At 48.7% G+C, this 57,671-nt stretch carries 37 protein-coding genes and 1 tRNA gene (2 of these 38 cut by a window edge); 17 read left to right on the forward strand and 21 right to left on the reverse strand.

The window, feature by feature from the left end:
- Positions 1 to 1,950: the 3' portion of a carbamoyl-phosphate synthase large subunit gene (gene carB, locus ACYVD4_RS24285; RefSeq protein ID WP_460950160.1), read on the forward strand. 927 nt of this gene lie to the left of the window's left edge; 1,950 of the gene's 2,877 nt are visible here — the last part of the coding sequence; the start codon falls outside the window, past its left edge; the stop codon is at positions 1,948 to 1,950.
- Between the two features lie 75 nt (positions 1,951 to 2,025).
- On the opposite strand, the gene ACYVD4_RS24290 is transcribed toward carB, so the two are convergent.
- Both ACYVD4_RS24290 and ACYVD4_RS24295 read right to left on the reverse strand, forming a co-directional pair.
- On the reverse strand, positions 2,026 to 3,594 hold the full coding sequence (locus tag ACYVD4_RS24290; protein ID WP_460950162.1) for a DUF4394 domain-containing protein: 1,569 nt from the start codon (positions 3,592 to 3,594) through the stop codon (positions 2,026 to 2,028).
- A 159-nt stretch (positions 3,595 to 3,753) separates the two neighbouring features.
- Positions 3,754 to 4,512 carry a Nif3-like dinuclear metal center hexameric protein gene (locus ACYVD4_RS24295; protein WP_460950163.1) on the reverse strand — a complete coding sequence of 253 codons (759 nt, stop codon included), beginning with the start codon at positions 4,510 to 4,512 and terminating at the stop codon, positions 3,754 to 3,756.
- Positions 4,513 to 4,863: 351 nt separating this feature from the next.
- On the opposite strand from ACYVD4_RS24295, the gene ACYVD4_RS24300 reads away from it, so the two are divergent.
- The 3 genes from ACYVD4_RS24300 (at position 4,864) to ACYVD4_RS24310 (ending at position 7,906) form a co-directional block, all read left to right on the forward strand.
- Positions 4,864 to 6,249 (forward strand): MATE family efflux transporter, encoded by a 1,386-nt coding sequence (locus tag ACYVD4_RS24300; protein ID WP_460950164.1) that lies wholly within the window; start codon positions 4,864 to 4,866, stop codon positions 6,247 to 6,249.
- Between the two features lie 126 nt (positions 6,250 to 6,375).
- On the forward strand, positions 6,376 to 7,677 hold the full coding sequence (hflX, locus tag ACYVD4_RS24305) for a GTPase HflX (protein WP_460950165.1): 1,302 nt from the start codon (positions 6,376 to 6,378) through the stop codon (positions 7,675 to 7,677).
- Between the two features lie 157 nt (positions 7,678 to 7,834).
- Positions 7,835 to 7,906 (forward strand) — tRNA-Arg (locus ACYVD4_RS24310).
- Between the two features lie 115 nt (positions 7,907 to 8,021).
- Here ACYVD4_RS24310 and ACYVD4_RS24315 read toward each other — a convergent pair.
- The 3 genes from ACYVD4_RS24315 to ACYVD4_RS24325 all read right to left on the reverse strand — a co-directional run bounded on the left by ACYVD4_RS24315 (position 8,022) and on the right by ACYVD4_RS24325 (position 9,900).
- Positions 8,022 to 8,684 (reverse strand): DNA-3-methyladenine glycosylase family protein, encoded by a 663-nt coding sequence (locus tag ACYVD4_RS24315; RefSeq protein ID WP_460950166.1) that lies wholly within the window; start codon positions 8,682 to 8,684, stop codon positions 8,022 to 8,024.
- A gap of 20 nt (positions 8,685 to 8,704) precedes the next feature.
- A complete protein-coding gene (locus tag ACYVD4_RS24320) occupies positions 8,705 to 9,217 on the reverse strand; it encodes a methylated-DNA--[protein]-cysteine S-methyltransferase (RefSeq protein ID WP_460950167.1) in 513 nt (170 codons plus the stop codon).
- A gap of 173 nt (positions 9,218 to 9,390) precedes the next feature.
- On the reverse strand, positions 9,391 to 9,900 hold the full coding sequence (locus ACYVD4_RS24325) for a putative immunity protein (RefSeq protein ID WP_460950168.1): 510 nt from the start codon (positions 9,898 to 9,900) through the stop codon (positions 9,391 to 9,393).
- A gap of 305 nt (positions 9,901 to 10,205) precedes the next feature.
- On the opposite strand from ACYVD4_RS24325, the gene ACYVD4_RS24330 reads away from it, so the two are divergent.
- Together ACYVD4_RS24330 and ACYVD4_RS24335 are read left to right on the forward strand one after the other, a co-directional pair.
- Positions 10,206 to 12,656 (forward strand): beta strand repeat-containing protein, encoded by a 2,451-nt coding sequence (locus ACYVD4_RS24330; protein WP_460950169.1) that lies wholly within the window; start codon positions 10,206 to 10,208, stop codon positions 12,654 to 12,656.
- An 87-nt stretch (positions 12,657 to 12,743) separates the two neighbouring features.
- A complete protein-coding gene (locus ACYVD4_RS24335) occupies positions 12,744 to 13,271 on the forward strand; it encodes a hypothetical protein (RefSeq protein ID WP_460950170.1) in 528 nt (175 codons plus the stop codon).
- 12 nt (positions 13,272 to 13,283) lie between these two features.
- On the opposite strand, the gene ACYVD4_RS24340 is transcribed toward ACYVD4_RS24335, so the two are convergent.
- Both ACYVD4_RS24340 and ACYVD4_RS24345 read right to left on the reverse strand, forming a co-directional pair.
- A complete protein-coding gene (locus tag ACYVD4_RS24340; protein WP_460950171.1) occupies positions 13,284 to 13,946 on the reverse strand; it encodes an endonuclease III domain-containing protein in 663 nt (220 codons plus the stop codon).
- A gap of 67 nt (positions 13,947 to 14,013) precedes the next feature.
- Positions 14,014 to 15,318, reverse strand: a complete 1,305-nt coding sequence (locus ACYVD4_RS24345) for an OmpA family protein (RefSeq protein WP_460950173.1) — start codon at positions 15,316 to 15,318, stop codon at positions 14,014 to 14,016.
- Between the two features lie 233 nt (positions 15,319 to 15,551).
- On the opposite strand from ACYVD4_RS24345, the gene ACYVD4_RS24350 reads away from it, so the two are divergent.
- The 9 genes from ACYVD4_RS24350 (at position 15,552) to ACYVD4_RS24390 (ending at position 32,969) form a co-directional block, all read left to right on the forward strand.
- A complete protein-coding gene (locus ACYVD4_RS24350) occupies positions 15,552 to 16,553 on the forward strand; it encodes an FHA domain-containing protein (RefSeq protein WP_460950174.1) in 1,002 nt (333 codons plus the stop codon).
- Between the two features lie 182 nt (positions 16,554 to 16,735).
- Positions 16,736 to 18,187 (forward strand): PP2C family protein-serine/threonine phosphatase, encoded by a 1,452-nt coding sequence (locus tag ACYVD4_RS24355; protein WP_460950175.1) that lies wholly within the window; start codon positions 16,736 to 16,738, stop codon positions 18,185 to 18,187.
- A complete protein-coding gene (locus tag ACYVD4_RS24360; protein WP_460950177.1) occupies positions 18,187 to 19,740 on the forward strand; it encodes a serine/threonine protein kinase in 1,554 nt (517 codons plus the stop codon). The genes ACYVD4_RS24355 and ACYVD4_RS24360 overlap by 1 nt, the downstream gene beginning before the upstream one ends.
- Positions 19,741 to 19,747: 7 nt before the next feature.
- Entirely contained in the window at positions 19,748 to 21,037 is a 1,290-nt protein-coding gene (locus ACYVD4_RS24365; protein ID WP_460950179.1) for a serine/threonine-protein kinase, read from the forward strand.
- 278 nt (positions 21,038 to 21,315) lie between these two features.
- Positions 21,316 to 25,296 carry an FtsW/RodA/SpoVE family cell cycle protein gene (locus ACYVD4_RS24370; RefSeq protein ID WP_460950180.1) on the forward strand — a complete coding sequence of 1,327 codons (3,981 nt, stop codon included), beginning with the start codon at positions 21,316 to 21,318 and terminating at the stop codon, positions 25,294 to 25,296.
- Positions 25,297 to 25,386: 90 nt separating this feature from the next.
- A complete protein-coding gene (locus ACYVD4_RS24375) occupies positions 25,387 to 26,274 on the forward strand; it encodes an FHA domain-containing protein (protein ID WP_460950181.1) in 888 nt (295 codons plus the stop codon).
- Between the two features lie 105 nt (positions 26,275 to 26,379).
- Positions 26,380 to 28,035 carry an SMP-30/gluconolactonase/LRE family protein gene (locus ACYVD4_RS24380; RefSeq protein WP_460950182.1) on the forward strand — a complete coding sequence of 552 codons (1,656 nt, stop codon included), beginning with the start codon at positions 26,380 to 26,382 and terminating at the stop codon, positions 28,033 to 28,035.
- Between the two features lie 452 nt (positions 28,036 to 28,487).
- Positions 28,488 to 31,583, forward strand: coding sequence for a SusC/RagA family TonB-linked outer membrane protein (locus ACYVD4_RS24385; protein WP_460950184.1), 3,096 nt, complete (start codon positions 28,488 to 28,490; stop codon positions 31,581 to 31,583).
- Positions 31,584 to 31,613: 30 nt separating this feature from the next.
- Positions 31,614 to 32,969: a RagB/SusD family nutrient uptake outer membrane protein gene (locus ACYVD4_RS24390; RefSeq protein WP_460950185.1), complete on the forward strand. Its 1,356-nt coding sequence runs from the start codon at positions 31,614 to 31,616 to the stop codon at positions 32,967 to 32,969.
- Positions 32,970 to 33,095: 126 nt separating this feature from the next.
- On the opposite strand, the gene ACYVD4_RS24395 is transcribed toward ACYVD4_RS24390, so the two are convergent.
- From ACYVD4_RS24395 to ACYVD4_RS24415, 5 genes are all read right to left on the reverse strand, one after another.
- On the reverse strand, positions 33,096 to 33,959 hold the full coding sequence (locus ACYVD4_RS24395; RefSeq protein ID WP_460950703.1) for an aldo/keto reductase: 864 nt from the start codon (positions 33,957 to 33,959) through the stop codon (positions 33,096 to 33,098).
- A 165-nt stretch (positions 33,960 to 34,124) separates the two neighbouring features.
- A complete protein-coding gene (locus ACYVD4_RS24400) occupies positions 34,125 to 34,982 on the reverse strand; it encodes a prephenate dehydrogenase (RefSeq protein ID WP_460950187.1) in 858 nt (285 codons plus the stop codon).
- Positions 34,983 to 35,042: 60 nt separating this feature from the next.
- Positions 35,043 to 36,209 (reverse strand): pyridoxal phosphate-dependent aminotransferase, encoded by a 1,167-nt coding sequence (locus ACYVD4_RS24405; RefSeq protein ID WP_460950189.1) that lies wholly within the window; start codon positions 36,207 to 36,209, stop codon positions 35,043 to 35,045.
- Positions 36,210 to 36,387: 178 nt separating this feature from the next.
- Positions 36,388 to 36,969: an NUDIX hydrolase gene (locus tag ACYVD4_RS24410; protein ID WP_460950191.1), complete on the reverse strand. Its 582-nt coding sequence runs from the start codon at positions 36,967 to 36,969 to the stop codon at positions 36,388 to 36,390.
- A gap of 80 nt (positions 36,970 to 37,049) precedes the next feature.
- Positions 37,050 to 38,330: a glucuronyl esterase domain-containing protein gene (locus ACYVD4_RS24415; RefSeq protein WP_460950192.1), complete on the reverse strand. Its 1,281-nt coding sequence runs from the start codon at positions 38,328 to 38,330 to the stop codon at positions 37,050 to 37,052.
- Between the two features lie 836 nt (positions 38,331 to 39,166).
- Here ACYVD4_RS24415 and ACYVD4_RS24420 point away from each other — a divergent pair.
- Positions 39,167 to 49,411, forward strand: coding sequence for a beta strand repeat-containing protein (locus ACYVD4_RS24420; protein ID WP_460950194.1), 10,245 nt, complete (start codon positions 39,167 to 39,169; stop codon positions 49,409 to 49,411).
- A 233-nt stretch (positions 49,412 to 49,644) separates the two neighbouring features.
- A complete protein-coding gene (locus ACYVD4_RS24425) occupies positions 49,645 to 50,220 on the forward strand; it encodes a hypothetical protein (RefSeq protein ID WP_460950195.1) in 576 nt (191 codons plus the stop codon).
- A 79-nt stretch (positions 50,221 to 50,299) separates the two neighbouring features.
- Here the strand turns inward: ACYVD4_RS24425 and ACYVD4_RS24430 are convergent, their stop codons facing one another.
- The 9 genes from ACYVD4_RS24430 to ACYVD4_RS24470 all read right to left on the reverse strand — a co-directional run.
- The gene (locus ACYVD4_RS24430) at positions 50,300 to 51,055 is read right to left on the reverse strand and encodes a LytR/AlgR family response regulator transcription factor (RefSeq protein WP_460950196.1); all 756 of its coding nucleotides are present in this window, start codon (positions 51,053 to 51,055) and stop codon (positions 50,300 to 50,302) included.
- Entirely contained in the window at positions 50,991 to 52,142 is a 1,152-nt protein-coding gene (locus ACYVD4_RS24435) for a sensor histidine kinase (RefSeq protein ID WP_460950197.1), read from the reverse strand. Before ACYVD4_RS24435 ends, ACYVD4_RS24430 begins: the two co-directional genes overlap by 65 nt.
- Before the next feature lie 15 nt (positions 52,143 to 52,157).
- Positions 52,158 to 52,796: a hypothetical protein gene (locus ACYVD4_RS24440; RefSeq protein ID WP_460950198.1), complete on the reverse strand. Its 639-nt coding sequence runs from the start codon at positions 52,794 to 52,796 to the stop codon at positions 52,158 to 52,160.
- Between the two features lie 106 nt (positions 52,797 to 52,902).
- Positions 52,903 to 53,673 (reverse strand): tetratricopeptide repeat protein, encoded by a 771-nt coding sequence (locus ACYVD4_RS24445; protein ID WP_460950199.1) that lies wholly within the window; start codon positions 53,671 to 53,673, stop codon positions 52,903 to 52,905.
- A 13-nt stretch (positions 53,674 to 53,686) separates the two neighbouring features.
- Positions 53,687 to 54,154 (reverse strand): hypothetical protein, encoded by a 468-nt coding sequence (locus tag ACYVD4_RS24450; protein WP_460950201.1) that lies wholly within the window; start codon positions 54,152 to 54,154, stop codon positions 53,687 to 53,689.
- 5 nt (positions 54,155 to 54,159) lie between these two features.
- Positions 54,160 to 54,888, reverse strand: a complete 729-nt coding sequence (locus tag ACYVD4_RS24455; protein WP_460950203.1) for an ABC transporter permease — start codon at positions 54,886 to 54,888, stop codon at positions 54,160 to 54,162.
- Between the two features lie 11 nt (positions 54,889 to 54,899).
- Positions 54,900 to 55,757 carry an ABC transporter ATP-binding protein gene (locus ACYVD4_RS24460; protein WP_460950205.1) on the reverse strand — a complete coding sequence of 286 codons (858 nt, stop codon included), beginning with the start codon at positions 55,755 to 55,757 and terminating at the stop codon, positions 54,900 to 54,902.
- Entirely contained in the window at positions 55,741 to 56,625 is an 885-nt protein-coding gene (locus tag ACYVD4_RS24465; protein WP_460950206.1) for a SagB family peptide dehydrogenase, read from the reverse strand. The genes ACYVD4_RS24460 and ACYVD4_RS24465 overlap by 17 nt, the downstream gene beginning before the upstream one ends.
- Before the next feature lie 54 nt (positions 56,626 to 56,679).
- Positions 56,680 to 57,671: the 3' portion of a YcaO-like family protein gene (locus tag ACYVD4_RS24470; protein ID WP_460950207.1), read on the reverse strand. It continues 313 nt past the right edge of the window; only the last 992 of its 1,305 coding nucleotides appear in the window; the start codon falls outside the window, past its right edge; it ends in the stop codon at positions 56,680 to 56,682.

The raw sequence follows: 57,671 nt of genomic DNA on the forward strand, positions 1-57,671 counted from the left end.
AGCCGTTCGTCGGCGCTGGCGTCGAAAGCTACCGGGTATCCGATTGCTAAAATTGCGGCTAAAATGGCCATCGGCTATAACCTCGATGAGCTGATTAACCCAATTACGGGTTCGACCTCGGCTTTCTTCGAGCCTGCTATCGACTACGTTATCGTGAAAGTGCCCCGCTGGAACTTCGACAAGTTTCCGGGTGCCGACCGCTCGCTGGGTCTTCAGATGAAATCGGTGGGCGAAGCGATGGGTATCGGACGTAATTTTCAGGAAGCTCTCCAAAAAGCTTGTCAATCGCTCGAAATCCGACGTAACGGTTTAGGGGCCGACGGTCACGAACTAACCGACCGCGACGCGCTGACGGAAAGTCTACAGCACCCAAGCTGGAACCGACTGTTCCATATTTACGATGCTTTCAAAGCAGGCATGTCGTTCCGTACGATTCAGCAACTGACCAAAATTGATTCCTGGTTCCTGCATCAGATTGAAGAACTTATTGAGATTGAGCGTGAAATTCAGCAATACGATCTCGATGATCTTCCGCCAGAGTTGCTACGTACCGCCAAGCAGAAAGGTTATGCCGATCGGCAACTGGCGCATTTACTGGGCGTGAAGGAAAGTAAAATATACAACTTCCGACAGGATCATAACATCCGTCGTGTGTATAAATGTGTGGATACCTGCGCGGCTGAGTTTGAGGCAAAAACGCCTTATTATTACTCGACGTTCAACAATCAGGTACCCATTACTCTCGACCGTCCCGAGCCGGTTTCTGATCTGCCGGGCAACGAGTCGGTACGTAGCAATCGCAAAAAAGTTGTTGTACTGGGTTCGGGACCAAACCGAATTGGTCAGGGTATCGAGTTCGATTACTCCTGCGTACACGGCGTATTGGCAGCAAAAGAGGCTGGTTATGAGACAATCATGATCAACTGTAATCCGGAAACTGTCTCGACCGATCCTGATATTGCTGACAAACTGTATTTCGAACCGGTTTTTTGGGAGCACGTACACGCCATCATCCAGCACGAACAACCTGAAGGTGTGATTGTACAGTTAGGTGGTCAGACTGCGCTGAAAATGGCCGAAAAATTGACCCGTTACGGTATTAAAATCATCGGTACAAGCTGGGAGGCACTTGATTTGGCCGAGGATCGTGGTCATTTCTCCGAGATGCTGAAACAACTGGATATTCCGTATCCGAAGTTCGGCACCGTACGTGAATCGGAGGCCGCAATTGAGCTATCGCGTGAATTAGGTTTCCCACTGCTGGTACGTCCTAGCTACGTGTTAGGTGGTCAAAGCATGAAAATCGTCATTAACGAAAGCGAACTTGAGCAGCACGTAATGAAGATTCTTCAGGACATTCCTGACAACAACATCCTGCTCGACCACTTCCTCGAAAACGCCATTGAAGCCGAAGCCGACGCCATCTGCGACGGTGAAGATGTGTATATCATCGGCATCATGGAGCACATCGAACCAGCCGGTATCCACTCAGGCGACTCGTATGCATTGCTCCCAACATTCGATTTGAGCGAGAACGTAATCCGTCAGATTGAAGAGTACACGAAGAAAATTGCTGTAGCCCTCAAAACGGTTGGTCTGATCAACATTCAGTTCGCCGTTAAGGACGAGAAGGTTTACGTGATCGAGGCCAACCCACGCGCCAGCCGCACCGTACCGTTCATCTGCAAAGCTTATCAGGAGCCTTATGTAAACTACGCTACGAAGGTGATGCTGGGTGATAAAAAGGTGAAAGATTTCAAATTCAACCCGGTTAAAAAAGGCTACGCCATCAAGATTCCGGTGTTCTCGTTCAGCAAATTCCCGAACGTAAACAAGGAACTCGGCCCCGAAATGAAATCGACCGGCGAAGGCATCTACTTCATCGACGACCTGAAAGACGATTTCTTCCAGAAAGTTTACTCAGAACGTAATCTGTATCTGAGCCGATAGAACTGATTTCTTTTAAAAGCCAACGGGCCGCTACGTTCAGAACGTAGCGGCCCGTTGTAGTTATATTGATACTGTCTAGAAACCTAACCCGAGTGCGAAACCGCGAACGGTTGGATTTCCTGGAATGCTCGATACAGGCGTAGCAGCACCTGAACCTAGATTGATGCTGTAAACCATTGTAGAACCGTTGGAACGTAGCAGCGCATACCCCATATTGCTCGTACCGCCGATATCGAAACCATTACCACCTTCAGCGCTAAAGCCTAAGCCACCCACTGGGGCCAGCGTACCATTGTTAGGTGGGTTTTGAATAACCAGCATAGCACTAGCTGTACGAATATCAATATTGTAAAGCGTAGTAGCCGTAGATCCTGCAAAGTTATTGGTATAAGCAGCTGCCGTTACAACCGGCGACCCTGGATTCAATATACCATCAACTGCAGCTACAGTTCCGTCATTCGGGTTCAGGCGTAAATCCTGACCACTGTTCGTTACGACGCGAATCCGGTCGACAGTCGGGTTGAAATCGAAACCAATATCCGTACCTGAAAGAGCTGGACTGAATGGTCCTCCTCCTAAAGCTGTAGCAGCTCCCGTACCCAGATTGATCGTGTATAGGCGGCTCGTACTACCCAGTGCATACAATTGACCATTCGCTGGGCGGAAATCAAGACCAAAAATGGTTTCGCCCGGTTGCATACCCGTAATTGACTTGGCAACTGGTGCCGGAGCCATCGGATTGAAAATCCACAGATTGTTCATACCATCAGCCGTATAAGCAACTGGATCAGTAGGAATCGCCAAGCCAACAATACTTACGCCCGGCAAACCACCAATCCATTCGGCCCGACCTGAGCTAAGGTTAATTTGATAGAAACCTTGTGTGTTATTGCTAATCAGCGCGGCAACAGCGTCTCCGTTTGGCGCAATATCGAAACTACCCGTACCGGCAATGTCGATACCAAGCATACCTACTTCAACCAACGTACCATTGTTTGGCGGGTCTTGCCGGTATAGTTTGTCGGTGATGGGATCAATGTCATATAACGTAGTGGTGGTGGCACCTGAGCGGTTATTGGTATAAGCAGCGCCAGATAACGCTACGCCTGCTACGCCATTAATGTTTCCATCCAAAGCGGCAAGGCCACCAGTTTCGGGGTGCAGACGTAAGTTTTGCCCACGGTTTGTAATTAAACGAATCCGGTCGACAGTCGGGTTAAAATCGAAACCTACTACATCGCCACTGAGAGCTGGAGAAAAAGGCCCGCTACCGAGTGCTGTAGCCATGCCATTCGCCAGATTAATCATGTATATACGGCTACCATTACTCACGGCATAGAGCTGGCCTGTTGCCGGACGGAAATCAATACCAACCAGTCGTTCATTATTCTGTATCCCCGTAATGGTTATGGTGCCCATACTGGTCGACGGGTTCTGGGTGCTCAGTTTAAGAAGCTGATTGTTATCCGTCAACGCGTAAAACATAAAATCAGTCGACAGTCGAGCATTGGCGGTATTAACCTGTGGATCAAGTTGAATCTGTGCATCACGGCAGGATTCGAGAGTCATCAGCGAGCCAAGAGCCAGCAGGCCAATGAGAATGCGGAATTGCTGTTTGTAGCGCATAAACATAGAGTTTTTCATTCGGGGAGAGTTAAAATTGAAATGAAAAGTTTACTACTGTGGCTATACGGCTACCATGAAAAAAAAGATTTAGGGTAATTAAAAAATAGTTAAAAATCAATTAAGCGGCCTGTTATATACCTATTACGACTGAAGACGTATCCTGATTACCAACCAATTCTAGCCATAGATTAAACAGTCAATCGGCCATTTTTCTCTTAACAAATCGGCCAGAATAGGTAAACCGCATAGTTCAGAGCGCCGGTGACCAACTGAAACGATGGCCATACCGGTTGCATCGACGGCGGGTTGAGCCGGTTTCCGATAGTCTCCAGTCAGATACATATGTGCGTTACGTTCGGCGGCTTCGCGAACCAGCGAATCGGTCATTGCGCCTACTATTGCAATCCGGGAGCTATGAGGCTGCCAGCCGCTCGTTCCATTTCCGGCTTCGGCTCTGTCGTAACCGCCAAACAATTCGTTGATTGTTTTCAACCAGTTATCGAATTCACCTTCTGCTACGTCGATGATCATACCAAGCGGGCGTTGCGGGAGCGTTTTTCCGGTTTCGGTACTTGATTGCTTATAACCAATGGGTTCAGGCGTTCCAGCAGCACCTAATTTTTTAGCAAGCTGTTTGTTATAACCAATAGCTAATCGCTCATCGAAAGGAAGATGATGGGACAAAATACCAACATCAGCAGGTAACGTATCCAGTTTAAGTTGCCAGGGTCGATGTAGCCAAATGGCATCAATGTGCTCGTCATCTACCCATTCTGCCATCGTTGGAAATGGTTGGAGAGCAAGTCCGATACGTTGTATTTGCCGATTGGAAGGATAATAAATACCACCCTGTTCAGTAGTTGGGTAATGGTCGGTATTAAGTTCTGATTTCAGGAAATCTGCTACGTCCTGAAGCAAAGGTTTTTCACTATTCATACACATATTAACCTCCTCATGCTTCTATGGTTTGTAAAAACATCGGTTTCATTTAGTTTAAAACACGCCTTTTGTTAGTTACAATACGCACGTTTTCAGAATATTATAAATAATTAATTGCCCGAATACTCAATACAGTTTGGATTTTCGAAAAAGAAAATTTTAACTTTGCAACTTCAAATGCGTCTGCTCTGGTCAGGCGGTATATGCCCATGAAGTTCCTCGCTTAAAAACCTTCCGCAGGTTTTTCTTTCTTCTTTTCTCGTTCTGCTACGTAGGCAGACCTCTTTCCTTTTCACTTCATTCTCGTCCTGTTTCCATAGGGTTGCAGCACGGTATTAGTTATCACTAATGACCAAGTTTTTTCGGTTATTTCTGGCCGCACTACGTGGTACAGAAACCAATTTTACGTCTGGCAGTATTAACCGGGCTATTTTTCTGTTGTCGGTTCCGATGATTCTGGAGATGGTAATGGAATCATTGTTTGCCGTTGTCGACGTGTTTTTTGTTGCCAAAATCGGCACCGAAGCCATTGCTACGGTTGGTCTGACAGAGTCTGTTCTGACGATTGTTTATTCTATTGCAATTGGTTTAAGTACGGCCGCTACTGCGCTGGTATCCAGACGCGTTGGCGAATCAAATCAGCGTGAGGCTGCCAAAACGGTGGGGCAGGTTATTCTGGTATCGCTGGGATTGTCGGTTGTTCTGGGCATACCGGGTTTTGTATTTGCTGAAGACATTCTGCGGCTCATGGGTGGGAAAGAACAGCTTATTGCCAACGGCTCTGACTTTACCCGCATGATTTTTGCCAGCTCACCGGCCATTATTCTGCTCTATACGCTCAGTGGCTGTTTGCGTGGCGCGGGCGATGCATCGGTAGCGATGCGTTCACTATGGATTGCCAACGGCGTTAATATCATTCTGTGTCCGATTTTTATTTTCGGTTTTGGCCCCGTTCCTGCTTATGGTGTACTCGGTTCGGCTATGGCTACCACAACCGGACGTAGCATTGGCGTTTTGTATCAGCTTTATGCGTTGACTCGTGCAAAAGGAGGTATTCAGGTCCTAAAAGCTGATTTTATTCCAGACAATGCTATTATTCGCAATCTGATGAGTTTAGCCGTGGGCGGCACAAGCCAGTTCTTGGTAGGCTCGGCAAGCTGGATTTTCCTGACACGCATTTTGTCGACATATGGTAGTGACGTAGTGGCGGGATATACCATTGCGATTCGAATTATTGTATTCACGATTTTACCGTCATGGGGTATGGCTAATGCGGCTGCTACGTTGGTTGGTCAGAATTTAGGGGCTGGGGAGCCCGATCGGGCCGAAACATCGGCCTGGCGAGCGGCTTTCTGCAACATGATTTTTCTGGCAGCGGTGGGCGTTGGTTTTTTTCTGTGGGCGTCTGAAATTGTGGGGCTATTTGACCGAAATACACAGGTAGTTGCCGTTGCCGTACAATGTCTGCGCATATTTTGTTTGGGGTATCTGTTTATGGCCTACGGTATGGTGCTCAGTCAGGCACTGAACGGAGCAGGCGATACCCGAACGCCAACTTTGATCAACATCCTCTGTTTTTGGGTCGTTGAAATTCCGCTGGCTTATCTACTGGCCAATACGTTCAACTGGGGGCCTTCGGGCGTATTCTGGTCGGTAGCCATAAGCGAAACCTTACTAGCCATCATCGCCATTCTTGTATTTCGGCGGGGGCGCTGGAAAACAGTTCAGGTGTAATTGTAAGGCAGAACTTTTACCCCCAAGCACAAGTTTTATTTTATGCATGATGTATGATATAACATGTATGTAGTGCCCAATCCATACACCTCATATTATACACCATATTTCTTAAATTAGAGATTCATGATTGACACACATAAACAACCCGAAACCGCCGTGCTGGTTGCGCTGATTACGCAGAAGCAATCAGCCGAGCAGACCAAAGAATATTTAGATGAATTAGCGTTTCTGGCCGAAACGTCGGGCGTGAAAACCATTCAGGCATTTACCCAGAAACTCGACCGACCCGACACCCGCACCTTTGTGGGTAAAGGAAAACTGGAAGAAATTAAGACGTTTATTCTCGATAATCCAGTCGATTCGATCATTTTCGATGATGACCTGACACCCGCTCAGGTACGTAATCTGGAAGCCGAATTTAAGGAGATTAAAGTACTGGACCGTAGCCTGCTCATCCTGAATATTTTCTCGATGCGGGCCCAGACTGCTCAGGCACGTGTGCAAGTCGAACTGGCGCAATATCAGTATCTCTACCCACGGCTGACCCGTATGTGGACGCACTTAAGTCGCCAGAAAGGTGGCACGGGTATGCGTGGACCGGGTGAGAAAGAGTTGGAAACCGACCGTCGGATTGTAAAAGACCGAATCGCTTTTCTGAAAGAGAAACTGGCTAAAATCGACAAACAAAGCGTAACACGTCGGAAAGAGCGCGATCGGCTAGTACGTGTAGCACTGGTTGGTTATACCAACGTTGGCAAGTCGACGCTGATGCGAACCATGGCCAAAGCCGACGTATTTGCCGAAAATAAACTCTTCGCTACGGTCGATTCCACTGTTCGGAAGGTAACGTTGGGAAATATTCCGTTTTTGCTGACCGATACCGTTGGATTTATCCGCAAGCTCCCTACTACGTTGATCGAGTCATTTAAATCGACGCTTGATGAAGTTCGGGAAGCCGATATTCTTGTGCACGTAGTCGACGTATCGCACCCAAATTTTGAAGAACAGGTCGATGTAGTAAACTCTACGTTAGCCGATATCAAGGCCGTCGGGACGCCAACCCAAACGAAGCCAATGGTTCTGGTTTTCAATAAAATGGACCAGTTTGTTCCGAAAGAAGAATGGGCAGAGAAACCTTCAGCGAATGAAGAAGATGATGCGTATTCCGAAAACGATACGTCAGAAGAAGTTGCGATTCCTGTAGCTGTTCGTAAACGTACTGCTCTGGAGTATTTACGAAAAACGTATCTGGCCCAAAAAGCTGATTACGTTACGTTTATCTCAGCCCAAACTGGCGAGAATGTAGGTGAATTACGGGAGTTATTATACCAACTGGTGAAGGATAAACATTACCATATTTATCCGAATTGGGTGAACGTACCACTCACAGAGTCAGCCGAGTATGGCGACGGTTTGGTGAGTTAAGGGATTTTCGGCATTTTTGTATAATTCGTTACCCCTCCTTCAACCGAAGGAGGGGCTGCTTTTGGTTTCTTAGTTCAACGCGCCAGACCGCGTCGTTTCATAAAGGTCTGATATAGGTTCGATTTCCGTCGGGACTGTATCCCAGAAGTAGTAAACTGGTCCCGTAGTTCAACGGATAGAATAGACGTTTCCTAAACGTTTGATATGGGTTCGATTCCCGTCGGGACCACTGTTATCTTAGTTAAATATCTGATTTGTAGTGATTTGAGGGCTTTTCTTGTAGTATTTTTTCCGAAGCTCCAATATAAGCATGCCTTGAATGCTGTACTTTATGCTGGCATTCACTACGTAATAGGTATTATTTTCTTCCTGTTGTGAGACAGATAATAATGCCATAGCATCATGCAGGCCACTGACCGGTACGGTTTCCAGCATTCACTGATTTCAAGGATTTCCTCTTTTGTAACAGCGGGAGATAGCTGTTTCAGACGTTTTAATGCATTGACAGCAGCCAGATCACCAATCGGAAAAATATCGGCCCGTTGAAGCGTGAACATCAAATACACGTCGATAGTCCAGTTACCAATACCTTTCAAGCCTATAAGTCTGGCACGTATCTCATCGTTAGACATTTCGGCTAACTCGTCAAGATTCACCTCTCCCTTTTTTATTGATTGCGCCAACCCTCTTATATAACCCATTTTTTGTCGGCTGACAAAACAGGCTCGCATCTCATCATCGCTAAGACATAGAACAGTATCTGGGGTGATATGCTGTGTTTTTTCTTTTAGCTTGGTTAAGGTAGCTAGCGCCGACGCCAACGAAACCTGTTGTTCCAGAATAATATGTACCAGCGTTTCAAACGTATTGTTACGTGTCCACATTGGCGGATAACCGTGAGCGCCTAAAATTGCTTTCAAATCATTGTCCAGGCTAGCCAGATGCTCGCATAACTCGTGGTAGTTTTCGTGGTTGAACGTTGCTGTCACTTCTTCAGGAATCGTCATTATTCTTATGAACTGATCAATTAAAAGAGAGTTGGTGCTCTATGACTATTCTCCAGCTCAAGTAAAATAGATTTATTGCGCAGCCCGCCTGCAAACCCAACCAACTTTCCTGATGCGCCCATAACTCTGTGACAAGGCACAATAATGGATATAGGATTCTTATTTAAAGCTCCTCCAACAGCCCTAACTGCTTTTATGTCGCCCAGCAAGCGGGCAAGTTCTCCATACGTTTTTGTTACGCCATAAGGAATGCCAAGTAATGCTTCCCAGACTTTAACCTGAAAATCGGTCCCTTTGAAATCAAGAGGAACGTCGAAAGCTGTTCTCTTTTTCTCAAAATATTCGGCTAATTGTTGCTCTGTTTGTAATAATATCGGAGCCTCATCATCTCGTTCGGGAGTTGGCAGTTTTGTTCGTTTATAATCTTCACCTTCCCATAATATGGCAGCCAATCCGATATTGGTAGCCACAAGCCGAATAAGACCTACGGGTGATAATACGTCCTTATATACCAGATGATTACTGTCTTTCATTTTTGCCTAAAGGCGTTTTATTAAGACCATTTTCATTAACCTGCTGATGAAGAAAAGGGTCAATTTCTTTGGCTGAGACTAAAGTAGAGTTCTTCAGACCTAAAAAAATTCAGGCTACCTATACCAATCGTTAACTCAGGATGGAAGGTAAGGGTTATAGGGCACCGGTTGAATCAGCTATTAGTAAAAACAGACCAACAAATGTCATTTCGCAATCGCTGATCGTCAAACACAAGCTCACGAATCTGTTCAGGAAGCCTATCACGTTGCCATTGGCATTCCTGATGGCGAACCAACTCCTTCTTATCATCTGAAGCATCAGCCATAATAGCCCGGATTGCATAAGCTGCTGCTCCCAGTTCATGAGCAGCAACATGCGCTACGGCAACCGCCTGACCAGCCGATAAAGCCGCAAATCTCGCTGCTCCTGACAAATCTTTGGCAGCCGCATTTGCGGCAAATGCGGCCATATGAGCTTGCTTCATTGTGATTTCTCCATTTACCCATGCCTGTGTTAATTCAATGGCACGATCATCCGTTGGTTTTACTTTTTCAAAGTAATGCAATACGTGTTCAGCACATTGGGCGGCCCAAATAGCCAGTAGATGATGGTCTTCGTCTGACAACGTACCACCCCGACGAATGGTGATAAATCGTTTGTCACGGATTTTAGGAAGTATCATAGTAGTGGCCACAGTGTTATTCCTAAACAAATAGAGATTTATAAACTGGGTAATTTCGGAACGAATGCTACGTGCTTTTGTTAAGTGCCTCCTTCAGTAAACGCAAAGTATTTGAAATCACTACGTACTGTTTCAGTCTCTAGTTCTCCTCAAGAACTACTTCAGCATATTTCCCGATTGAACAGTTAGTCATCTTCGAAATAGTCAGTTTTGCTGACTTATTATGCTTATTTTTATAGGGCTTAATTTCCTGATGATCAGTCGAGAAAGAAAGTAGTAACGCGTCCTTCCAAGCCTTTGCCATTATGCTCCATTTACCTTTACCTCTCTGGCGTTTGCCATACACCAATCCAGCAAAAAAGTACGCGTCAATAGCTATACTTGGCTATGCTATCCTGTTGAGTCTGTCGGGATGGGCGCAGAATTATACCGTCAATACAACGGCAGATGGTACGTCCTCGAGTGGTACGGTCACGTTAAGAGGAGCGATACTGGCATCTGATGCAGCCGGTGGCAACCATACGATTACTGTGCCAGCGGGAACGTACAACCTTACCTTAGGCCAAATTACATTTGGTAACACCGCGCAGCATATTATAATCAATGGAGCTGGGCCCAATAGTACTATTATCAATATGGCGGGTACTGGCAATAATCTGGATCGTATTTTTCTGATTGACCCACCGGGCACCAATGCTAATATTCAAACCAGCATAACGGGCGTAAAATTTACGAATGGTCGATTGAAATCAGACACATATGGTGGCGGGGCTATCGTTGCCGGAGGGCCAAATAATGCGCTGAACCTTACAAATTGTGTCTTTCAAAATAATACAATTGACCCCGCGGTAGCAGGTTCTACAGGTGGTGGAGCTATTTGTTTTACAGGCGGTGGCACGTTGGCAATTGATCAGTGTACGTTTAGCGGGAACTCGGTTTCTACTAATGCAAATACGGGCGGAGCCATCTACTTTTTTGCTTATAGTTATAGTATTGGTACTACATACACCTATCCGAATGGTAACCTATCGGTCACGAATAGCACATTCACAAATAATTCGGTAGGTACAAATGGGGAGGGGGGAGCAATTATCGTTTCGGCGCAAGGGTACTCGGTGAATAATCCACCATTTCCTACCTTATCGGTCACGATTACGAAGAATAACTTCACCAATAACAGTGCTCCCGGTGGACGAGGTGGGGCTATTTCGGCAACTAATTCATTTACGTCTACCAATACATTCGCTATTAATTACAATCGCTTTTTCGGCAACACGGCTGGAAGTAATACAGGAACTGCTTTGTTCATGTCAGATACGCAGGGAAATATAAATGCCGCTAACAACTGGTGGGGTTGTAATGGTGGCTCTGGCAGTTGTAGCGACAAAGCACAGCGTTTTGCAGGAAGTAGTTCGGGCGTGTTAACAACAACTCCCTACCTTCAGCTACGTACCACCGCATCCAGTAATTCGTCATGCGCAAATAATGGAGTTGGCATTAGCTCGGGCTTTACGGTTAATTCGGCGGGTTCAACCATTACAGCCGGTAACCTTTCCGCTTTTTTAGGAGTTCCCATAAGTTTCAATGCCACGCTGGGCTCAATCACAGGTGCACAGACAACCATTCAGAGCAACGGTTTGGCTACTGCTACGTATACAGGTAATAGCGCTGGTGCTGCTACGGTCAACGCGGTGGTTGATAACGTACCTACGAACGATGCCACTACCAGAGCCTCAATCACCATCAACCCTGCCCCTTCGATCAGTCAACAACCTGTTTCGGTGGCTACCTGTGTGGGTACAACAGCCTCCTTTTCTGCTACAGCAAGTGGTAGCGGAACTCTCAGCTTTCAGTGGTACAAAGGTGCTACGTTGCTCAGCAATGGCGCTACGGGCAACGGTTCCACAATCGCTATTACGTCTACGGCTACTACGTCGAAACTGACAATCAGTAATGTAAGCGCAGGAGATGCCGCTGCAAATTATTCGGTAAAAATAACTTCGAGCAATTCCTGCACGACTGGCTCAGCCAATGCAGCCCTCACAATCAATTCGTCGCCAACTGCTACGTTGGGTAACAATGGTCCCTTATCCTGCTCAATGTCCAACGTAACACTTACTGCTTCGGGTGGAGTAAACTATGCCTTTACGGGGCCTGGGCTTAGCCAGAATGGTGCTACGTCTACAGCAGTAGTCAGCCAGACCGGTACGTATGCCGTGATTGTTACAGGGGCCAACGGTTGCACTGCCTCAACTCAGACCAATGTTACCCGTCTCAATCAGCCGCTGGTAATCATCACCCAGCAACCGGCTACCAGTTCCGTTGTCTGCGAAGGTAGTACCGTTGCGGTAGCCGTTAGCGCAACAGGAACAATTAGTTCGTACCGATGGTATAAAGATGGAGCCGCCATAACCAACGTAGCATCGGCCACTACCGCCACACTGACGCTTCCGGCTGTAACTACGGCCAATAGCGGTTCTTACTCGGTTGTCGTAACGGGTGCCTGCAACTCGGTTACCTCAACAGCGTTCAGCCTGACGGTAAACACGGGCAATATGTTTACGCTTAAAACAGGTGATTGGAATGATATAAGTGTCTGGTCGTGCAACAGGATTCCGCTGAGTACGGATTCTTTGCAAATCAAACATTTGATTACTATTCCGGCCAGCTATGTGGCCAATGCCAAAAAGATTCGTTTCGATCTGGATCGAGGCTTAACGTTTGGCCTGAATGGACGACTCTCGCTTACACCTTAGCTAGTTTATCCGACGGATAAAAAGGTGATACTTGAGATTTTCACGTAAACTTGCAGAAGGTATTGCCGCTCATTTATGTATTGCTTTATGAAGCCGTCTTTGTTTCTCATTTTACTGTTTGTCTCTACGTCGCTTTTTGCACAAGTTCAATTGCCAACTACCGAAGGCGGACAGGTTCAGTATCAGGAAATTATAAAACTTCCCGATAGTAAACGTCCAGCAAAGAAAATTATGGAGCAGGCTCGTATCTGGGCAGATGATCAGTACGGTATTACGTCGAATACGGAAGTACAGTTCGATCAGGAGCACAATATTCTGTTTATCAAAGCGGCTTATCCGATTGGAAAACAAAGCGTACGGTACACCCTAACGATTGAGCCAAAATTTGGCCGTTATCGTGCTACGTTGACCGACTTAATTGCGGATAAAAATGGTATGTTTATTCCGATTCGGGGAACAAGTGCTACGGCCAGTGATTTAGAAAAAACGGGGAGCAGCCCCGCAGTAGCCGAACAGGCCGCCCAGCAGGAGAAGGAGTTGTATGAAGAACTGGATAAAGTCTGCCGTAATACCTTAGCAAACCTGCGCGAAACACTGATGGAAGGAGAGCAATAGTGCTACGTTCGTTTATCGGTGCCGCTCTACGCCAACCTGTTCGCACCAGTCCAGCACCGGGCAGGTTGAACAGTGCGGTAACGTGCCGGTACAGATGTGTTTTCCGAACGGCATCAGCAATCGGTTTATCGCAATCCATTGTTCTTTAGGAACCTGCTTTTCAAGCACTTTTAGTGTCTGTTCAGGTTGTTTGGTCTGCACAAAACCCCAGCGATTCACTACTCGATGTACATGAATATCGACACTAATAGCCGCCTGACCAGTTGCTACACCAAGCGCCAGATTCGCACATTTCGGCCCTACACCTTTCAGCGAGGTCAACGTATCATAATCGGCGGGTAACGTACCACCAAACTCATTCATGATACGTTCGGCGATGCCGCGCATGGTATACGCTTTCTGATCGGGGTAAGTTGTGCCGTAGAGAAGTTGTGTTAGCGTTGGAATATCGAGCTTGAGCAGATCTTGTGGCGTTCTTGCCTGTTCAAACAGACGTAGCGACACAGGAATCGTTGTTTCATCGAGCGTCCGAATAGAAACGATACAGGAAATCAACTGCTCGAACAACGTAGTATAACCACGCTCAAACAGCTCAAACATGGCAGCTTTCGGGTACGGGCGAATGGCTTCTTCAACCCGAGTCAGTACGGCAGAAAGATCGAACGGTTGCTTCATGTTTCAAATTCCAGATTTCGATACGTAGCGATTCTGGAACTTGAAACACGTAGCAACTCATTAAGTTTTAAACCTTCACAATTACCATTTCGACCCGCCGGTTTTCGGGCCGCTCTTTCAGGCTTTTGTTGGTGTTGATTGGTCGAGAGGGGCCGTATCCTACCGTTTCGATTCGGCCCGCGCTAATTCCTTTGCTGACCAGATAACGCTTCACTTCATTGACCCGGTTACGCGACAGTTCTACATTCGAATCGAAATCACCCACCGTATCGGTATGCCCTTCTAACCGGATGGTCATATTCGGATTCGACTGCATAACCCCCGTCAGTCGGTCCAGTTCGGGGAAAGATTCGGGCTTCAGATCGAACTTCGATACGTTGAAATAGATATTTTTCAGGGTAATTTTTGCTCCGGCTTCAATCGGCACCAGATTAAAATCACGCGCTACGTCGGTACGGTTGGTTGCCAACGTATCACTCTGACTGAAATAGCCTTTGGCAGAAGCTGTTACGGCATATACACCCCGACGTTCAATCGGAATGCGGTATTTCCCGGTCGGACTTGTGCTTTCAACCGAATCCGCAGGTTCGTCGCCAGCCGATTCAGCCCCGGAAATCAGCCGATACGTAACAGTAGCCACAATAGGGGCTTTCGTTTTCGCATCACGGGTAATACCGTTGATAGCAATCTCCGCTGGTGCCGGGGTTTCCTGTGGCTGGGCAGGCTTAGGCGTTTCTTCCGGTATATCGGTTCCTACGCCCGGTTTTGTACGGGGTGTGTAGCGCGGTTGCTCCGTCTTGGGCGGTATAGGTGCAGGCATCTGTGGCTTTGTATTACGTTGCGCATACGTATCTTTCTTTTTCGGATTGATAATGTGCACCCCCCAGAAATTAAAGCAGACAACCGGGCCTGTTCTCGATTGATAGTCTTTACATTCAAATAAATCAAACGTAGTATAACCGGGGTCAATACGTTCAAAATAGGCCACAAAATCAACCCGTTCACCGGGCTTAACACTTTTGCGCATTTCGGAGGGAATATTCTCAGCCCGAATAAATTTATACGAGCGTTCCCCCTGATTTACGTATAAGCGCGACGATGGCTGAAAGCCAATGTTGTTCGGCGAAACAGGTTCTACATTTCTACCATTCGGCATCGGAACAGAAAACGGCCAGTCGCGCTTTTGAGCTCTTTGAGCTTCAAACTTCATATAAATGATTGTATACTGATCCGTAAGTTCGACGCGCTTTATGCTGACGTCCCGATCATTTATATCATCTACACGGGGAGATTCGGTCGTATACTGCACCTGCGCGCGCAGCCCCGACGTCAGTAACATCAGCAACAGACAGGTAAGTAATCGGCGGTTCATAGCGAGTTGTTTGGGAAAGCAATTATCGTATAAACGTTAGAGTTTGTCGACTAGTTTAGGTTTAACGTGCCGATCAATAACTTACGTCATTTTCAACCTATTTGCACCTGTAGTATCTGGTCTGTTTCATAGAATACATAGTCGAGTTCAATACAAGTAACTTGACTGCATTCAAAAGAAAACGGCAGTGGTCATCGTTTATGGGTGTAACAAACACCTATTTGCGTTCATCCATGGCAGATCAGCCCAACTGGCTTCATAAATTAGGCAATCTACTTGTGCCTCCCAGCCAGAGCCAACCCACCTCTACCGCTACGGTAACCAACAAGCGGATCTTGACAGAATTGGTGAATTCATTCGAGGATTCCATCAGCCGGGAGTCGGTCGGATCAAGTATGTTGTTCAATGCGCACTTTCTCATTATTCTGCATCCAGATACGTATGAGGAACGCCAGAACGCCTTTCCGGTCATTGTCGATGAAGCGGTTAAGTCGTTTAAGGCCAGTATCGAATCGCACAAAGGGCAGTATGAACGGGTTGCGCCGGTAGCCTCCAGCTGGTTTTTTAAATTTGGGGGAGGCCGGGAGTTTGGTGGCGAAACTGTCGCTTCGGAAGATGTATACGTAGTAGGTGCGCTGACAGGTATTTTGCCCGGTAATGAACAGCGTCAATCGGCTGATAAGTTGCACGTAACGCGCCGTGTCAAACAAACAAACCGCTACGAAAAAGTAGATGTTGATCTGAATACGTTTCAGCATATCGACTTTCGTGAACCGGGGGCTTTTGTCGTAAAGTTCAAATTTGATACGTTGCCCACCCAAAACGAACGGGCCTCAATGCCCGGATCGGCTACCCGCAACGTACCTAATTTACCACGTAGCATAGCCGCCGGATTGGCCGAGATTACGTACTACATTGCCGAGTTAAACAAAGAAGATACGTATCTGATGCGCGACCGGGAGATTGTGGTAGCCCGAAAAGAACCCGATAATCAGCATTTTCCGAATTATCTCTTACTCGAATCGGCCTACGTATCGAACCCGCACGCCCGCATTCGGTACGACGATGCAACCCATGGCTTTCAACTTGCATCCTTTAGCCGAAACGAAACCCGCGTGAACGAACAGCTTATTCCACGTAGTGAACCCGCTAATCCACAGTGGTATACTTTGCCCGATAAAGCCCAGATTCTGCTCAATAGTATGGTTACACTAAACTTCCAACGCACTACGTAGTATGATTGATGCGCTACTTGTTTTCGTGTTACTCCTGTTTGTTGTGTTTCTGGTCCTGAAACATTTTCGGGATTTACCACGATAAATAAACAACACTATTTCTGACACGATGAACAGCCGGCTGTTCGGCGGAGCCAATTTGCTACGTTGAACCAACTGCAAATCCTGCAAGACGCTACGTAATGAATTCATTGGAATTTGATGGCAAGACCGACGTAGGTCAGCGCCGAACTGATAATCAGGATGCCTTTATCTGCTCAACCATTTGGGCCGAAACCAGTGCATTGTTAGCTGTTATTGATGGCGTTGGGGGCTATGCCGGGGGCGACCGGGCTGCGGCTATTGCCAAGGAGTCGATTGAACAATACATGGCCAAACCGAACGGCGACCCGCTGTCGATGTTGCGCGAAGCGGTTGTGTTTGCCAATAATCAAATCGATAGGGAGCGACAGCAAGAGCCCCGATTGGCGAATATGTGTTGCGTGCTAACCACTGCCGTGGCTGATAGTCAAGCAAGTAAGCTGTACTACGTTCATGTAGGCGACACCCGCCTATATCGGTATCGGAAGGGTGTGCTTGAAAAACTGACCTACGATCATTCGCTGGTTGGCATTCGGGAAGACGCTAATGAACTCACCGAAGGCGAAGCAATGGCGCACCCCCGCCGAAACGAGATTCTGCGGGACGTTGGTTCAGAGGAACATCGGGTTGATGATCCTGATTTCCTGGAATCGGGGGAAACCGATTTTCTGCCGGGTGATACGTTGCTGCTCTGTAGCGATGGCCTGACAGATCTGGTTACAAAGGCTCAAATCAAGGCAGTTCTGGATCAAAAGCCTACTCTTGACGAGCAGACAATCGAATTGATTCGGAAAGCCAATCTGAAAGGTGGTAAGGACAATATTACGGTCGTTCTGGCTAAGAACAATACGTTAGTCGCTACGCCTTCGACGGGTTCAGCTAAAGCTATCGACGTACCAACGCAAGTAGTGCCGCAAGTGGCTCCTGTTGCTCAGGAAGTAACGTCTACCGAGACAAAGCCAGCCCAAAAACGCTCAACAGGTTTATTAATACTATTGGGTTTGTTAACAATCGGGTTGATTGCGGCCATTATCTGGTATCAATATCAACCATCTAGTCAATCTGACGTAGCAGTGGTTGATAGTTTAGACACGATCAGCAGTCAACCGAACGTAACATCGGCGGAAACAGGAGTAATTTCTACATTTGATTCATTGTTACAAACCGCTTACCGTAGTAAAGATCACCAGTTGACGTTGCCAGCCGATACGTTCCGACTTACGAAGACGTTACTGATAACCGATTCCTTACAACGTATCGTGGGCGACAAGCAATTGACCGTTTTGTTACCCGCCGACTCCGCACAGACACATGTAGCACTACAGGTTAACCAGTCAGGAACCGTAAATCTGGAAAATATACTAATCAGCGGATTCAAGAAAGGGATTGAGACAACGCGCGGTGCGAAGTTGCAGCTCTCGAACGTGTACTTCAAAAACGTGGATTTGCCCATTAGTGCAGCCATTCGGCAGGATACCTTCCGCAAAGCGGTTATTAGCATGTCGGTACAAAACGCTCCTGATTCCACTAAACCAAAAACAACACGCCACTAATGTCCACAATTCGATTTGATACGCGGTTTCCGGGATACGAAGTACTGAGCGAATTAGGACGTAGCAACGCACGCATCCTGAAGGCCCGTCACCTGGCAACGGGCGATCTGGTGGCGATCAAGCACTTTGCCCTCAATACCGATGCCGAAACGCTACGTCGGTTTGAGCGGGAATCGGCCATTATGACCAGTATTGCCCATCCCAATATCGTAAAGGTTCGCGAGGTGCAACTAGAGGCCGAACTGCCTTATCTGGTCATGGAGCTGATTGAGGGCGGAAGTCTCAAGCAACTTATCGACAGTCAGGGCGCGCTGGACGTATCAACGGTCAGCCGGTTAGGGCTGCAAATGGCCAGTGCGTTTAAAGCGATTCATCCGCAGGGCATCGTTCACCGCGATATTAAGCCTGAGAATATTCTCTTTCGTTCTTTGCCCAGTGGCGAACTCCATTTTCTGGTGACTGATTTCGGTGTAGCTCGACTCCACCAACAATCGAACACATTGACGGGACAGTCGCTGATGACCTATGAATATGCGTCGCCGGAGCAATTCAATGACCCACGAAATGTTGGGATTGCAACGGATTACTATTCGCTGGGCGTGGTGCTGTACGAATGCCTGCATGGTAGCGTACCATTTGCGTTGGATGACCATACAGGCATCGTTACGTTCATGAATAAAGTGCTGACGGAAGCCCCACCTGCTCTAACGGTTTCGTCGAATGATCAGACACTTAGCCCATTCACAGATTTACTACGTGGCTTGTTGCAAAAGAAAGCAACAGATCGATTGAGCGACCCGGATGAGTTGACCTGGTTACTCAAACAGGCTGAACTAACTCATTTGCAGAGCAATCGCACCACCTCTGTCCGGCCTTCACACACAGAACCAATAAAGCCTGTCCTTATCAGTGAACCTACTCCAAAAGAGGTTGACGTAACAGACGCTACGTTTGCTGAAGTCGTACCTGTTCGGGAACCCCGTTCTGATAAGCCAATGTCGGGAGGGCTAAAATGGGCGGCACTGGCAGTGGCTATTTTTGTCGGCATTGTTGGTCTGTACTACGTCGTTCTCAAACCGAAATCCAGTACGCGCACTACGTTTGCTGATACACCCATCACTCGTAGCGATACGTCTGAAATCGGCAATTCTACCGATGAATCGGCACGTCGGCAACAGGACGAAGTGGAGGCCGCTCGTCAGGAGCAACTCAGACAGGAAGCACTGGCTGCGGTTGAAGGGCTGACGGTGAAGGTGAATGATTACCGGGTCGGTCTGTTCGGCGGAATCAAAAACGTACAGCTTCAACTGAGCAATCCGAGCCAGATCACTTTTGCGTCGGTTGGCGTTAAGGTAAATTATTATAAGGATGGCGGAGGGCTGTATAAATCTGAGAAGGTGTTTTTCACCAACGTCGGACCTAATTCGTCGTTGATTGAGAATGCGCCCAATAGCGACCGGGGCACCAAAGTCACCTACAAAATTGTCGAGCATCAGTTTGCCCAACCACTGGATTCTCTGATGACGGCTGCTTCATCAGACTCGCTAAATTAATTGACCCATGCCAACAGTAAGTGTCAATACGCATTTTCCGGGTTACGAAATCATTGGCGAACTGGGCCGGTCGAACGCTCGTGTGCTAAAGGCTCGTCATCTGGAAACGGGCGATCTAGTCGCGATTAAACACTTCACCGTCAACACGGATGCAGATACGCTACGTCGGTTTCGGCTCGAATCGCAGTTGATGACCGACATCCAGCATCCGAACGTAGTGCGTGTGCGGGACGTGCAGTTGGATATGCCGATGCCGTTTATTGTGATGGAATGGGTTGAGGGCGGAAATCTGCGTACTCTCTTGGGCGAACAGGGTTATCTGGACGTATCCAATACAATCCGGTTAGGGTTGCAAATGGCTGAAGCCTTCAAAGCGATTCATAGTCGTGGTATTATTCACCGTGACATCAAACCCGAAAATATTCTGTTTCGGCCCTTACCCAGTGGTGAAATTCATTTTCTATTGACCGATTTTGGCGTGGCCCGCCTGCGTGAACAATCGCAAACGATGACTGGTCAATCGTTAATGACGTACGAATACGCATCGCCGGAGCAGTTCGATAATCCACGGGGCGTTGATAAGGCTACGGATTATTATTCACTGGGCGTGGTTTTGTATGAATGCCTGTCGGGTAAGGTGCCGTTTTCGATGACCGATAGTGCCGGAATCGCTACGTTCATGGGGCATGTTTTGAGAACTCCGCCACCAGCGTTACAGCTTCCTTCCGGCCACTACGTCCTGCCGAGCTTAGATACAATTCTGGAATGGATATTAGCCAAAAACCCATCCGAACGGCTGAGTGACGTCAACGAATTCGTATTTCTTTTAAAACAAGCCAATGTAGAAGAAATGCAGCCAAACCGTTCTTTAGATCGTCGAATACAGGGCACACAACGGACGATGGCGGCTCCTGTACAGCCCCTCCGAACGGAAGTACCTGCTGCGCCAATCATTGACGATGAACCTCAATCTAGCTATACTGGATGGCTAAAAGGACTGGCTTTTTTTATGGTAACCTTACTGATTGGGGCGGCTATTCTGTACAAAAATTATCAAGATCAACCCAAAAGAAAAGCTCAGGTTGTTGCCGATTCAACTCAAATTCAGCCTGATTCATTGGCTACCGACACGATAGCAGAAGATACTACACAGGTTTCATCAGATTATCCGATAGAGACCATAATGGATTCGACCGCAACGGAAAACAATCCAGCGACAGTACCTGTACCACCAGAATCAACGACATCTGCTCCCGATTCATCGAACGCTGCCGTTGATTCAACCAGAACGTTATAAATGTTACATCTTTTGCCTCTAAAACCCCGAATTGATCTGAAGAAATTAATCGCAGAAGTAAAACTATCAGCCCACGGCTTTAGTCGTGGGTATACCGATAACCAACCTCAATAAAATCAACCGTTTCAACGGTTTTCGATGTTTAAACCGTTAAAACGGTTGTGTGGTATATTTCCGTTTGTGCGCCCCCACAGCTAAAGCAGTGAGCTGATAGGGATTGGTTGAATTCAGTTGATAGTTACTTCAAATCATTAATAAATTTAGGGGTCGATCAGAATATGAATGTAAACACTGGCCCCTCCGGGCGTTTGTATTTGCTGGGCGCATCGGTCATACTGCTGCTACTGTTTGGGCGGCTTTATATGAACCTACTTCCAGTACTGAATCAGGCTAATGAAGCCTTGTCTAGCGGACAGGCGTTAACACTTGAATCAGGACTGAAATCAGCGGCAATCCAGCGGATTCTCAATACAGGCAATTACTATAACGATCCGAAAGACAGAGCCCTGATTGCCGATACGTTGGCGATGAAACTTCGGCAAAACGGCTCGCCTGATAATCTCGGAAGTCTGAACAAACGTCTGTTCTCCGTGCTGGCTCCTGTGGCCTGGCGTAGTCGGATTGGCGGTGCTGATTTCCAGAGTCGGTTACAGGTTTCCCGCCAGCAAATGGGTTTCGACTCATTGCTCTACGTCCGCGAACTAAACAATCCTAAAGCTTATTCATCGTCCGTTAGTGCAGGAAATGGAACGAAGGAAATCGCTGGGCAGGTGATACGCGACGAGAAACCGATGACCAACGTATTGGTTCAGCTAAAGCGCCATCCAGCCACCGCCCAACCCGATACATTACCGGATCGGGTTACCTACGCCCGAACAGACACTGATGGCAAGTTTACCTTTACGGGCCTAACGGATGGATCGGGCTACAGTGTGGTTCCCCTTAAGCCCGGTTTCGAGTTCGGGAGCCGCCGGGGAACAAGTCATCTGACCAGCGATCAGTCGTATAACTTTACCGCTCGTCGGCATCACCTGCGCTTGATTGGCTCAACGGTTTATGGGCAGCTCAAAACCGATCATGCCTTATCCGTTCGAACGCCAACCGCGTTTACGGCACAGTTCTGGGCGATTGTGGTGTTGTTTCTACTTGTATTTTGGGCGGTACAGAGCTTCTGGGACATCCGACGTTTTCAACCCGATCCGTTATTGCTTCCCATTTTGATGCTACTGACGGGTATATCAGTGCTGACGCTTCTGGCTATTCAGGACCCGTTGCAGGATATACTTTACGCCTGGCAAACGTTGCAGGGCGTAGCAATTGGTCTGGCTGGCATGACGATCTTATCGCAACTAAATATTGGCCGATTTTACGCGGATTGGCGCTACGACTGGCTGTTTACGTTCCAAAATCGGGCGTCAGTACGTCTGTCTGGCTGGACTTGGCTGGTACTTGCTGTTGGCCTTGCTACGTTAACCTTGCTCATGGGTTCGGGGCCGGAAGGTAGCGGAGTACGAGTCAATCTGTCCATCTTGGGTATTACGTTTCAACCCAGCGAGATTACGAAATACCTGCTACTGATATTCTTTGCGGGTTTCTTTGCCGCCAACGAACAGCAAATTCGGCAACTGCCCGATTTGCGCTGGCGGTTTAAAGTAAGCCTGGGCGCATTGGCCGGAGCGGGGCTGCTTATGTTGCTCTATCTCCTGCTGGGCGATATGGGCCCGGCTCTGGTCGTTTGCTTTACGTTCCTGCTGTTTTATAGCATTGCCCGAGGGAATCTGCCGCTAACACTGGCAACAGGTTTCGGTTATGGCGTAGCGCTCTGGTTATTACCCGGCTGGATTGCTACGTTGCTGAGTTTAGTTGTGCTTGTCGGGTATATGTACTGGCAGGGCGAAGCGCGTTCGCGAACAAGATTGGGCTGGATCGCTTTGCTTACTGAAGCACCTGTTTTACTTCTTCTAGTAATGGCAATGTTCGCTTTTGGCGATCTGCTGCCGTTTGTGGGAAGTCGACTGGCCGACCGAAAAGCGATGTGGCTTAATCCCTGGAATAACGACGTGTATGGGGGCGATCATCTGGCGCACAGCTTCTGGGCATTGTCGTCCGGTGGCTGGACGGGGCAGGGATTAGGAAAAAGCTTTGCGAGTGCCATGCCAGCCGCCCATACCGATATGATTCTGCCTAGCGTTGGCGAAAGCTTGGGTGGTTTGGGCGTTGTAGCCGTTTTTCTGCTGATGGGCGTCCTATTGCACCGAACCTTATTGCATGCCCGACGCGCTGGTCAACCGTTTAGCTTCTTTCTGGTGGCTGGTATCGCGATTGCAACGGGTGTTCAATTTTTGATCATTGCTGGCGGTTCTATCGGGTTGCTTCCCCTGACAGGAATTAGCGTACCGTTTCTGAGTTATGGCAAGATTTCATTGATTATAAATATAATGGCGATGGGCGTCGTATTCAGCGTAGCACATCGGCCGGGTCAACTAGAACAGCGTCAATATCTGGAGAAGCATTACGACGTAGTACTGATGACGGGTATTGCCGGATTTCTGATTGGCGTAGTGGTGCTAATCGGTCGCTTATTACCGATCATCGGCTGGCGAGGTAATGACTATATTGTGCGCCCCGCTCGGGTAGTGACACGTAACGGCGATCCTGTGTACAGCTATAACCCCCGAATCGAACGGCTGACTCGTGTGCTGGCGGCAGGCACTGTTTACGACCGAAATGGTTTAGTACTGGCAACCAGCTCACCCGAACAAGTTGCGCAGCAATCGGCGCGGCTTCGGCAAAGTGGCCTGAAATCAGACCAGCTTCAAACGCTCACCCAGAAACGACTGCAACGGTATTACCCGTTTGGCGAACATCTGTTTTTCTGGACCGGCGATTTGAATACGCAACTTTTCTGGGGACAAAGCAACGGTTATTACGCCGAGGCTACCCATTTCAGCGAGTTACGTGGCTTCAACAGTCGCCCGAGAAAAACAACCCTTATCGCTACCGACTATCAGGCCGACCGCTTTAGTCCGACGGTTCAGCAAACGCGTACACTTACTGCCTACGATTATAGTGAATTAGCTTCAGCCTTACGAGCCGGAATCGATAGCCGTGAAGTGGCCGACCGGAAAGCCAAAAACCGCGATATTCATCTGAGTATCAATGCGGAGTTGCAAGTTTCTTTGCAAAAAGCGTTGGCTCAATCTGAATATAGTAACAAACGCCTTTCGGTAGTCGTGCTGGATGCTCGTTCGGGCGACGTACTGGCATCGGCAGTTCACCCGTTACCCAACCTCAAAACGCCCGAAATCATGCTGTTGTCAGATCGGGATCGGCTAAAACTTCCGTATCTGGTGACGGAACGTGATTTGGGCATGACCTACGCAACGGCACCCGGTTCGACGGCTAAAATTCTGACGGCGATGGCGGCCTTTAACAAACTGGGCTCGTCGGCGTCGGCAGTACGCTATCCGATTTCGTGTCAGGAAATCATTCGGAGAGGTACACGGGAATCGGAACCCTGCGGAGAGGATGTCGATATGCGGAAAGCCATTGTTCGGTCGAGCAACGTTTATTTTATCCGAACGGCTAACGACAATACACTGGATACTGAACTGGCCGATCTTTATTTAGCTACCGGTATGAACGTCGATTTAATCGGCGGTTACTCCTTTTCGGATACGCACACCGACGAAGAACGAGTTCAGATTCGCCAGCACTGGCGCGATTCGTCGTTTGTGGTACGTCGGAAATTGTATCAAAGCACGCAATATCCAAGACGTTACCGGAGTGAGTTTTCGGGGCTTGCCTGGGGGCAAGGGCAGTTGACAGCAACGCCCGCATCAATGGCCCGGATGGCGGGTGCTATTGCGTATCAGGGCATCCTACAGCCGTCGCGCTACGTACTGGATCGAGCGGGGAAACCTGATGCGATTATTACTGGAAAGCACGTAGCACGTCGGCCCGATTTTGCAACGCAGTTAGAAGAATTCATGATCGAACAATCGAATCCATCGGCGGGACGTAGTAAGATCAACGTAGCGCGGGTGGCGGGTAAAACCGGTACGCCCGAACGTATTGTGCAGGGTATTCAGCAAAATGACGGCTGGTACGTATTTTTCGCACCGACACCCGACGGTCGGTCGCACACGATTGTTACAGTACGTATCGAATTGGGCGAATCTTCCGCCGATGCGGTCAACTTAGCGAATAGCGTAGTGGCCCCGATTTTGAAACAACGTAGCTATTTGGGAAGCTTTTAACGTAGCGCGGACATTCTGTCCGCATTGTTACTATGCATACTAATCTATCGCAATGCGGACAGAATGTCCGCGTTACAGAACTAATTCACCATGAGTCTACTAGAAAAAGTCAAAAGTTTATTCGGGTTTACGACAGCCGAACAGCAGACTACCCCTGCTGATCGTGAGACAAGTGAACCTACTCCCGTTTCGTCAAAATCGACGATTACAGGTCCTCCGCCAGCCGCTCAGTTACGGGAGCAGGTTATGCGGTTTATCGTCGGTAAACTTCGGGCTTACCAGAATGAACCGGACGCGGCTCCTGTTGGGCTTCGGCTGTCTGTTTTGTGCGCAAATCCTGAGGAAGAAGACTTATATCGGGTTGTTTTGTGGATGAATCAGCCGGGGAAATTTCAGGCGGAACTGTCTCGGCAACTCGCTGATAATTACATTACGTTACCCAAAAGCTGGCAGTTTGAGTACGCCTTTTTTACGGATACATTACCCGATGTTACGTATCGCGAAGGTAATCTGGGCCTGTTTGTCGTCGATAAATCAAAACCGGATAATTCACCGCATCTGGCCAGAGTGACTGCGCTGGTTGGCCAACTGGAACAGCCCGAATATATTCTCGATTCGACAAAAAACACTACGTTCTGTATTGGTCGTGGACGTAGCACGCAAACGGCATCGGGACGGGTTCGGACTAATAACATTGTTATCCTGAATGACGACGAGCCCGGTTTCGACGCGAAGAAAGGAGCTGGAAATGGTGCAGTTAGCCGGGCGCACGCAACGATACGTTATGATCTGATTCAAAACCGCTACGTTCTCCTTGTCGATCCGGGGGGATTACCGGCAGGGGGGAACAAGACAAAAATCATGCACCCGAACGATTCGATGGAACGGGCCGATATTGCTGGCATGAGCTACCCACTTCAAAACGGAGACCAGATTGAGCTGGGTGGCGAAGTCATGCTTCTTTTCGAACTTCTGTAATCCCAGCGGGAGTTCGAAATGGGTTTCAGTAAATCGCTGTAATTGAACTCTTTTGGTAGTTTTAAGCGCGAGCTAAATTCCGTTAACCGCTTAATGCCTACCTGTATGAAAGCCCTTTCACTACTTTGCCTTTTCTTCTTTTTGCCCTTTTTACTGTTGGCTCAGGTAACGGAGTCTTATCCGGTTCATCCGGATGCTCAACCACAGGACGGCGTTCCGAAAGGTGAAGTCCTCAAATTTACGTTTGAGAATTCTAAAATTTTTCCGGGCACATGGCGCGAGTATTGGGTATACATTCCTGCTCAATATCAGCCGTCGCAACCCGCCTGCGTTTACATAAATCAGGACGGGATTCAATGGCAGGCTCCGGCGGTATTTGACAATCTGATCCATAAAAAAGAAATGCCCGTTACCATTGGCGTATTTGTCATGCACGGGCGTGTGAAAGTGGCTAATCCGGATAATGCACTTGACCGATTCAATCGGAGTTTTGAGTATGACGGGTTAGGCGATAATTACGCCCGATTTCTGCTAGAGGAACTTCTTCCCGATGTAGAAAACAGAAAAACGTCAGACGGACGAGCGATACGTCTCTCTCAAAAAGGGAATGATCGGGCAATTGGTGGGTCGAGTAGTGGGGCTGTTTGTGCGTTTACGGCGGCCTGGGAACGCCCCGATGCGTTTAGCCGGGTATTCAGCACGATTGGTACGTATGTCGGTTTACGTGGAGCTGATCGCTATCCGACGCTGATTCGGAAGGTTGAACCGAAACCGCTACGTGTCTTTTTGCAGGATGGCTCCAATGACCATAATATCTATGCCGGCGATTGGTTTATGGCCAATCAAATGATGGAACGAGCACTGACGTTTGCGGGCTACGAGGTGCAGCATATCTGGGGTGAAGGCGCTCATAATGGCAAACACGGCACAGCGATTTTTCCCAATGCGATGCGTTACCTGTGGAAAGGCTGGCCCGAACCGATCAAAATGGGTGTATCGAAGAATCAGATGCTTGTCGATATTTTAGTACCCAACGAAGGCTGGCAACTGGTTGGCGAAGGCTATCGGTCGGCGGAAGGGCTTAGCGCCAATGCTAAAGGAGAGATATCTTTTACGGATGGCCCGGCCGGGAAGCAATGGAGAGCAGATCAGGACAATAAACTAAGTCAGGTTGGTGGTAAAACGGTTCCGATCGCCAACGGGCTCAAAAGAAGCTATAGTGTCCTGGCTGGTAATGGAAACAGCTACGTTACCAGTTCGTCAATGAATGTCAATGGGGTGAGTGAAGTATGGCTGATTCGGCCCGGCGGGAAAAGAGCTAAGGTTGATACGGGCATTTTTGGGGCTAGTGGCCTAACGCTTTCGCCAGATCAAACGTTGTTGTATGTGGCCGATAAGCAATCACATTGGGTATACAGTTTTTCTATTTTGCCGGACGGAACATTGGCTAATAAGCAGAAATATTACTGGCTACACTCCCCCGATACAGCCGAAGATGCTGGTGCAGAAGGTCTCAAAACGGATCGGGATGGAAGGCTCTACGTAGCTTCGCGAATGGGTATTCAGGTGTGTGACCAGCCGGGCCGCGTTAATGTCATCCTGCCCACACCCAACGGCAAAGTTTCTGAAATCTGTTTTGGTGGAGCAAACTTCGATATACTCTACGCAGCCTGTGGCGATAAAGTATTCAGGCGGAAATTAAATGCGAAAGGAGTCAATTCATGGGATAAACCCAATAAGCCCACTACACCAAGACTATAAAGCTAAATCAACTAGCTTCTTTCAGGTTTTACCCTATATCTAAAAACGATAGAAATTTTAGTCTCCTTTTATTCGGGTTGATCTTTCCTTGAACAGGGTTTAAATAGTTATATTTGTAACTGTTTTTAAGATAATTACTATAATATATTGTATCTTTTACCTATAATAACTAACCAATATATGTATATCTTTTATAGTTAACATATAATTTTTTTGTCTGAATCTGTATAAATAATATGAATTTACTAATATAGACTTATTTATTTTTACAATTTTGTACGTATCGCAATTAGTCGTTTTATGCATATTTTATTTCTCTATACCCTTTTCATTCGCACAATCATTCTGATATTTCAATATATGATGCCCCTTTATTTAGTTTAACCTTATTTTAATTGATAACAAACAATTGTACTTTTGCTGCCAATATTGTTGTCTCCAAACAGAAAATTATGAGAAACATCTTCCAAATCAGCTTACTGTGGCTTATTGCAGTAATGGGGGCTTACGCTCAAAGTCAGGTCGTTTCGGGTAGAGTCACCTCTTCAGATGATGGCGCTTCACTGCCAGGAGTTTCTGTTACCGTGAAAGGTAGTACGCAGGGTACTCTCACCGACGCAACTGGAAGCTACCGGCTTACAGCAAGCCCAAATGCAACACTTGTTTTTAGCTTTATCGGGTTTACTACGGTTGAAGAAGTTGTAAACAACCGATCCTCTATTAGCGTCCAATTAGCTACCGACGTACGCAACCTGAACGAAGTAGTTGTGACAGGATATGGTCAGCAAATTAAACGGGATTTAACGGGGAATATTGCAAAAGTTCGCCCAGCCGATATTCAGGATCAGCCAGTTACTACGTTCGATCAGGCTATTCAGGGTAAAGCTGCTGGTGTACAGGTAAACGCCGGATCAGGTAAACTAGGGCAGGCTGTTCGGATCAACATACGGGGCCAATCGTCGGTATCGGCGTCGAACCAGCCGCTCTACGTTATCGATGGTATACCCATTACAACCGAAAACCTTAGTATCAATAGCGCGCCAACGAACCCATTGTCGGATATTAATCCGTTGGATATTGAGTCGATTGATATTCTGAAAGATGCTTCGGCTGCCGCTATTTATGGCTCACGGGCAGCTAACGGCGTTATTCTGGTAACAACCAAAAAAGGTAAGGCAGGTCGTACAAATGTTAACTTCGGCGCACAATACGGTGCCAGCACGCCAACGAATAAAGTGCGGTTTATGAACTCCGCCGAATACGTAAGTTTTTATACACGGGCAGCCGCCAATCGCGACCGCATCAGCCAAATTGACCCCGCCGATCCAGATTCATATTCGACCTATATTCAGGATTTTTTTGGTGCTCAATCATTGGGTACTTATGGAACGCCCAATCAGGTAGACACCAAGTGGGGAGATCTGGCTTTCCAGAATGCTCCTTTTCAACAGTATGATTTAAACCTGAACGGGGGCAATGAAAAAACGTCGTTCTATATTTCCGGACAATTACTTGATCAGAAAGGCGTACTGATTGGTAACGCACTCAATCGTTACACAGGCCGTATCAATATCGACCACCAAATTTCTGATCGGATTCGGGTGGGCGTGAATACGAGTATTACCCGCACACTCAACAAACGTCTGTCTGGCGACCGTCAGTTCGACAATCCGATGCAGGTAAATGCGTTAGTACCGCTCACACCAGCAAATGACCCGGAAACTGGTTTGCCAATTGGAACACCTCCGGGCGACGCTACGTTGCCTTTGTACTACAACCCGCTGATTAACCTTGGTAATGCGAAATTTAACACAACCGTTTACCGCAGCATAAGCAGCGTGTATGGTCAGATCCAGCTTATTAAAGGGCTTACTTTCCGGTCTGAATTTGGCCTCGATATTCTGAATCAGCAGGAAGAACGGTACTGGAACAGCAAAACGGCACGTAATTCCAGCGCTCCACAAGGACTTGGACAAAATCGTTATAACCGCGTCGACAACTACAACACCAACAACTTCTTTACCTACACAACCCAACTAGGACGTAACGCCATCGATGCAACGGTAGGTATGTCGTATCAGCAGTCGCAACGGAATATTAGCTTCATCGAAGGTCGTGACTTTCCGTCGGATGCGTATCAGCAGATTGCCAGTGCAGCTGTGAAAAGCGACGGTACGTCTTCGCTAAGCCAATATCGTTTCCTGTCTTATTTTGCTCGGGCTAACTACAAACTCGCCGACCGTTATTTGTTCGGTGTTAGTGCCCGTATCGATGGATCTTCCCGTTTTGGACGTAACAGTCGTTATGGTTTCTTTCCGGCAGTTTCGGCAGGCTGGGTGCTAACCGAAGAAGACTTCCTGAAAAATAACAGCACGTTCAGCTTCCTGAAATTACGGGCCAGCTATGGCCGAACCGGTAATGCCGAAATCCTGACAGCGTCAAATCTGTCAGTCGAGAACTTTCCTCAATTAGGTTTATTTACCGGCGATGCCAAATATGCGGGTTTGCCCGGTCAACGCCCTTCGCAATTGGCTAATCCTGACCTGAAATGGGAAACCACCGATCAGGCTGATATAGGTATCGACTTCGGTATCCTCAATAATCGGATCAATGGCGAAGTCGATTATTATCAGAAAATCACCTCTGGTTTGTTATTGAGTGTAAACGTACCGGGTACGAGCGGTTTTGCTACCCAATTCCGTAACGTAGGTAATCTGGAAAATAAAGGTTTTGAATTTGTACTGAATACTGAAAACCTGGTTGGTGCTTTCAGATGGACCACGAGTCTGAATTTTGCGACGAACAAAAATAAAATTACCAATCTTCAGGGGCAGGTAATTGAAGGTGGTTTTCAGGCTATGAGCCGGGCCGTAGAAGGGCAGCCGCTGGGGGTGTTTTTCACTCGTGAATATGCTGGCGTAAATCCGGCCAATGGTGATGCACTCTGGTACAAAAACACCACCAGCGCCGATGGTACGCTAGACCGGACCACCACGAACGTTTATAATCAGGCTGAGCGTGTTATTATTGGTAGCCCATTGCCAAAGTGGACGGGAGGTATCACCAATACGTTCAGCTACAAAGGGCTTAGCCTGAGCGTGTTTTTCAACGGTGTTTTTGGTAACAAAATCAACTTCTTTGGGGTAGGTCAATACTCATCGGCTAACGGTATTTATGAAGATAACCAGACTGCCGATCAGCTAGCCGCGTGGACACCAGAGAACCCAAACACCAACATACCAGAAGCACGATTCTATCGGGCAAATGGTTCGCAGGCATCCAGCCGCTACATTCAGGATGGAAGCTTTGTACGGTTACGTACTGCTACGTTAGCCTACAACCTGCCGAAAACGCTGATTAGCCGGGTTAAATTGAATTCAGTACGTCTCTTCCTGACGGGTCAGAACCTGTTTACGTTTACTAAGTACACTGGCTGGGACCCCGAAGTAAATGCGGATGATACGGTAACGAACATTGCGCAGGGGTATGACTTCTACTCAGCGCCACAGGCACGTACTATCACGGGCGGTATCAACATTGGTTTTTAATCAACGTACTCCACAAGGCATTTTTCAGTCATGAATAGATTTATAAAAAATTGGTTATTCGCGGGCATCACCACTACCCTTGTTACAGCCTGCGCCGGACGTCTGGACGTAGCACCGACCCAAAGTATCGACGCATCGCAGGCGCTTAGTACTGAACAGGATGTTGTTATTACGTTGACTGGTACCTACGACGGCCTGAGCGACATCAACCTTTATGGCGGTGGCATTCAATATATTAGTGAGCTTTTAGGTAACAATCGGGATGTTGTGTTCGCTGGTACGTATTCAACGCTATCTGAATTATCTCAGAAAGCAGTTACGACGTCAAATACAGTGGTGCGCGATTTCTGGCTGTTTGGTTATAGTACGATTAACCGGGCCAATAACGTGTTGGCGTCACTTAGTAAAGTGAGAGAAGTAAATCGTGGAAATATTGAAGGACAGGCCCTTTTCATCAGAGGAGCTTTGTATTTCGAACTGGTTAAAGCATTTGCCAAAGACTGGAACGACGGTACACCTGCACAGAATCCGGGCGTACCTCTTGTGCTGACCCCAACGCAGGCTATCTCTGATGCCGATTATCGGGCACGTAATACGGTTGCCGAGGTATATACGCAAGTGTTGAGTGACCTGACAAAAGCCGAAGCGCAATTGCCCGCAACACAAACAAACGGAACCGGATTTGCCACCAAAGGTGCCGCACAGGCACTACTAGCGCGGGTTTATCTACAGCAGAAAAATTATGCCTCTGCCCGTGATGCTGCCAACCGGGTAATCACATCGGGAACCTATGGCCTAAGCAGCAATTTCGCGGATGCTTTCTCCGACGCAACCAGCCAATCTGAGGTAATCTTCAAGATAGTAGTATCGGAGCAGGATGGCGTTAATGATCTGAATACCTTCTTTGCATCTACGCTGAATCAGGGCCGTGGCGATATTCGACTGCAACAAGCTTTTTTACAATTGTATGAAGCCAGTGATGTACGCGGACAATTCACCAATCGGGCTAGTATCAATACGTTTACTAGCAAATTCAATGATCAGTTCGGTGACGTTCCGATAGCACGATTGGCAGAGATGTACTTAATTCGGGCCGAAGCTAACCTTCGTTTAAACACCTCCGTTGGTGCTGCTCCATTAGCCGATATCAACCTGCTACGTAACCGGGCCAAAGCTACACCGTTGACCGCAGCCCAGCTCAATCTGGACGCTATTGCCCGCGAACGTAAACTGGAACTAGCATTTGAAGGCCAGCTTCTTCCCGAACTCAAGCGGAACGGAACAGCAGTAGGTACCACTCCTGTCAACGCCAATAACTTGGTGCTGCCGATTCCCCAACGCGAAATCGATACCAATAAAAAATTGGTTCAGAATGCCGGCTACTAAGACCGGATAAGGCTCTTTTGTGAGCCAATATAAAAAACCTTCTGAAGTTTGTAGTTTACCAAACTTCAGAAGGTTTTTTATGCGTACTATTCTCAGTTAATGCTCACCAGCATAGCCACGATTATACTAAATCGGAAGCGGCATATCCTGAAAATCATCCTCTGTTAGTTTGATGGTTACCGCCATTACGTTCTCTTCGAGGTGTTTTACCGACGACGTACCAGCAATGGGCAACATAACGGGCGAAGCCGCCAGCAACCACGCCAGCGCAATCTGGTATTCGGTTGCCTTGTGGCGGGCCGCTACTCTTCGGATTGCATTTTCGGCGTCCATATTACCGGCATTAAGCGGAAACCAGGGAATAAAGGCGATGTTACGTTGCTCGCAGTAACGTAGTACGTCGTTCCAGCGTTGTTCGCCAAAGTTGTACATATTCTGCACCGACACTATGTCGAAATACTGGCTGGCTTCTTTAATCTGATCGACGCTTACTTCCGATAAACCAATATGACGGATTTTACCCTGTTGCTGTGCCTCTTTCAGAAAACCCAGATACTCTTCAGACGGCACTTTTGTGTCGAAACGGTGCAACTGATACAGGTCGATTCGTTCCAGTTTTAGCCTTTTTAGGCTGCCGTTTAGTGCTTCTTCCAGATGTTTACGACTGCCATCTACCGGCCATTGATTAGGGCCAGTACGTAGTAAGCCGCCTTTTGTTCCAATTACCAGCCCATCTGGATATGGATGAAGGGCTTCTGCAATCAGTTCTTCAGATACGTAAGGGCCGTAACTGTCGGCAGTATCAATAAAATTAATACCTAAATCAAGGCAGCGTTTGAGTACGCGAATAGCTTCATCGTGATCTTTTGGTGGCCCCCAGATGCCGTGGCCAGTTATGCGCATGGCTCCGTAAGCCATTCTGTTTACGGTTAAATCACCACCAATAGTAATTGTTCCAGCTTGCGTTGCTGTTGCATCCTTCGCTTCCATACCGTTCGTTTGGGTTGAATAAATTAATGGATAATGCAAAATGAATAATGTTAGACAACAATTTGTCAATTGAACGCATTTTCATTCCTCATTAAACATTGTTCATTATTCCTATAAACCAACGAAACCGTTTTTTGTGTGGGTTGCCGAGATTAACTTTTTGGATTACTTCTTTTCAATACCATCCAATACTCGACGTATTACGTTGGCCCGTTGCATAAAATCGAGCGAAGTTGCTACGTCCTGTTCGTCGATGACCTGTTTGAATTGCTGCAAAAACTCGATATAAGCCGCCAGTGCGTTCGATACGTTCGTGCGGTTCTGGTCGAAAATAGGTGCCCACATCTGGGGCGAACTTTTGGCTAGTCGAACCGTAGAGCTAAAGCCTGTACTCGCCATATCGAAAATAGCTTTTTCATCACGTTCTTTATCCAGAACCGTCAGGCCGAGTGCAAATGCACTGATGTGACTCAGGTGCGATACGTAGGCCAGATGAAGGTCGTGTTCTTTAGGAGTCATGTAAAACAGCTTCATACCAGCATCGCGGAAAAGACTTTCGGCCAATGTCAGGCTATTGGCATTGCTTTTTTCGCGGTCGCAAATAATGAGGTTTTTGCCGGGTAACAATTCCCGAAAAGCGGCACTGGGACCTGAGTTTTCGGTTCCGGCCATGGGGTGAGCTGCAACAAACTGCGCTCGTTTGGGGTGGTTGTCTACGGCCTCGCAAATCAATTCCTTTGTTGAACCCAGATCAATTACCGTGGCATTGGCAGGCAGGTGATCAAGTACAGTGGAGAGTAGACTAACAATGACGTTGACGGGGGTTGCCATAATCACCAATGCACTTTTTGCAACAGCTTCGGGTAGGGGCATAACCTCATCGACAATGCCCTTTGCCAATGCCAGTTGCCCATTCACTGGCGACGTATCGACACCGATGAAATGCATTTTCGGGTATTTCTCACGAAGAATCAGGGCGAACGAACCGCCGAGTAAACCTATACCTATGATAGAGACATTCATAACCGGGATTACGCTGATTTATGGATTAAAGCTGATTGTTGACCGCCGGGTGGCCCCGGTTCATAGACGCTTTACTGCTTCCAGAACCCGCTCCTTTGGTACACATAAAGACACACGAACGTAGCGATCGCCTTTAGGTCCGAAAATAAAACCGGGGGCGATGAAAACGTGTTTATTCTGGAGCAGGTCATCAACCAGCGCTTCGGCAGAAGCTACTGAATCAGGCAGTTTGGCCCAGATAAACAAACCTTCCTGATCGAGTGAATACGTACAGCCGAGCGCGTCGAGAAAGGCGTGCAGCGCATCCATCCGACCTTCGTAAACCGCGTTACGTTCCCGGTGCCAGTCGTCAGAATTGGTTAGGGCTTCGGCGGCAGCATCCATTAACGGCTTAAACTGACCCGAATCGACATTACTTTTTATTGTCAATACCGAATCAACGTAGGGCTTGGCACCCGCCATCCAGCCGATACGCCAACCAGCCATGTTGTGTGATTTGCTGAGTGAGTTTAATTCAATTGCTACGTCTTTCGCACCATCAACAGAAAGCAGACTAATGGGGGCTTTTTTGTTGAGGATCAGGCTGTATGGATTGTCGTGGCAAAGCAATACACGATTGTCATGGGCAAATTTTACTGCACGCTCGAACAGGGCCGACGTAGCGGGGGCACCTGTGGGCATGTGCGGGTAATTCATCCAGATGATTTTAATCGGATTCGTAGCCGGAGCAGCAGCGATAAGGTCGGCCATAGCTTCCCAGTCGGGTTGCCATCCCGCATTTTCCAGTAATGGATAATCTACTACGTTGGCACCCACCATCCGACTCACAGCCCGATAAGCTGGATAGCCCAATTCGGGTACAAGCACACCATCGCCATCGTTCAGAAAGGTCAGCGAAATATGAGTTATACCTTCTTTTGAGCCGATAAGCGGTAGAATTTCGGTGTCGGGATTTAACGTAACGCCGTATGTATGCTGATAAAAACTGGCAATTCCCTGCCGCAGACCAACGGTGCCTTTATAGGGTTGATACCCGTGTGCACTGGGTTGCTGCGCCGATTGAACAAGCGCATCAATTGTGTTGGGCGATGGCATCAGGTCGGGATTGCCGATACCGAGATTAATTATATCATGACCAGCCGCCTGTAGTCGACGGACTTCGGCCAGTTTCACCGAAAAATAATACTCCTGCGTTTGGTTGGCGCGGAGTGCAAGAGGAATAATCATGACCGGGATTACGCTGATTCATGGATTAGCCAGATTTTGCTGTAAATCTGACTATCCTTGGCATTTTGGGGGGCAAAGATACTATTCCAGACTGGGATTACGCTGATTTGTATATTCTGCAGATTTTGTTGATTGATAAAGCTTCGAAGAAGCGACAAACAAAATCTGCATAATCTTTTCAATCTTGTAAAAATCCCGCAGGACCGCTCGATGGTTCAGACAGATATTTCAGCAACGGAGCCAGATGTAGTGCCTGCATCATTTCGCCTTGGTTGATGATTTCCCAAGCTCGTTCGCGGGAGACGAGGTGCACGGCAATTTCTTCGGTACTTTCGAGATGCTGTGATTGTAGCAACGTAACGTCGGTAGCCAGAAACGCATACGTCAGGTTGTTGTGCGTACCGGGGTTGGCCGAGAGCGTCATCAGTGGTTGCCAATTACCTCCGCCGTAGCCTGTTTCTTCGAGTAATTCTCGCTGTGCTGCCAGCAAAGGCTCTTCGCCGGGATCGACAACACCAGCCGAAAGTTCATAATGAACTCCACCAAGACCGTGTCGATACTGGCGGATCAGTACCAATTGTTTATCGGTAGTAACGGCTACTACGTTAATCCAGTTAGGATATTCAAAAATGAAATAATTAGGAATAACGCCACCATTCTCCATCCGAATGGCTTCTTTGCGAACAGTAAACCAAGGCAGCTTATGAATGTATTCGGAACTGTCGACGTGCCAAGGGCGCGGATCATTGTCTGGATTCATGCCGCAAAGGTAGTAGAACCTCAAAAAATACGCTGACGCCATAGAATAGTAAAATGGCAATAAAACAACTTCACTACGTATTACCTCCCCACCAACTCATCTGCAAATTTCAGATATTGTTCCCAATCGTAGGCTGTTACGTCGTGGATGCCGGTTCGGTTGTGGTAACGTACCGTTTGGCCGATGGGTTGATTGACGCCCGGAAACGTAGTGGTGCCCAAGCCGGTTTTGCCGAAAAGTTTATAAACGGATTCTGTATGCATCGCCCCCAGAAATTCACCTTTCGGGTCCGACCAGCGATCTTCTTCGGCACTTGCTACGTAGAGTGGGCGAGGAGCAATGAGGGCTAATAGCTCGTGCTGGTCAACAGGAAGGTCGGCAACGCGTTTGTTATAAGTTTTGTACTGCCCGTTGAACCAATGCGGAAAACTGGTATTGATACGTTCGACAGTTTCGCCGTACCACCGACGCGACAGGGCTGCTCCGCCTTCACCCGATTCGTTGGAAATAACAGCAGCAAAACGCTCATCCTGCGCACCTGCCCATAAAGCCGCTTTGCCCAACCGCGAATGGCCAATTACGATAACACGTTTACTATCAACGGCGGGTTCAGTTTGCAGATAATCAAGAATACGGCTCAATCCCCATGCCCACGCGCCAATGGCTCCCCAGTTTTTGCCGTCGTAAGGTGCGGTTTCTGATGGACTGCCCATTATCGAGCGGATGTGGCCCTGCCAGCCTTTCGGGTGGTCTGGCTCAATGTCGCCGTAATAAACCGTTGCTACACCGTAGCCGCGTTTCAGGATGGTTTCGAGTTGCCAGCGCGACGCCTGCCGACCTCGTGATTTCTCTGTAGATTTATTCTCAACTGCTACGTCGCCGGGCGCATTGGCGACCCAGCGAGTCGTAATTGGTACGTCGATTTCGGTTGTAACGCCTTGATTGCCAACGAAATTTAGACCCAAAAATACAGGAGCTGATTTTGTGTTTTTGGGCAGATAAAGTGCTACGTCGATGGAAGGAATTTGCGGATAATCGACAAAGAATATGGAGACCAGTTTACGAACGGCCAGCCCATTCAGCGCCGAGTCATTGACCGATTTGGTTTCGAAGCGAAGCTTGACGTTTTGTTTTGGCGTATGTCCGTAAACATTTTCGGCAAAGAGTTGTAATAATTCGGCCCGACGGTCGGCCCAGGCTGATTTACTTTTTACAGGTTTCCCCGCCTTGTTTATTAGCGGTTCAGGCAGTGTATATGTGCCGACTTTGGCTTCGTCGTAATTGAATCCTTCGGGGTTTTGTGCCGATGCCAGAGAAGTGGTCAACAGCACTATAGTTAACCAGAACAGAAATGCGTCCATAAAAACAGGGGAAATGGCGTTTGCGTCGAAAAGTCAATAAACCTGTTTTTCATACTGAAGTTGTCTGATGTTTAGTAAAATATTACCTGCCGAAGCATGAATATTGGGTGCTGAAATAACCTCAAAGCAGAAGATGTGGCTACTGCATGTAGAATATCAAGTGAGCACTACTAGCATGAACCCACTATTGACACCCACACTGTAATGTATGTTTTAGTCAACTTAATCAATCTATTCTACTCTTTATTTTGTGTCTATATATCAACCTATGTATATATTCTTCAATACTTACTTTAAGGTTGGCATAGGATTTGATAGCGGTCAATGGATATTTATAATATAAATTATATAGAAAGTACAAGTATATGTTTGTGTTAATATGATGCACTAGTAATTCAATACGTTAAAGTTCTGATAGTAAAGATATTAATAAAGATAAAGTCGACGAATTTTCTCGTTCTGTACTCACAATCAACTGCTTATTGGAGAGATTTGCTGTACACAAAACATACAGGAGTGGTATACTAAAAAACTGACTGGCATACCATTTGTCAAATAGCGATTTCATACTACGAATATGTCTTAAGCATATGCAAATCTCTATTTTTCTTAGATATGTACTGAGCAAAGTGAGGCTTTTTAAGCTTCTTGTATGTAGGGCATTTAAACGTCCTCTATTGCCTGACTATCCACGGCGTCTAAGAGCAGAAGCGCAACGTCTGTTTACCCATTTAGTACAGCTAGCTAGCCGACGAAAGGTAGCCCTGCTAACTGTACCTATACTGTTAAGTTTGCTACCGGCCATAAGCCAGGCGCAGTATATACAACAGTCAAGCATGCTGGGCGGCTCCGGAGCTGATTTCCCAACGGGTATGCATGTTGTGAATGGTGAAACCTATATTGTTGGTATATCGGGTTCCGCTAATTATCCGGTTACCAATGGAAGCACAAGAAATGGCCCGAATACCGATATTGTGGCTACCAAGCTGGATGCCGGTGGTAATATCATCTATTCAACCTATCTCGGTGGTAGCCTTACAGAGGACTCCTATTATTCGAAGGTCGTAAACGGCGAATTGTACATTTTTGGCCGGACTCAATCAACTAATTACCCTGTTACCAATGGCAGTACGCATGGTGGAGGTGGTTATGATGGTTTCCTTACTAAACTTGATGCATCCGGAAACATTGTTTTCTCGACATACCTCGGTGGCAGTGGCCAAGAGTTTGCAACTGCGATTGAGGTAGTTAATGGCGAAATCCATCTCCTTTTATTTCTTCAGAGTTCGACGAACTATCCCGTTACCAACGGTAGTACATATGGAGGTGGGACTGGAGATATTGCGTACACCAAGCTGGATGCGTCATCTGGAAACATTCTTTTTTCGACCTACCTCGGGGGGAATGGCAACGAATCTGGGGCAAATAAAATTGAGGTCGAGGGGGGGAAGGTGTATATTGTTGGTAGTTCAAGCTCGACCAACTTTCCAGTAACTAACGGAAGCACCAACAGCGGTGGGTCGGATATCGTGGCTGTTCGGCTGGATGCCGCAGGGAATATTGAATTTGCCAGTTACTATGGCGGTACTGGGGGGGATAGTGGTGGGCAATTTGATGTAGAGAATGGCGAGATTTATATAGCTGGTGGTGTAACCTCCACCAATTTCCCGGTTACCGATGGCAGTACCTATGCTGGTGGTGCTAATGATGTGGTGTACTTTAAGATAAATGCCGCAGGCAATATTGTCTTTGCTACCTACCTAGGGGGGGATTACCAGGAGTACCCTCTGAAGTTACAAGTTATAAATGGCGAAGGGTATATGGCTGGCTACACCTTGTCTTCCAACTTTCCGGTCACAAATGGCAGTAGTTACACCGGAATTCCGAACACCTTTTACGAGAACTTTTATGCAAAGTATAATGCGGCTGGGAATAGGGTTACGTCGACCTACTTAGGTGGAGTTGGCAATGACTATCCAGCAGACTTTGAAGTAGTAAATGGCGAAGCACATATAATAGGTACAACTGCAGGCTTAACAAGTACGTACCCGGTTACAAACGGAAGTAGACCCAGGTCTAATTTCGAAAATGGTGTTTATACCAAGCTTGATGCCGCAACGGGCAAAATTCTTTACTCAACCATCTTTGGTGGAACATCGGCTACGAATCCGCAGTATCTTCAGGTTGAAAACGGACTTGTCTATGTACTTACTGACGCGGGTTTAGGTTTCCCCATTACCCATGGGACGGGTTATAAAGCCGGTACCGACATGGCACTTGTTGTTTTTAAGCTGTGTGGTACATTTCCTGCCCTTGCCGACAACGTAGCACCCGCCAGCCAGACCGTTTGCCAGAATGGTTTTACACAAACGCTCACGGCCCCACAGGTTGCTATTGATGGCACCGATATGCCGCTACTATATCGTAGTGGCGCACCCGAACAACAAGTCCCTATTATTGCCTCTTACCAATGGCAACAGGCAACTTCGCCTTCTGGCCCCTGGACTGATATTGCCGGAGCCACCCAAAAAGACTACGTACCGGGCTCCGTTTCAGCTACACGTTATTTTCGCCGTATCAGCACGAGTGGGCCTTGTTGTGGCAACACCATTGTTAGCACCAGTTCGGTCGCGAGTATTAGTATAGGGTCCAATGCCTCTCCTAGCATCAATATCAGTGATGTATACAACACCTGCGCTGGCTCGCCGGTTGTTATTGGGGGAAGTCCTACGGTTACGGGCGGTACGGCTCCTTATACGTACGCCTGGAGTAACGGTGCGGCTGCCGTAGCCAATCCATCCGTCAACCCAAGTATTACTACAATTTATACGCTTACGGTTACCGATGCCAACGGCTGCCAACAGATTGAACAGACGCTGGTCAATACGTATGCCGCTTATGCCGGTGCTGATGCGGGCTTCTGTGCTGGAACTCCTGTTCAGATTGGTGGAGCACCCATTCCGGGCGTACCGGGCGTTACATATAGCTGGGCGCCAGCCACTGGCCTAAGCTGCACTACGTGTGCACAACCCTTCGCCAATCCGAGCAGCCCAACAACGTATACGCTGACGATGACCTTACCCCTGTCGGGTGGAGGAAGTTGCCAAACTACCGACGCCGTTGTGGTTACGCCAGTGGCGGCTCCTGTAACGCCTAACTTCGCCGGGCCAGACGTAACCATCTGTATTGGCAATACGGCTACTATCGGTACGCCCGCCGAGCCAGGCTTTACCTATACATGGGCACCGGGAAATTATCTGGTGACGAACAACTCCGCTCAGGTTACCTTTCAACCCGGTAGCTTAGCCATGCCAACACCGAATCCCATCACCTACTACGTAACAGCGCTAAAAAACGGTTGTACGTTTGTCGATCAGATGCAGGCTTCGGTTATTGAGGCACGGGCTGGTGTAGATGGTTGCGGCCCCCGCACTATTGGCGAACCAGACCGGACGCCCAACATCGGCGAAACCTATACCTGGACCAGATTATCGGGACCCGGCAACTTTGTTGGCCCCACTAATCTACCCGTTGTGCCGGTAACGGCTTCGGTGGGCGGTGCTACAACGTATCGGCTTACCGTAACGTATAACAGCACAACCTGTACCGACGACGTAGTGGTGCCCGATTGTGGTTGTGTGGTCGATATTAAAGTTCAAGCGCCGTTTGCTTGTCCTAGCTTTGGTCTGAATAATGGTAATGTAAAACTGATTGCTACGGCGGCTGATATTTATTCAAACGATCCAAACGCATTCACGTACACCTGGAGCCCAGCCGCCGGTTTATCATCGACCACGGGTCGGGAAGTAACCCTAACCGACAATGTACAACGGACCTATACCGTAACGATGAGCAGCCCATTCGACCCCTCGTTTGCCTGTACGCGGACCATTACGGTGAATAACCCAGCCTGGTCGTTACCTGTCTTTACAGCGCAGAACGTATCAACCTGTCCGGCTGTCCCCGTTCAGATTGGTGCTCCTCCGGTAGCTGGTTATTCGTATGAATGGGTTGGTTCGGTTTTGTCATCAACGGCTATTTCGAATCCAACCGCAACGGTTAATGGCAATACGCAATTTTCGGTAAAAGTGACCGATATTGGTTCCGGCTGTATCACTCGTGACACGGTTCTGGTATCGCTGGCAACAGCGGCAGCCGATGCCGGGCCCAATAAATCAGTTTGTCCAAGCGGAATTGTTACTATCGGTACAGCCGCCCAGCCTAACACGACCTACTCCTGGTCGCCAGCGGGCGCCGACTGGCAAAATGGCACCAATCAGACTTCGGCCCAGCCTCAGGTGTTGGTTGCAGTGACAACGGTCTTTAGCGTAACGGCAACCAATACACAGAGCGGTTGTACATCGGTCGATCAGGTTACGGTAACGGCGGGCTCATCGATTCCTGCCTTCACCCTGCCAAACATCACCTATTGTCCGGGCAATGGCCCACTTACGTTGGGTGGCACAGCACCTACCGGAAATGGTTATACCTATAGCTGGTCACCGGCTGGTTTGGTTACCAACGCAACAACCAACGCGACGAGTACCCGTACTCCTCCGCCCAGTACACCGACAACCTTTACCCTGACGGTTCGGAATTCGGCAGGTTGCGAACAATCGGCTACGCAGACTATTACGCCAACCAATAGTACGCCCAACGCGGGTAATAATCAGATCATGTGTTTAGGTGGCTCGGTTAGTCTGGGTAGTGCCAGCAACCCAACCGGAGCAGGTATTTCGTATAACTGGACGCCCGCAACTGGCCTCAGCAGTGCTACGTCGCCCAACCCAACCTTTACGCCAACAACTGCAGGTTTTTATAGCTTCACACTGGTTAAAACAGAGGGGGCCTGTACGAGTCCGGCAACTGTAACGGTAATCGTAAATAGCTTTACAATGCCCGCTATTCCATCGGTAGCCGTTTGTCAGGGAGCCTGTACGACCATCGGCACAACGCCCCTGCCAAACGTACAATATAGCTGGAGCCCAACAACGGGCCTATCGAACCCGAACAGTGCAACCACGATTGCGTGCGTAAACACCAGCACCACCTATACGTTAACGGGCGTTGATCTGAACGGTTGCATAGCCACTCAACAGGTATTGGTTGGCGTCAATGCCAGTCCGGCTCCAACCATTAATATTCCGTCGGTAACGGCCTGTCTGGGTAGTGCCAGTGCTACGTTCAGTCCCGTTGTTAGTCCCGCAGGTAGTTATAACTACGTATGGAGCCCGAACAATGGTACGCTGAGCAACATTTATGCGGCAAATCCGACCGTGAACGTAACGAGTGTGGGTACTCGGATTTATAGTTTGACCGTCACCAACACGGCCACAGGCTGTTCATCGAGCCAGCCCGCTCAAATCGACGTAATACTCTGCTGCGTTAAACCCGATGCAGGTCAGGATATCAGCGTATGTCCGCCAGCCACAACGGCTCAACTCGCCCCTGCTACGTCGGGTGGAACCTGGGCCGCTCAGTCGGGCAATCCGGCAGCAGCAACGGTGAGTGCATCGGGAGCCGTCAGCGGTATGACCGCCAACGGTATCTATCGATTCATCTATTCTGTATCGACAAACGGTACAATCTGTACGGATACCGTAGCGGTAAGTCGATTGCAGCCGTTGAGCATGGTTGTTACGCCGGGCGTATGTTTGTCGGCAACGAATCAATACTCAATAAGCGGTACGGTTAGTTTGACCAACGTAGTAGCCGGAACCTTAACCATCACCGACGGTACGCAAAGTACAACACTGGCCGTAAGCAGTGGCAGCAGTTCGCTTCCATTCTCCTTAACCGGTCTGACCAGCGGCAGTGGTTCGCACACTGTAACCGCAACCTTTAGCGGTTGTGGTAGCACATCAGCCACGTATACTGCACCCGCTTCTTGTACGCTGGCTCCAGCTTCATTGAGTGTAGTGGTAGCGGCTCCAGTCTGTAACACCGCCACCAACCAGTACTCATCGACAGGTAGTGTCAGTCTGAGCAACGTAGTGGCTGGTACGGTTTTGACCATTACCGATAATGGCACGACGATCAGTAGCCAGACCCTGACCAGCGGACAGACAACGGCCAGCTTCTCGGTAACGGGTATTTCAAATACAACTAGTCACACGGTAGTTGCCACCTTAAACGGTACAACGTCAGCCAGCGCTACGTATACGGCACCTGTACCCTGTACAGTCAACGTAGCGATCTCGGCTACACCGGGCCTATGTCAGACCGCCACCAATGGCTACACCGTTACAGGTACTTTGTCGTTAACCAACGCCACTGGGGGCACCGCCACTATTACCGATGGTGCTACGTCGATTACGGTTGCTGTTGGTGCGGGCGCTACGGCGTTACCGTATTCACTTAGTGGGCTAACTTCTGGAACGGGTTCGCACACGGTGACGGTGAGTTACGCTAATAAAACAGCTAGTGTTACTTATACTGCACCAGTCTCCTGTTCTGTAGCCCCTTGCGGTATAGCTATGGTTGTTACGCCATCAGTATGCCAATCGGCTACGAATAGTTACGTACTCAATGGCAGCATTACAACGAGTAATGTACCCACCAGCGGTACCTTAACGATTAGCTCTACCGCCTTTACACCCCGGAGCCTGACTTTACCAGCGGGTAATGCTTCTGGTACGTTCAGTTATAGTGGATTAGTGAGTGACGGCCAGGCCTATACGATTACAGCCAGCTATTCTAATTCGGCCTGTTCGCCAGTCAGCAGTACGTATACAGCTCCAGCAAGTTGCTCGGTTGCTCCAGTATGTGCACTGTCGGCAACAGCCACGGTAGGACTTTGTGCTACGGCGACCAATACCTATTCTGCAACCGTCACCGCTTTACTGGCGAATTCGCCTGCAGGTACTGTAACAGTTACCATTCCCGGAACAACACCGATCAGTCAGTCGATTGCGCCTGGAACATCTTCGGTCAGCTTTATCGTCAGCGGGCTTGTTTCTAACGGATTGAGTCAGACGGCTACCATAACGTTGCCCGGTTGCGGTACAACAACAGCGACCTTTACAGCTCCAGCCAGTTGTTCGATAGCGCCAGTTTGTTCGATCTCGGCTATCACGACCGCCGGACTCTGTGCCAGCGCAACCAATACGTATTCAGCTACAACAACGGTAACGGTATTAAATCCACCAGCTAGTGGCACGGTGAACATAACACTGGGAGGAGTTACTATTCCATTTACAACGACGGCCAATAGTCAGAATACATTTACGGCTACGTTCAATGGTTTGGTATCGGATGGGCAAAGTCATACGGTGGTGGCTAGTCTGCCGGGTTGTGGAACCGCAACGAGTACGTATACGGCTCCAGCTTCCTGCTCAGTGGCTCCTGTTTGTAGCATCAGTGCCGTGGCAACTGCCGGGCTCTGCCAAACCGCGACGAATACCTATTTGTCAACCGTAGTGGTGACAGTCAACAATCCGGCACCAGGAACGATCTCGATCACGGATGGCCTGCAAACGCAAACATTCTCAACCACGGCCAGTTCGCAAAACACTTTCACGGTTATTTTCTCCGGATTGGCCTCGAATGGAAGCCTACATACCGTGACCGCCAGTCTGCCTGGCTGTTCAACGGCAACAACGACCTATACGGCACCTGCGTCCTGCTCCATCACTCCCGTTTGTAATCTGAGTTTGACGGCTCAAGCCAGTGTCTGTGATCCAGCAACTAATCTTTATGTGTTGAGTGGTACAATCACCGTTACTAATAGCCCTGTCAGTCAAACACTTACCTTCGCAGATGGTAGCTATATACGTTCGCTGACGGCTAATGCCGGCACTTCTACCATTGCTTACAGCTACACTACGTTGCAGAGTGATGGGGCAACACACACCGTTACGTTGACCAGCAGTGCATCTGTGTGTGGAGCCGCCAGTGCGACCTACACGGCGCCAGCAAGTTGCTCGGTGGCACCGATCTGTTCGCTGAGTGCTGTGGCCACGGCAGGAATTTGCGCAACCGCAACGAATACCTATTCGACTACTGTGAACGTAACGCTGGTGAATCCTGTAGCTGGTGTGATCACCGTAACGACAGGCACCGCCAGTGTGACGGCGATGATTCCAACTACGATTGGTCAGGTAGTTTTCCCTGCCATTTTCAATGGATTGATTTCGGATGGTGCTAGTCACAACGTAGTGGTAAGCTTACCGGGTTGCGGAACCACGGCGACAACCTACACCGCTCCAGCGTCGTGCACGGTGAACGTGGCCATCACGGCCACACCGGGCGTTTGTGTACCGGGTACCAATCAGTACAGTGTGAGTGGTACGTTGTCGTTAACCAACGCCATTGGGGGCACCGCTACCATTACCGACGGTACGTCGACAACGACGGTTTCGGTGAGCGCGGGTGCTACGTCGGTGCCCTACACGCTGGCAGGCTTAAATTCGGGTACGGGTTCACACACGGTGACGGTGAGTTATGCTAGTAAAACGGTCAGTGTTACCTATACTGCCCCTGCTAGTTGTACGCTGGGCGTGGCGTTGGTAATCACGCCGGGTGTGTGTCAAAGTGCGACTAACAGCTACACGCTGACGGGCACCTTGTCGCTGACCAACGCTGTAGCAGGTAATGCGGTCTTCACCGACGGAACCAGCACGCAGACGGTAGCCGTGACGGCGGGCCAGACATCGGTGAGCTTCTCACTGACGGGTTTGAGTTCGGGGACGGGTTCGCACACGCTGGTGGCTAGTTTCAACGGTAACACGCAGTCTCAGACCTACACGGCTCCGGCAAGTTGTACAGTAGGTGTCGCCATCTCGGCCACGCCGGGTGTCTGTGACCCGCTGACCAATCAATATTCAGTAAGTGGTACGTTATCACTGACCAACGCTATTGCCGGAACGGCTACCATTACTGACGGCATAAACTCTACGACAGTTGCCGTGAGTGCCGGTGCTACGTCAGTAGCTTATTCATTAACGGGCTTAACTTCGGGAACGGGTTCGCACACGGTGACGATGAGTTATGTGGGTCAAACGGCGAGTGCTACGTATGCTGCCCCGGTATCGTGTTCGGTCAATGTTGCCATTACGGCTACACCGGGCGTCTGTGTACCGGCTACGAATCAGTACAGTGTAAGCGGTACGTTATCATTAACGAACGCCCTTGCCGGAACAGCTACGATTACGGATGGAGTGGTTTCGAACACAGTAGCGGTGAGTGCGGGTGCTACGTCGGTACCGTATTCACTGACGGGTTTCAACAGTGGTACGGGTAGTCACACAGTGACGGTGAGTTACGCTAGTAAAACCGCCAGTGCAACCTACACCGCTCCGGCATCTTGTTTGGTGAACGTAGCGATTACGGCTAGTCCGGGCGTTTGTGTACCGGGTACCAATCAGTACAGTATCAGTGGTACGTTGTCGTTAACCAATGCCACTGCGGGCATCGCTACCATCACGAATGGAAATAGTTCGACAACGATAACTGTTAACGTTGGTGATACGTCGATTCCTTATATATTGAATGGGTTGACTTCTGACGGTGCTTCTCACACGGTTACGGTTACGTATGCCAGCCAAACGGCGAGTGCAACCTACACCGCACCAGTTTCTTGCTCGGTAGCTCCGCCTTGTTTGTTAAGTGTACGGGTTACTCCGGGTCTATGTGATGTCACAACCAATCAGTACAGCATAATTGGGTCTATATCGGCGATCAATGCAGTTGGTAACCAGTTGGTGACGATTAGCGATGGTATTTCCAGTACAACTGTAATCCTGACTGGCACGGGGCCTGCTAGCTTTACCCTGTCAGCACTGAACAGCGATGGAGTAGTGCATACCGTAACAGCTTCTGCCGCCAGTTGTGGTGTTAATTCGACTACCTATACAGCACCTGCCAGCTGTACGCTTGGTTTATCCTTGTCAGTGAGTCCGGGTGTGTGTGATCCACAGACGAACCAGTACAGTGTGAGTGGTACGTTATCACTGACCAACGCGGTGGCAGGAATCGCTACCATCAGTGATGGTGCTACGTCGACCACGGTCGCTGTTGGCGCTGGTGCTACGTCAGTACCGTATTCACTGACGGGCTTAGTCTCGGGTGGTGGTTCGCACACGGTGACGGTGAGCTACGCCAACCAGATTGTGAGTGCTACGTATACAGCGCCGGTGTCTTGTACGGCTGTTCCTTCGCTTGAACTGGTGAAACGAGTGGATAAGTCAAAAGCAATCGTTGGTGAGCTGATCACCTATACGTTGGTGGTCACTAATACGTCTTCTGTATCAGCCTCGGCTATTACGGTACGTGATTCGGCATCGATTGGGTTGAGTTACGTGGTCAATTCGGCGGTAGCTCCTGTGGGCACTACGTTTAGTGCTGGCTCGCCGATTAGTCTGTGGAGTATTCCGGTTCTTGGGGCAGGAGAGAGTCTGAGTCTGACGTTCCAGTCTCGGGCCGATAGCACGGGTATTCTCTACAATCAAGCGACGATACCGGGCGACACGGTACGGGTTTGTACGTCGGTTCCGTATCGGGTTTGTGCGGGGGAAAGCTTCCTGTTCGAACTCTCGGTACCGGCAGGTCGGAGCAACTATCAATGGTACAAAGATGGTCAGCCCATCGTTGGTGCAACGAGTAATGTGCTGAGTGTAACGGCAACTGGTAGTTATAGTCTGGGGGCCAACAGTGCGAATGGTCAATGCCCAGACTTCAGTTGTTGTCCGTTTTTGATCGAAGAAGATACCTTACCATCTTTTCAGGCAACCGCAGTAGCTGCCACCTGCATTGGTAACGTAGCACAGTCGAATGGCCAACTTGTACTGACGGGCTTTACCGCTGGTTACACGTATCAGTATTCGGCGGGCACTACGTTTAACGCATCAGCATCGTTGTCAGGAGCTGCGCAAGTGATCCCCGCCAACGGAGTGATTGCTAACAACCTGACCAATCCAACTGTTGATACGTTCTATACGGTACGCGTTTACAACAGTGCGGGTTGTTACACGGATGAGACTGTGTTGCTACGTCCCACGGTCTGTGGCTGTCCTGTTGATCGGTGTGTGCCGTTTGTGATTCAGCAAACCAAGCGTGGTAAACGTATTGGCAATGGTGGATAAACATATCAATCAAGGTTAGTCGCTCTGACGCAAAATGCCGTCTGATCCTTAGGGGTTGGACGGCATTTTTGGCGTTAATTCATTGAGTATACCCCAAAAAATTGGCCAAGTGTATAGAGAAAATTGGTTGATAGCAGCTACTTTTTTTGCGAATGAATATTAACCGGCAGTCTGAATTCGTTAGTAAGAGAACTTTTGCTGCTGCGCAATCTGCGCAGACAACCTGCAACTTGATGAAAAACCTTCTTATCCTTCTATCTGTTACGTTCGCTCTTTTTCTTTCGGCCTGTCATCGTCCTGTTGCTTACTTTCAGCCAACTCCGCGACCGTCATTTGCCCACTTGTCGACTGAGCGGCCCGTTGTTCATGAAGACGTAGCGCTTGATACAATCGTTAATGAACAAGAGCCGATTACTCCTGTAGAATCAACAGGGCCGCTAGTGGCTAGTTTGCAAAAAAGCCCTCAACAATCGACGAATCAACGGGTGGTGCAACGTATGCAACGGGTTTTGTCGATGCATCAGAACGCTACAGAGACCGACGACCGACAACCTGAGCCAAAAAATAAGAAAAAGCTCAAACTCGGTAATCGAATCCGGGAGAGTTTGGGTATGCCACTACGTAAAGAACTTAACTGGTGGCAACGTATCAGTTGGAAACTAAAAGCGTCGGTTATCGTTATTCTGGTCGCCGTTGTTTTCGCTATTCTTGGTATCACTACGTTAGCCATCATCTTCGGTATCATTGGCGCATTTCTGATGATTAGTGGCCTAAAACGCTCCTTCAAAGTCAAACGACCGTGGTTCTAACGTAACGCTACGTTGGATCAATGGTTTCTCTTCTGATATTACCCACCCCTAAAGTCCCCTTCAGGGGATTTAGGGGTTTTTACAGCTCCATAACGCGCTTCAGATTTCCCGTAAAAGCTGTTCCCGTTAGCAAGCGCGAGGCTTTTCGGTCGGTGAGGGCCACGAGATATTTGCCGCCAAAATATTTATAAATCTCCTTGATGTAGGTCGTGTTCACAATGTATGAACGACTGATGCGGATGAAATGCTCCGGTAGTTTTTCTTCGAGTATGTTGATCGTGTAATTGGTGATAAACTGACTACCTTCCGACGTACTGAGGAACACGTAGCGTTCCTGCGCTTCAAAATAGCTGATGTCGTTGAGCGGAACCAGCAAAATCCGGTCGCCCGATTTTACCGAAATACTCTGCACGGCTGGAGCGGGTTTTGTCTGTTGCAGTAACATCGTCAGATCGTCGGCCGTTAGGGCAGGGGCTTTGGCCTGTTTCCGGCGACGAAGCCGCTGAATCGTTACGTTAAGTCGGTCAATTTCAATGGGTTTGAGTAGGTAATCGACTGAGTTTTGCTCAAATGCCCGAATCGCGTAATGATCGTAGGCAGTCGTGAAAACAACCATCGGCATCTCATCGAGCCGTGCCAGCATTTCGAAGCCGCTCAGCAACGGCATTTCAATATCCAGAAAAATAACATCAGGCCGAAGCTGCCGTATCTGTAGCAACCCGTCGTGCCCATTCAGCGCCGTTCCGATAATGTCGATGTCGGCCTGATGGCTACTGAGTAAGCTCGTCAGCCGGTCGAGGGCTAGCCGTTCGTCGTCGATAAGAATCGTTCTCATGGCTTTTGTTGTTTTTGGTAAACGTTGGGTGAACAAATCGGATGACCACCTGTTTGTAACTGCCGTTTTCGATTTCCAGACTAGCTTCCGATCCATAAATCAGGCGTAGTTTATCCTGAATGCTCTGAAGGCCATATCCTGCCGAAAACGTATCTGCGAAAGGCGGGCCGCTGTCGTGGATGGCCATCACTACGTCGGTGCCGTCGCGGTAAATCTGGATACCAATCTGACCTGTATCGGCCGTTTTCGAAATGCCATGTTTCACCGCATTTTCAACAATAGGCTGCAACACAAATCGCGGAACCTGAATGCCCTGCAACGTATCATCGACCCAGACCGAGTAGCTCAATCGGTCGCCAAAACGTACCTGTTCAATTTCGAGATACGTCCGCACAATGTCGAGTTCGTTACGTATCGAATTCAGGTGCGATTCGTTGCTGTCGGTGGTGTAACGAAAAAGTTTTGCCAGTAGCAACGTCATCTTTTCGGCCTTCCCTGAATCGGTACGTACCAGACTCGCAATGCTATTGAGCGCGTTGTAGAGAAAGTGCGGATTGATACGTGCCTGAAGCGCGTCCAATTCAGCTTTCGTTCGCATTCGTTCCAGTTGGAGCAATTGAAACGCTTGATCACTAATGGTTTGGCCGAGTTTTGTAAACCGTCGCCAGCCGTAATAATAAAGCAGGGCTACCACCACCGGCGACACTTTAAATACCCAGGCTGCGCCGATGGATTCGGGCATCATATTACTGGGATCAACCTTTTGCCAGGCCATCCAGAGTAGCTGTTCAACTCCTGCTGATGTGCCAAACGTAACCACGCCCAGAATGCTGTAGGCCATCCATTGCCAGCGTAACCGGCTGACGGAAGGAATGAGAAGCTGGCAAACCGACAGCGCCACCAGGGCGTCTATACCGTTGCTGCCCACAATATTGAGCGTGTAGAGGAAGCTCGTTTCGGTGCTGTAGGCCAGCTCGGTTGTGAAGTAAATAATACCACTAATACCGTAGGCCATTAGCACACAGACTGCCAGCGAGGCAGCGAGGCCACGGGCAGTCTGTGCGAACAAATGACGGGTGAAATTCATGGCCCTTACATTTGTCTATTTCTTTTCGCAGGCTGCCAGCAGTTCTTTCGCGCGAGGCTCTCCCCAGGTTGGATATTCGGGCGAAGCAGGTTTGAAGCTGGCGAATTGTGTCAGCGACTTCTTCACCAACGGAAGGGCTTTGTCTTTACCTCCACCGTATTCTTTTGGTGTGTAATAAATGCTCTGGGCAGCCAACAAGTTCAGACGAGGATTGTTGGGGTTGATTTTCTTGGCAGCGTTCATACTATTGCTGAAGATTTCACCGTATTTCTCCCAGCGATTTTTCGGGTCAACCGAGATGCGGGCGTTGGCGATGTTGGCGCGTAGAATTTCTACTTCGTCGTTGTTGGGTTGCAACGTAGCAGCCTGGGTCAGATACGTATCAGCCTTGTCGAGCAGCGCATCTTTCTGAGCAGGTACTTTCTCCGAGAAGGCGGCAATCAGGTTCACCAGCGAGGTGTAATACGCTGCGAGCCAGTTTTGTTTGTCTTTCAAACTGACCCGTTCGAAATCGTTGCCAACCGACTTTACATCGTCGAACGACTGGGCTTTGTTGAACTTGGCAACCGTTTCGGTAAGTTCTGCATTTTGCTGGGCAAAGCTGGCCGAGAACAGGGCCACAACGAGGGTAAGTGTAAGTGTAATCCGTTTCATGATTTGTTTGTGTTTAGAGTTTGATTAATTGATTTTACTGAACAAAATTGAACGCGGTAAGCTTGGTTCTCAACAACGTGAGGTTGTGTTTTATAACCTGGTGTTATCAGGCGTTAACCTGTTTTGCCAGCGTTTTTAAGGCATAATTGTCGGGGTAGAGTTGCTTGGCTTTGGCGTAATACGACTTGGCTTGAGCGAGCTTTTTTTCGCGCACATACAGCCGGATCAGCAACTCGTAGGCATTTTCTCTACCCCAGGCCGGAGCCTGGGGATTTTTCATAGACTGCTCGGGCAGCGTCAACACCTTTAGCAAATAACTTTCGGCAGTTTTCCCTCCGCCATAGCGAGCGGGTGTGTAGAAATCGTTACTGCCCAATACGTAGTAAGCACGTGGATTTTTAGGGTCGAGTTTGAGGGCTTCGTTGGCGTTACGTTTCACTTTCGAGGCCGCCATGCCCGCACTCAGGCCGTAGCGAAACTGGATGGCATAACTTTGCAGATAGGCCAGCAGTGCGTAATCTTCCGAGGTGCGGGGCGGTTGTTCTTCGGCCAGTCGCACACAGCTCATAATCACCTTTTCGGCCTGTTCTTTATCGCCTTTTTGCAGGTAATAAATCGACTCGTATAACGTAGCGTAATTGGTCCAGTACGTGGTGTAGGCATTCGGCGTCTGACGTAGCGACTGACGTAACTGATCGAACAGACGCGGATTGCTGGTACGTAGTGCTTCGCCTAGGGTTTTCTCTGCGTCGACCTGCGAGCGAGACGGAGCCGTTTCGAGGTGGTAGCGAATCCAGGGCGTATCATCGGTGGGCATGAAGCCGCTGCTCAGGGCTACTGCACACCAGCCGCCCAGCAAGATTTTAACTACGTTCATGATTGATACTGATTTAGTTGGAGAAGAAAAGCAATCCGTACAGATAGCGTTTGCTAAGCAGGATCACGATGAGTGCCGTCCAGAGCGAAATATGGATGTACCAGGCCAGACTGAACGTATAGACAGTTCGGCGTGGGTATTCCAGAAAGCGTTGAGCCAGCGTAAAATCGGAGTAGAACGGGTTGGTTTCCAGAATTAACTGGGCGCAGAAGGCGAAATAAATCATCGGCTGATCGAAGAAACGATTCGTTAGCATGAACCCAAACTGAAGCGTTGTCATCGTAATGCCCGCTAGAAAGAAAGTCAACACCTTAGGCCGGTCGGTACTCCACTTGATAGCTACTGCCGGATGCGGAATGGGTTTCATCTCGAAGCCAATCGACGTAACGCGCAATCCCAGCAACTTGGCAGCGCCTACGTGCCCCGATTCGTGGACAATCATCAGCACCAGAATAGTGAGCGGAAAATAAAGCGTTTCCATGATAATCAGCGGGTTGAGGTGAATCGACGGAACTGGTACAGAAACAGACCAATCCCCACAACCAGCCAGAAAATCAGCGGTGCCCAGGCCACAGACTCATCACGTAGCAGATTCAAAACCGGGTTCATTGGCGACCAGTAACTAGCGGTTTCAAACACTACGTTAATGTCGGCGATGGGGTAGAAGGCGTTGCTCAGAAACACCACGATGTAGTAGATGAAGCTGGCTGGCCCACCTTTCTGGCTTCCGCCGGAACCGTCTTTTATCGTCAGAAAAGCCGTCGCCAGCCCGATAAAGCCAAACACAACTACGCCAGCCGATACGCCTACTGCTACGTGCCCCAGCAATTCGGGGGTGATGGCCATGCCGAATGCTACAAAGGCGGTTATCAGCAGTAGCAACGTAGCAATCAGGAGCATGATAAGCTGACTGACAATCAGTCCGGTAAAGTGGGTCAGAACGGAGAACGGGAGCTTTTTGAAGTAGCGCAGAATACCTGAACTGGAGTAGTCTTTCACGGCTGGCCCGATGGCGAAAATTCCTTCTGTAGCGGCTGTCATGCCTAAAATTCCGGTCAGAATAAATGGAATGTATTCGGGGTTACCAGCGCCCCACAGATTGCCGAACAGGACAAACAGAAAATTTGGGAAAAACAAGGTGAAGAACAGCGCCTGCTTCATGCGTAACGACATGAGCAACTGGTAGAAAATGGATAGGCGAAGGGTACGTAGCATGGCGTTGACGATTAGGCGTTGATTAAATACTGGTAAACGTCCTGAAGGCGTTTGGGCGCAAACGAGAAGTTGGGCGTGCGACCTTTTACTTTGCCGAAAAAGCCCTGAAGATCAGAGACAAAGACGTGGTACGAATTGTCGTCTTCTACGTATAATTCGTTTTCGAGCAGATCGACGTTGACCTCACTTTTGCTCAGAATGATTTTCTTTTCGGCCCGGATGTACTGCGTCGAGAGCAGATTGCGGGGCGTATCGGCCAGCAATAGGTTTCCCTGATGCATGAAGAAAATCCGGTCAGCGCGGGTTTCGGCTTCCTGCCAGTCGTGCGTCGTGAACAGGATTGTCCGACAGTAGCGACGGAACACCCGTGTCCAGAGAATATCGCGCATATTGGGGTCCAGATCGGCGGTCGATTCGTCGAGAATGAGCAGTTCCGGGCGGTGCATCAATCCCAGGAATAACCCCACTTTCCGGCGTTCACCCTGTGAGAGTACCCGCAGAAATTTGTCGAGCAACGGTTCTAGTCCCAACAGGTCGAGCAGTTCTGTTTCCTGTTTGTAATACAGCCCGTAAATCGAAGAGAAGTAGTCCAGAATTTCCTTCACTTTCATCAGCCCGAAGGATGGAATCTGATCGTATACTACCCCAATCTGACCGCGTACCTGTTCGAACGTTTGGCCGCCGAACGTAACACTACCGCTGTCGGGTTTTATGTCGCCGAGGAGTACCGATAACAGCGTCGATTTACCCGCTCCGTTCTGGCCGAGCAGTGCCACCGTTTCGCCATCGTTGATCTGAAGCGATACGTCTTTGAGCAACTGACGACCACCAGCGCTGAAATTCAGGTGTTCACTATTGATTGGGAACATGGCAGCCAGGATTTTGGGGCTTTTTGCCCATGATGAGAATGTTCTGAACCGTTTCAAAAACACCATTGACGCCCAGAAACTGGTTCACTTTATCGTCTTCGTAACCGCCAACCATGCACGAACCTAGTCCGAGCGATTCGTTGAGCAGTGTCATCATCAGGCCCACAAAACCCGATTCGTGCAGTAGGAAACGGTAACCACGGTCGCCGTATTTAATCATCACCCGTTCGTAAATGCCTGTGGTGAACACCAGTGCCGACGCGTTGTTGATGTTGATGTAAGGCTCCGCCTGAATGATCGATTTTACATCGGCCAGCATATTGCCTTCCTTCAGCAGTTCGAGTTCTATGGTGTCGGGCCGGAAGTGATACAAGCCGGGTTTAACGTGGCTGTGCAACAGCAATACGTAGATTTCGAGCGGATAAAGTCCTCCCGGTGAAGGCGTGTACCGAAACGACATCGTGCCGTTGCCGTCCGAAATAGGCTCCTTCCGATTGATACCATACGCATAATTGAGCAGCACAAACAACTCGTTGAGCGACAGTTGATAACCCGGCTCGTAGTCGCGAACGCTCTGCCGACCTTTCACCAGATCGAAAAAGTCGATTTGCGGTGCCGGAATCTCTTTATAATCGGCCAGTGAAATGACCTCTCGACCAGGGTAAACTTTGTATGGCTGCACCGCCCGCTGGGTTACGTAAGGGCTGAAAAAGCTCCGTACGCTGTGTGCCAGCCGAATCTGGTCGAACTTGGTGAGTTTGCTGTTCTGGTGATAAAGCAGGGCCAGCGAATCCTGTATATTTTTTAAACCATACATGCCGCGTTCGATGGTGTCGAGGGCCTGCTTGGGGTTGGCTAATCGTTTCATGGTACGTATCGGAAAAAGTTTGGAAGACTTCGGCAACAGCGGACGTAGTAGCCTCTAAGGGAAAGGGTGGGGGAACTTGTTGAGCCCGTCGTAGTCGTGGGAGGTATAGCCCATCTTTTTTGGCACCTCATACAACCGCTTACCGCCGTGGTAGTAGAACGGATAGGCTCCGGCCAGCGCCAGCAGTTGCGGCACAAAAATCTTGATGCTGTAGAAGCCCAGTTGCCGAATGTCGGCCGTTGAAATATCTTTGAACAGTACGTTGCAACCCGCGTTTTTGAGCGCCTGTACTACGTAGCGCACCTCTTCGGTATCGGTGCGGGTCGGTTTTTCGTGAAGATCAATGTCTTTCGTTTCCGAAGCCGCCCGGTACGCATCGAATACGTGCCACATGTCGGGGCGTTTTACGTAGAAAATCGAGTGATCTTCGAAACTCTGAAGCTGGTTGTAGTTGTCGGTCGGTTGCCAGTTTTTCTTTTCGCCTAGCAGGTAACGGAAATACGTAACGCCCTGCCCAATCTCTTTCACCACTTTCTGCAACGCCTGTCCATACGTAGCGCGGGTCGACGTACCAACGGCGACAAATTTTCCAAACTCAGCTTCGCCGAAGCATATGCCGAATACACTCGGTATGTTGATATCGTACGTAATATCGAAGAAGTGCCATTCGTAACGTGTCGGGAAATTCTGGTCGATATACTGCTGAATCTCGCTCGAAATCCGAATTTTCGGCGGCACAATTTTCTGCGACCAGGTGAGAACAAAACTATCGCGTTCGATCACTTCGTAAAGACCCGTCAGCATGGCTTTGTAGCGGTTGGTATGAGCCGCCAACCCGGTCGACGTATTGGCATTGACCCAGGTCGGTTCAACGGTCCAGGGTAGGTAAATCATGCTGCCGGGGCACCAGCTATCCTGTCCCGTAGTCAGATCCGTCATCGGAAACCAGTGCAGTTCAGTATCGGCCGTGAACGGGATAATCGGCGCTTTCCGTTCCTGATAAAAAGCGTGTTGCTTCGGGTGGAACAGGGCAAATTCATCGGGAT

It is taken from the genome of Spirosoma daeguense, assembly GCF_054776875.1.

Bases quoted from the DNA above. Each gene is read 5' to 3' on its own strand.
- ACYVD4_RS24290 (WP_460950162.1), bottom strand. From the start codon at position 3,594: ATGAAAAACTCTATGTTTATGCGCTACAAACAGCAATTCCGCATTCTC.
- ACYVD4_RS24295 (WP_460950163.1), bottom strand. From the start codon at position 4,512: ATGAATAGTGAAAAACCTTTGCTTCAGGACGTAGCAGATTTCCTGAAA.
- ACYVD4_RS24300 (WP_460950164.1), top strand. From the start codon at position 4,864: ATGACCAAGTTTTTTCGGTTATTTCTGGCCGCACTACGTGGTACAGAA.
- hflX (WP_460950165.1), top strand. From the start codon at position 6,376: ATGATTGACACACATAAACAACCCGAAACCGCCGTGCTGGTTGCGCTG.
- ACYVD4_RS24315 (WP_460950166.1), bottom strand. From the start codon at position 8,684: ATGACGATTCCTGAAGAAGTGACAGCAACGTTCAACCACGAAAACTAC.
- ACYVD4_RS24320 (WP_460950167.1), bottom strand. From the start codon at position 9,217: ATGAAAGACAGTAATCATCTGGTATATAAGGACGTATTATCACCCGTA.
- ACYVD4_RS24325 (WP_460950168.1), bottom strand. From the start codon at position 9,900: ATGATACTTCCTAAAATCCGTGACAAACGATTTATCACCATTCGTCGG.
- ACYVD4_RS24330 (WP_460950169.1), top strand. From the start codon at position 10,206: ATGCTCCATTTACCTTTACCTCTCTGGCGTTTGCCATACACCAATCCA.
- ACYVD4_RS24335 (WP_460950170.1), top strand. From the start codon at position 12,744: ATGAAGCCGTCTTTGTTTCTCATTTTACTGTTTGTCTCTACGTCGCTT.
- ACYVD4_RS24340 (WP_460950171.1), bottom strand. From the start codon at position 13,946: ATGAAGCAACCGTTCGATCTTTCTGCCGTACTGACTCGGGTTGAAGAA.
- ACYVD4_RS24345 (WP_460950173.1), bottom strand. From the start codon at position 15,318: ATGAACCGCCGATTACTTACCTGTCTGTTGCTGATGTTACTGACGTCG.
- ACYVD4_RS24350 (WP_460950174.1), top strand. From the start codon at position 15,552: ATGGCAGATCAGCCCAACTGGCTTCATAAATTAGGCAATCTACTTGTG.
- ACYVD4_RS24355 (WP_460950175.1), top strand. From the start codon at position 16,736: ATGAATTCATTGGAATTTGATGGCAAGACCGACGTAGGTCAGCGCCGA.
- ACYVD4_RS24360 (WP_460950177.1), top strand. From the start codon at position 18,187: ATGTCCACAATTCGATTTGATACGCGGTTTCCGGGATACGAAGTACTG.
- ACYVD4_RS24365 (WP_460950179.1), top strand. From the start codon at position 19,748: ATGCCAACAGTAAGTGTCAATACGCATTTTCCGGGTTACGAAATCATT.
- ACYVD4_RS24370 (WP_460950180.1), top strand. From the start codon at position 21,316: ATGAATGTAAACACTGGCCCCTCCGGGCGTTTGTATTTGCTGGGCGCA.
- ACYVD4_RS24375 (WP_460950181.1), top strand. From the start codon at position 25,387: ATGAGTCTACTAGAAAAAGTCAAAAGTTTATTCGGGTTTACGACAGCC.
- ACYVD4_RS24380 (WP_460950182.1), top strand. From the start codon at position 26,380: ATGAAAGCCCTTTCACTACTTTGCCTTTTCTTCTTTTTGCCCTTTTTA.
- ACYVD4_RS24385 (WP_460950184.1), top strand. From the start codon at position 28,488: ATGAGAAACATCTTCCAAATCAGCTTACTGTGGCTTATTGCAGTAATG.
- ACYVD4_RS24390 (WP_460950185.1), top strand. From the start codon at position 31,614: ATGAATAGATTTATAAAAAATTGGTTATTCGCGGGCATCACCACTACC.
- ACYVD4_RS24395 (WP_460950703.1), bottom strand. From the start codon at position 33,959: ATGGAAGCGAAGGATGCAACAGCAACGCAAGCTGGAACAATTACTATT.
- ACYVD4_RS24400 (WP_460950187.1), bottom strand. From the start codon at position 34,982: ATGAATGTCTCTATCATAGGTATAGGTTTACTCGGCGGTTCGTTCGCC.
- ACYVD4_RS24405 (WP_460950189.1), bottom strand. From the start codon at position 36,209: ATGATTATTCCTCTTGCACTCCGCGCCAACCAAACGCAGGAGTATTAT.
- ACYVD4_RS24410 (WP_460950191.1), bottom strand. From the start codon at position 36,969: ATGAATCCAGACAATGATCCGCGCCCTTGGCACGTCGACAGTTCCGAA.
- ACYVD4_RS24415 (WP_460950192.1), bottom strand. From the start codon at position 38,330: ATGGACGCATTTCTGTTCTGGTTAACTATAGTGCTGTTGACCACTTCT.
- ACYVD4_RS24420 (WP_460950194.1), top strand. From the start codon at position 39,167: ATGCTGGGCGGCTCCGGAGCTGATTTCCCAACGGGTATGCATGTTGTG.
- ACYVD4_RS24425 (WP_460950195.1), top strand. From the start codon at position 49,645: ATGAAAAACCTTCTTATCCTTCTATCTGTTACGTTCGCTCTTTTTCTT.
- ACYVD4_RS24430 (WP_460950196.1), bottom strand. From the start codon at position 51,055: ATGAGAACGATTCTTATCGACGACGAACGGCTAGCCCTCGACCGGCTG.
- ACYVD4_RS24435 (WP_460950197.1), bottom strand. From the start codon at position 52,142: ATGAATTTCACCCGTCATTTGTTCGCACAGACTGCCCGTGGCCTCGCT.
- ACYVD4_RS24440 (WP_460950198.1), bottom strand. From the start codon at position 52,796: ATGAAACGGATTACACTTACACTTACCCTCGTTGTGGCCCTGTTCTCG.
- ACYVD4_RS24445 (WP_460950199.1), bottom strand. From the start codon at position 53,673: ATGAACGTAGTTAAAATCTTGCTGGGCGGCTGGTGTGCAGTAGCCCTG.
- ACYVD4_RS24450 (WP_460950201.1), bottom strand. From the start codon at position 54,154: ATGGAAACGCTTTATTTTCCGCTCACTATTCTGGTGCTGATGATTGTC.
- ACYVD4_RS24455 (WP_460950203.1), bottom strand. From the start codon at position 54,888: ATGCTACGTACCCTTCGCCTATCCATTTTCTACCAGTTGCTCATGTCG.
- ACYVD4_RS24460 (WP_460950205.1), bottom strand. From the start codon at position 55,757: ATGTTCCCAATCAATAGTGAACACCTGAATTTCAGCGCTGGTGGTCGT.
- ACYVD4_RS24465 (WP_460950206.1), bottom strand. From the start codon at position 56,625: ATGAAACGATTAGCCAACCCCAAGCAGGCCCTCGACACCATCGAACGC.